Raw genomic sequence first — 54,684 nt, forward strand, 5'->3', positions numbered from 1 at the left:
TCTATCGCGCAGTGCTTGCCGAGGTTTTCCCCACCCGCCGCATCGAGGCGGCGCTGGTGTGGACGGACGGCCCGAAGCTGATGGCGGTTCCAGAATTCCTAATGGTTGAATCCATTGCCGACCTCGGCCGTAACTGTTGATACCTTGAGGCGCGCGGCCTACATCCGCGCATCGAAAGTCGTCGGTCCGCGTTTCGAGAGCCGGCGCGAAAGGGAGCTTTTCATGAGCACCGTGAAGATCACCGACGAAAGCTTTGAGAAGGACGTCCTGCAGGCCGACAAGCCGGTGCTCGTCGACTTCTGGGCGGAATGGTGCGGGCCGTGCAAGCAGATCGCCCCGGCCCTGGAGCAGATCGCCGACGAACTAGGCAGCCAGGTCGTCGTGGCCAAGCTGAACATCGAGGAAAGCCCGACCACCCCGTCCCGCTACGGCGTGCGCGGCATTCCGACCATGATGCTCTTCAAGGGCGGGCAGATGGCCTCCATGAAGGTCGGCGCCATGCCAAAGCAGAAGATCCTGGAATGGCTGAACGAGGCTGGCGTCCAGGCCGCCTGAGCCCTTCGGCATTGCTGAACACCGCGGAGGCGGGCGCGGCCGGACCGGCGGCGCCCGCCTCTTTTCTTGACCAGAGCCTGTGGATGGGCGCATAAGCGCGCCCTTCCGGCGCAACTTCGGTCAGCGCCCTCCACCGTCACGACCCCGATGCCTATATCGGACGAGGACGGCGAGGCCCCCCGTCGACGTGATCGTCCACGGGGGCTGATCGCGTTTGGGCCATAGGAGTTTCGATGTTCGACGCACTGACAGAGCGGCTATCCGGCGTGTTCGACCGCCTCGGCGGGCGCGGGGTGCTGTCCGAGAAGGACATCGACGAGGCGCTGCGCGAGGTGCGGATCGCCCTCCTCGAAGCCGACGTGGCCCTGCCGGTGGTGCGCGAGTTCGTCGCCAAGGCCAAGGAGCGGGCCACCGGCGAGGCGGTGCTGCGCTCGGTGCGCCCCGCCGACCAGGTGGTGAAGATCACCTATGACGGCCTGGTGGAGATGCTGGGCGGGGAGACGGCCGAGGGCCTGAACCTGTCGCTGAACCCGCCGACGGTGATCCTGATGGCCGGGCTGCAGGGCTCGGGCAAGACCACCACCGCCGGCAAGCTCGCCCTGAAACTGTCCAAGGACCGCAAGAAGGTCCTGCTGGCCTCGCTGGACACCCGCCGGCCGGCCGCCATGGAGCAGTTGGCGACCCTGGCCAAGGCCGCCGGCGTGGACAGCCTGCCCATAGTGGCCGGGCAGTCGGCCCCGGACATCGCCCGCCGGGCGATGAGCGCCGCCAAGCTGCAGGGCTACGACGTCCTGATCCTCGACACCGCCGGCCGCACCACCATCGACGAGGCGATGATGGCCGAGGCGGCGGAGATCGCGAAGATCTCCAGCCCTTCCGAAACCCTGCTGGTGGCCGACAGCCTGACCGGCCAGGACGCGGTGCGCACGGCCAAGGCGTTCCACGAGCGGTTGCCGCTGACGGGGCTGGTGCTGACCCGGGCCGACGGCGACGGGCGCGGGGGCGCGGCCCTGTCGATGCGGGCGGTGACCGGCCTGCCGATCAAATTCCTGGGCGTCTCGGAAAAGATCGACGGCCTCGACGCCTTCGACGCCGCCCGGGTGGCCGGGCGCATCCTGGGCCGGGGCGACGTGGTGGCCCTGGTCGAGAAGGCGGCCGAGGAACTCGACCAGGCCAAGGCCGAGGCCATGGCCAAGAAGCTGGCCAAGGGCCAGTTCGACCTGGACATGATGGCCGAGCAGTTCGCCCAGATGAAGCGCATGGGCGGCATGGAGGGCCTGATGGGCCTTCTGCCGGGCGTTCAGAAGATCAAGAAGCAGATGGCCGAGGCCAACGTCTCGGACAAGACGCTGGACCGCCAGGCCGCGATCATCTCCTCGATGACCAAAGCCGAGCGCAAGAAGCCCGACATCCTCCAGGCCTCGCGCAAGCGCCGCATCGCCGCCGGCGCCGGCGTGGACGTGGCCGACGTGAACCGGCTTCTGAAGCAGCACCGGCAGATGGCCGACGCCTTCAAGATGATGAGCCGCGACGGCGGCAAGGGCTTCGCGCGGATGGCCGGCATGATGGGCGGCGGCGGCATGGACCGGCTGAAGGCGCTGGGCGGCGGCAAGCTGCCCACCCCCGACCAGGGCCAGCTGGAGGAGCTTGGAAAGCTCGCCGGCGGCGCGGGCGGGCCCAAGCTGCCCGGTCTCGGCGGCGGCGCACCCAAGCTTCCCGGCCTCGGGGGCCTGCCCCCCGGCGTCAATCCCTTCAAGAAATCCTAGAGCTTACAAGGACCGAACATGCTCAAGATCCGTCTCGCCCGTGGCGGCGCCAAGAAGCGCCCCTACTACTCGATCGTGGTGGCCGACAGCCATTCGCCCCGCGACGGCCGCTTCATCGAAAAGGTCGGGACCTATAACCCGCTCCTGAAGAAGGACGATCCGACCCGCGTCACCCTGAAGCTGGAGCGGATCCAGGAATGGATGGCCAAGGGCGCCCAGCCGACCGACCGCGTGGCCCGCTTCCTGGGCGCCGCCGGCGTCGTCCAGTGGAAGGCCGGCAACAACCCGAAGAAGGCCGAGCCCGGCCAGAAGGCCAAGGAACGCGCTGAGGAGCGCGCCCAGCGCGAGGCTGACCGCGCCGCCGCGGCCGCCGAGGCCGCCGCCGCCCCGGCTCCGGAGCCGGAAGCCGCCGTCGAGGAGGCCCCCGCCGCCGAAGCGCCGGCCGAAGAGGCCCCGGCCGCAGACGCCTCCGAAGAGGCGCAGGGCTGACCCCGCCTGCGGGACGGTCGCAGACCATGGCCGACCGCCTGCTGCTGATCGGCCGCGTCGCGGGCGCCTTCGGCGTGCGCGGCGAGGTGCGGATCACGACCTATACGGAAGACCCGATGGCGCTGGCGCGCTATCGGGCGCTTTCGCGCAAGGACGGAGCCCCCGCGCTGACCGTCCTGTCCGCGCGGCCGGCCAAGGGCGGGATCATCGCCCGCACCAAGGAAATCGAGACCAAGGAACAGGCCGACGCCCTGCGCGGCCTGGAGCTCTACATTCCCCGCGGTCTGCTGCCGCCGCCGGAGGAGGACGAGTTCTACCACGCCGACCTCGTCGGCCTCGCCGTGGAGAGCCCGGACGGCGAGCCGATCGGGCGGGTCAAGGCCGTGCAGGACTTCGGCGCGGGCGACCTCCTGGAAGTCATCCCCGCCGCCGGCGGCGCGACCTGGTGGCTGCCGTTCACGCGCGAGGCCGTGCCCGAGGTGCGCATCGCCGAGGGCAAGCTGATCGCCGTTCCCCCGGCCATGACCGAGGGCGAGCCGCCGGGCGGCGACGGCTGAGGCCGCCGCCCAGGCGCGTCAGTCCTTGCGCATCCGCATCAGGCCTTCCTGGGCCACGGAGGCGACGAGCACGCCCTTGCGGTCGTAGATGGCGCCGCGGACGAAGCCGCGGCCGCCGGAGGCCGAGGGGCTGTCCTGGCTGTAGAGGTGCCACTCGTTGAAGTTCGTCGGCTTGTGGAACCACATGGCGTGGTCGAGGCTGGCCGACTGCAGGCCGGGCGTGTCCCAGTGCACATTGTGCGGACGCATGGCCGTGGACAGCATGTTCATGTCCGAGGCGTAGGCCAGGATCACCTGGTGCATGTGGGCGTCCTCGCCGATCGGGGCGCGGGCGCGGAACCATACGGAATTCTTCGCCGGGCGCGGACCCGTGGCCGAGAAGGCGTCGCCCTCGACGCTGCGCATCTCGATCGGCCGGGGCCGCAGCATCATCTTGCGCAGCTCCTCGGAGACGTTCTGCATCCCCTTGATGCGCTGCTCGAACTCGTCGGGCAGGCCGTCGGGATCGGGGACCTGGTCCATGTCGGCCTGGTGCTCGAAGCCCTCCTCCACCACCTGGAAGGACGCGGCGAGATTGAAGATCTGCTTGCCGTTCTGCACGGCGACCACCCGTCGGGTGGTGAAGGTGCCGCCGTCGCGGGAGCGGTCCACCTCGAAGACGATCGGCACGCGCGGATCGCCCGGGCGGATGAAGTAGCAGTGCAGCGAGTGGCAGACCCTGTCCTCGACCGTTTCATAGGCGGCCAGCAACGATTGGCCGATCACCTGGCCGCCGAAGATCCGCGGGCCGCCGCCCCGGGGACTGGTCCCGCGGAAGAGGTTCACCTCCAGCCGTTCCAGCGACAGGGTTTGGGGCAGGCTTTCAGGCGTATCCATGAACGGGTCTCGAAAAATGCTGCATATGCGAAAGCGCTGGGCTTTACGCGGCGCGGCGGCGCCCGGCAAGACCGCACGGGACCGCATGGCGCAGCGCAGCGGCGCCCTTCCGCTCGGCCCCGTTGCAGGGCAAAAGGCGCCATGAGCTTCGACGCCGCCGTCCTGACCATGTTTCCCGAGGCCTTCCCGGGGCCGCTCGGGGTGTCGCTGATCGGCACGGCCTGGAAGGAACTGGGTCTTTGGACGCTGGAAACAGTGGACATTCGCGCCTTTTCCAAGGATAAGCGCGGCTTCCTTGACGACACCCCTGCGGGTGGCGGTCCAGGACAGGTGATGCGGGCGGACGTCATCGCGGCTGCGCTGGACAGCGTGGAGCAGCGAGGGCGGCCGCTTTTGTACATGAGCGCCCGGGGTCGGCCCCTGACCCAGGCGCGGGTGCGCGAATGGTCGCAAGGGCCGGGACTGATCGTCCTGTGCGGCCGTTTCGAAGGGGTGGACCAGCGGGTTCTCGACGCCCGTGGGTTCGAGGAGGTCTCCGTGGGCGACGCCGTGCTCGCCGGCGGCGAGGCCGCCGCACTGGTGACGATCGAGGCGTGCGTGAGGCTGGTGCCGGGGGTCCTCGGCCAGGCCGAGAGTCTGAGTGAAGAGAGTTTCGAAGACGGACTTCTGGAACATCCGCAGTTCACACGGCCGCGGACGTTCGAGGGGCTCGACATTCCCGAGGTGCTGTTGAGCGGCCATCACGCGCAGGTGCGCAAGTGGCGGCAGGCGCAGCGGGAAATCACCACGCGGGAGCGGCGTCCGGATCTCTGGGCGGCCTATCTCGCCAATCAACAGGCAAAGGGCGAGTAAAGCCCAGTACAAAGGACGTGAAGACGATGAACATCATTCAGCAGCTCGAGAAGGAAGAGGCCGACCGCCTCCTCGCCAGCCGCACCATCCCCGAATTCCAGCCGGGCGACACCGTGCGCGTGAACGTGCGCATCAAGGAAGGCGACCGCGAGCGCGTCCAGGCCTATGAAGGCGTGTGCATCGGCCGCCAGGGCTCGGGCGTCAACGAGAGCTTCACGGTCCGCAAGATTTCGTTCGGCGAAGGCGTCGAACGGGTCTTCCCGGTGCTCTCGCCGATGATCGAATCCATCGAGGTCAAGCGTCGCGGCGTCGTGCGCCGGGCCAAGCTCTATTACCTGCGCGACCGTCGCGGCAAGTCGGCCCGGATCGCCGAGCGCCAGATGGTCAAGAAGGAAGACCGCGAGGCCGACGCCGAGGCGTAAGGCTTTCCGAGGTCCTTCGGATCACGCGAGCGGCGGCCGCATGGGCCGCCGTTTTCGTATGCGCAAGGGATCGATGGATCAGCCCTGCGCGCGGTCTTCGGCGACGATGGCGGCGAGGCTTTCGGCCAGGTGGTCGAACATCAGCCGCATCCGGGCGCTGGTCCGCTGCAGCTCGTGCATGGCCAGCCACATCTCCAGCTCGAACACCTGCATCTGCGGCAGGATCCGCACCAGGCCGTGGCGTCGGCCGATCGCATGCAGGCAGGCGGCCACCCCAAGGCCGGCCTTGAGCGCCGCAAGCTGGGCCGCGTCGCTGTCGGAGCGGAAGCCGAAGAGGGCGCGGTCGACCTCCAGGTCGGCCGGCAAGGCGTCCCTCAGCCCGACGGGAAAGGTGTCGAACCCGATCACCGTGTGCTCGCGCAGGGTGTCCATGCAGTCGGGCGCCCCGTGGGCGGCCACGTACTCGGGGGTGGCGTAGAAGCCGAGACCGAGCACGCCGATCTTGCGGGCCACCAGCGACTGCTGGGTCGGACGCGACATGCGCACGGCGATGTCGGCGTCGCGGCGCGAGAGGTCCTCGTTGCGATCGGACAGCACGAGCTCCAGGTCGATCTGCGGGTGTTTTCGCCGGAAGTCGCGCAGGATCGGCGGCAGGAGCTCGGCGCCGACGACATTGCTGGCGGTCAGGCGAATGCAGCCGCCCGCCGGATCCGCCGCACCGGAGGCGTCCCGCAGAGCAGCCCCGGCGGCGGCGGCCATCTCCTCCAGGTGGGGACGCAGGCTGAGGGCCAGATCGGTCGGCTGCAGTCCGCGGGGGCTGCGCAGGAACAACGGCGCGCCGAGTTGCTGCTCCAGCGCCTCGATGTGGCGCCCCAGGGTGGGCTGGGTGAGACCGCGCCGACGCGCGGCCGCGGAGAGACTGCCCGCCTGGAGAACGGCGTGCAGGCTTTGAAAGAGGTCCCAGTCCGCGCCGCTCCCAGCCATGACGGTTAGATAGGGTGCGCCGGGCCTCCCGCAAAATTTTGCCGATATCGGAGCGATTTTGCTGCAACGCGGCACTAGACGTGCGCCGCGTCCCGATCCTAGATGCCGGCCATGTCCGGCAAGACCCTTTACGACAAGATCTGGGATGCGCACGTCGTCGGCGAACAGGACGGCGAGGCTATCCTCTACATCGACCTGCACCTGATCCACGAGGTGACGACGCCCCAGGCCTTCGCTGGCCTTCGCGCGGCGCACCGTCCCGTGCGCCGCCCGGACCGCACCCTCGCCGTGGCCGACCACAATGTGCCGACCGAAGGCCAGGCCAGGGGCGTCGCCGCCGTGGCCGACGATGAGGCGCGCCTGCAGCTCCAGACTCTGGAGCGCAACGTCAAGGACAACGGCATCGAGTTCTTCCCGATGGGCGACGTGCGCAACGGCATCGTCCACGTGGTCGGCCCCGAGCAGGGCCGAACCCAGCCGGGCATGACCATCGTCTGCGGGGATTCCCACACCTCGACCCACGGCGCCTTCGGCGCCCTGGCGCACGGCATCGGCACCTCGGAGGTCGAGCACGTGCTGGCCACCCAGACGCTGCGGACCAAGAAGTCGAAGAACTTCCGGGTGAACATCGAGGGCGAACCGGCCCCCGGCGTGGGCGCCAAGGACTTCGCCCTGGCGGTGATCGGCGAGATCGGCACGGCCGGCGGGACCGGCTACGTCATCGAATTCGCCGGGTCGGCGGTGCGTGCGCTGTCGATGGAAGGGCGCATGACGTTGTGCAACCTGACCATCGAGGGCGGAGCGCGGGCGGGCCTGGTCGCGCCGGACGAGACCACCTTCGCCTATATGGCCGGCCGTCCGTCGGCGCCGAAGGGCGGCGCCTGGGAGATGGCGCTGAACTATTGGAAGACGCTCTACTCCGACGCCGACGCGACGTGGGATCGGGAGATCACCATCGACGCGGCCGCCATCGCCCCGCTGGTCACCTGGGGCACCAGCCCCGAGGACGTGGTGGCGGTGACGGGCACGGTGCCGGCGCCGGAAAGCTTCGCGAGCCCGGACAAGCGCGCCTCGGCCGTGCGCGCGCTGGAGTACATGGGCCTTGCCGCCGGCCAGCCGATCACCGAGGCCAAGATCGACGTGGTGTTCATCGGCAGTTGCACCAACAGCCGCATCGAGGACCTGCGCGCGGCCGCGAAGATCGCCGAGGGCCGCAGGGTGGCCGACGGCGTGCGGGCCATGGTGGTGCCGGGCTCGGGGCTGGTGAAGGCCCAGGCCGAGGAGGAGGGCCTGGACGAGATCTTCAGGGCCGCCGGCTTCGACTGGCGCGAACCGGGCTGCTCCATGTGCCTTGGCATGAACCCGGATCGACTGGCGCCCGGCGAGCGCTGCGCGTCGACCTCGAACCGCAACTTCGAGGGCCGCCAGGGCCGCGGCGGCCGCACCCATCTGATGAGCCCGGCCATGGCCGCCGCCGCCGCCATCGCCGGGCATATCGCCGACGTGCGGGACTTCATCTGATGATCACGGGCCTGGACCACGTGGCCCTTGCGGTCCGCGACCTCGACGCGGCGGTCGACGGCTACCGGCGGCTGTTCGGGCGCGAGCCCGAGCTGCAGCCCGGCGACGGCGCGAAGCGGGCGTGGTTCGCCTTTCCGAACATGGCGTTGGAAGTGATCGCCGCGGACGGCGCGGGGCCGGCGGGCGATCGCGTCCGCGCCCGGATCGATGCGGCGGGCGAGGGCCTGTGGCTGGCGGCGTTCGCAGTGGACGACGTGGCCGGCGCGGCGCGGCTGCTCGCCCGGCGCGGGCTGGAGGTCGACGCGGGCGACGCCGTGGCCTGGGTGCAGGCGTCGGGCCTGACCTTCGTGCTGACCAAGGCTGGGGCGCGGCCGACCTCGCCACCGGTCGCCGACGAGGCCTCGGCGGTGGCGGCGTTGGACCACATCGTGGTGCACTCGCCCAACCCGGACCGTGCGGTCGGCGTCTATGGGGCCAAGTTCGGCCTGGACCTGCGTCTGGACCGCGCCAACGAGAAATGGGGCGCGCGACAGCTCTTCTTCCGCTGCGGCGAAGCCGTGTTCGAGGTGGGGTCGAGCCTGAAGACGCCGCCCACCGACGGTCCGGACGGCTTCGGGGGCCTGGCCTGGCGCGTGAACGACCCCAACGCGGCCCAGGCCCGGATGGCCGCGGCCGGCTTCGACGTCTCGGAAGTGCGGGAGGGCCGAAAGCCGGGCACCAAGGTCTTCACCGTACGCAACGCGCCGGGCGGCGCGCCGACCCTGATGATCACGCAGAACGCCGAAGCGGTGGCCACATGAGATGCGCCGTCGCCGCATGCGTGCTCGCACTGCTCGCGCCGGCCACGGCGTCGGCGGCGGAGTTGCCGGTGGTGTTGAGCGACGGGGCACGCTGGACCCAGACGATCGTGAAGACGCGAACCGACGAACGCGACGGCGCCGTCAAGAGCGTCACGGTCACGACGGTATTGAAGGCCACGTTTCATCAGCCACGCGGCGGTCCTGCGACCCTTAGCCAGGACCTCGTCTCCATCGGAAGCGATGATGCCGAGCCCGCCGAGCTCGAACAGGTTCAGACCCTCGCGAAAATCGTCTTCCCGGCGGTCGTCGAGGTCGACGAGGCGCTGACGCCGATCCGTGTTGTGGACTGGGACTCGCTTCGGTCGAGGGTCGTGAGCGTTGTGGAGGCGAACGGCGGCGACCAGAAAGCCGTCGATACCTTCCGTTCAGTGTTCGATAAGTTCGATGAGCGGACAGCAGCGGGGCTCTTCAAGGAGCTGGGGCTGATCGGCCTTGGCCAAGGCACGGCGTTGGAGGTGGGCGAGCCGCAATCCTACGAGGATCAGGCGCCGAACATCCTGGGCGGCCCGCCGATCAAGACCCACGGCGTCTTCGAACTGGAGTCCTACGACAAGGACGCCGGCGTAGCCGTCGTGACATGGGAGCAGACGCTTGACCGGGCCTCGGCGACGGCGAGCATCCGAGCGACCGTGGAGGCGATGGCCCAACGGGCGCCCCCCGAACGCCGGGCCGAAGCCGCCGCCGCGCTCAAGGACCTGACGATCGACCGTAAGGACAGCTGCCGCTACTCGATCGACGTCGCGACAGGGCTGTCGTTGCGAACCGAATGCACGATGACCGTGACGAGCGGCGTGCCCGGCAGGACGGCCAAGCGCATTGACCGCTGGTCGATCACCCAATCGAAGCCCGAGACCCTCTGATGCAAGCCTTCACCAAGCTCGACGCCAAGCTGGCGCCCCTGCCTCTGGCCAACATCGACACCGACCAGATCATTCCCAAGCAGTTCCTCAAGACCGTGGAGCGCGAGGGCCTGGCCAAGGGCCTGTTCTACGACCTGCGCTTCGACGAGCAGGGCAAGGAGAAGCCCGACTTCGTTCTGAACCGGCCCGAGTACAAGGGCGCGGGCGTGCTGGTGACGGGCGACAACTTCGGCTGCGGCTCGAGCCGCGAGCACGCCCCCTGGGCGCTGATGGACTTCGGCGTGCGCTGCGTGATCTCCACCAGCTTCGCGGACATCTTCTACAACAACTGCTTCCAGAACGGCCTGTTGCCCGTGGTGCTGCAGGCCGCCGAAGTGCAGGCGCTGATGGACGAGGCCAAGGGCGGCAACCACATGGCCACCGTCGACCTGGAGGCCCAGACCGTCGTCTCGCCGTCGGGCAAGGTGTTCCACTTCGACATCGATCCGAAGCGCAAGGAAAAGATGCTCAAGGGGCTCGACGCCATTGGCGAGACCCTGCAGCAGGCCGCTTCGATCGACGTGTTCGAGGAGCGCCGGGCGCTGAGCCAGCCCTGGCTTGAGGACGCCTGATGCTGGTGATCGCCGGCACGGTGCGCGTCCCCCCGCAGAACCTCGACGGGTTCCGCCCGCACATGCTGGCGATGCTGGCGGCCAGCCGCGCCGAGGAAGGTTGCCTTGAGTATTCCTATGCCGAGGACGTGGGCGAGCCGGGTCTGATCCGCGTGTTTGAGGCCTGGCGCGATCAGGCCGCCCTCGACGCCCATTTCGCCACGCCGCACATGGCCGCGTGGCGCGCCCAGTGGCCGAGCTTCGGGGTTTCCGACCGCCGGCTGTTCGCCTACGAGGTCGCTCACCAGCGAGCTCTCTGACAGGACCTTCCCCATGACCGACCTTCTTCTCCTGCCCGGCGACGGCATCGGGCCGGAGGTGACGGCGCAGGTGCGCCGCGTGGCCGAGCGCCTGACGCCCGACCTCTCCATCGAGGAACGGGCCTTCGGCGGGGCGAGCTATGACGCCCACGGCGCGCCTCTGACCGACGAGACCCTGGCCGCGGCCAAGGCCGCGCGCGCGGTGCTGATGGGCGCCGTGGGCGGCCCGCAATGGGCCGGCGTGGCCCGCGACAAACGTCCGGAGGCGGGGCTCCTGGCGCTGCGGGCCGGCATGGAGGTGTTCGCCAACCTGCGCCCGGCGCTTTGCTTCGGCCCCCTGGCCGACGCCTCCAGCCTGAAGCGTGAGCTGGTCGAGGGCCTGGACCTGATGTTCGTCCGTGAACTGACGGGCGGCATCTACTTCGGCCAGCCGCGATTCATCGAGGACCTGCCCGGGGGCGGCAAGCGCGCCGTGGACACCCAGGTCTACACCACCGCCGAAATCGAGCGGGTGGCGAGGGTGGCCTTCGAGCTCGCACGCAAGCGGCGGGGCAAGGTGCACTCGGCCGAGAAGTCGAACGTGATGGACTCCGGCCTGCTCTGGCGCGAAGTCGTGACCGACCTGCATCGTCGGGAGTACGCCGACGTGACGCTGGAGCACATCCTAGCCGACAACGCGGCCATGCAGATCGTCAAGAATCCCAAGCAGTTCGACGTGATCGTCACCGACAACCTGTTCGGCGACATCCTGTCGGACGAGGCGGCTCAGCTCACCGGCTCCCTCGGCATGCTCCCCTCGGCGGCCCTGGGGGCGGAGGGCAAGCCTGGGCTCTACGAACCGATCCACGGCTCGGCCCCGGACATCGCCGGCCAGGGGCTGGCCAACCCCCTCGCCGCAATCCTGTCGTTCGAGATGGCGCTGCGCTGGTCGCTGGCGCGTCCAGCCGAGGCCGACCGCCTGTTCGCCGCGGTGGACAAGGCCCTGGCCGCGGGCGCGCGCACCCGCGACCTTGGCGGAAGCCTCACCACGGCGCAGATGGGCGACGCCGTCCTCGCCGAGCTCTAGACGACTGGGAGTCCCCGCTGCGGAAGCGTCCTCAGGCGGGGACCGGCTGCGGCGCATGTTTGGCCGCACGCCACCAGATCATCGCCGCGCAGAGCGCGATGGCCGCGGCGGCGACCGGCAGGCCGGGCCCGCCGAACGCGCCCAGGACCGCACCGCCGATCGAGGCGCCCAGGGCCTGGCCGCAGGAGGCGGACGATCCGTTGAGCGCCAGCGCCAGAGGCGCGGCGTTGGGCGCGGCGGTGATCAGCCGCGACTGCACCACCGGCATGACCGAGAACAGCGAGACCGATCCCGTGAAGAGGGTGAGGGCCACGAAGACATAGGTGGGCCAGCCCGCGGGCAGGACATGCAGCAGCGCGGCCCCGTGCATGGCCGCGGCCGTGGCGAGCCCCAGGAAGGAGACGGTGACGCTCATCCGGCCGAGGTCGCGGTCGGCGGCCCGTCCGCCCAGGGTGAGGCCCACCAGGCTTCCCAGGCCGACCATGATCTGGAAGGCGGCCACCCCGGCGCCGACGACGCCGGCCTGCAGGCGCAGGACCACGGCGATGTAGGTGGTGATGGTCATGTTCGCGCCGAACGCCAGGAAGGTGGCCATGTACATCGGCGCCGTGCGCGAGAGCGTGAGCCCGCCGCCTAGGGCCGGCGGCGGCGGCTGCACCCGCGGCAGGAACAGCGCGATGCCCACGAAGGCGAGAGCCGCAAGACCCGCGGCCAGGGCGAAGGCCGAGCGCCAGCCGAAGAGCGAGCCGACGACGCTGCCCATGGGAATGCCCATCAGGAAGGCGACGGTCATGCCGCCCCCGACGACGGCGAGGGCCGCCCCGCGCTTCTCAGGCGGCGCCAGGGCCGCGGCGGCGCTGGAGGCGGCGGGTCCGGCCAGAGCGGCCGTGGCGCCCACGATGGCGCGGAAGATCAGCAGGTGTGCGAAGTCGCGGGTGATCATGCAGATCACGTTCAGCCCGATCGCCAGGGCGAGGGCGGCCAGCAGCACGGTCTTGCGCTCCAGCCGTCCGACCAGAAACGCCAAGGGCGGCCCGGCGAAGGCGGAGGTGAGCACGTAGGCGGTCTGGAGCTGGCCCGCGACCCCGGCCGAGACGCCGAGGTCCGCGGCGAGCATCTCCAGCAGGCCGGAAAAGATCAGCGCGCCCGACCCGAAGGCGAAGGTCGACAGCGCCAGTACAATGATGCGCGGGTTCATCCCGCGACGACGCCCGACATGCGCTGCGTTTCCCCCATGGTTATCGCGGTTCAGCTTGGACTGCGGAAAAGCGCATGACCAGTCGCTTCAGGCGCTTTGCGGTCGCCTAAGCAGCAGCATGGCCGCCACGGCGGTCAGCCCCAGGCCCGCGAAGACCCCCAGCGCCAGCCCCAGGGAGCGCTCCATCAGCAGGGCGAAGACGAAGGGGGCGGCGGCCTGGGCGAGCCTGGCGGGCACGTTGATGGCGCCAAGGCGGGCGCCGTAGTTCCCGGTTCCGAACAGGGCCAGCGGCAGGGCGCCGCGCACGATGGTGTAGAGCCCGTTCCCGGCCCCGTAGAGGACGGTGAAAGCCGCCGCCGCGCCGGGCCCGAAGGCCAGCAGCAGGGCCGCGCCCACAGGGAAGAACAAGACCGCGATGCGGCCGGAGACCAGCGGATGGATGCGCCGCACCAGGGCGAACTCGGCCAGCCGGGCGGCGACCTGGGCAGGGCCCACGAGGGCCGCGGCGGCGACGGCGGCGGCCGGGCTCGCGCCCGCGGCCTTCAGGATCGGCGGCAGGTGCGCCGACATGGCCGAGCCGATCGAGGCCATCACCGCGAAGGCCAGCGCGATCAGCGCTAGGTTCATCCCCGCGCGCGGGTCGGGCGGCGCCGGCGCTTCGGCGGCGGCCTCGGCGGCGCGCTTGTGGAAGGCCGCGCCCCTGGGCAGGCTCAGGTGCAGCGGCAGGGCCAGCGCCAGGTTCAGGCCCGCCCAGACGAAGCAGGCGCCGCGCCAGCCCACGCCCGCCTCCAGCCAGGCCGTCAGCGGCCAGCCGATGGTGCTGGCGAAGCCGGCGATGAGCGTGACCCCGGTGATCGAGCGGCGCGCGTCCTGCCCGAACCAGCCGACGAGACCGGCGAAGGCGGTGTCGTAGAGACCGAGCGCCATGCCCAGGCCGATGACGCCCCAGGCCAGCATCAGGTGCCAGGCAGCCTGCGACAGGCCGAGTCCAGCCAGGCCCGCGGCGAAGACGAGGCTGGCGATCGCCAGGGGCGCGCGGCCGCCGTCGCGGTCCACCCAGCGGCCGATCGCCGGGCCCAGCACCGCCTGCAGCAGCATGGCCCCGGAGAAGGCGGCGAAGACCAGCGAGACGGGCGCGCCCACCGCGCGGGCCATGGGCTCGGCCAGGCCCGCCGGCAGGTAGCTAGAACAGGCGTAGCCGATCGTCTGGGTCGTCCCCAGGGTCAGAACCGCGCGCGGCGCGCCGATGCCTGCCGATCCCGGTGATTCCACGCGCCCGCCCTCCGAGGCGCCAGGATGCGCCGCGGCCCTCGGCCGTCCAAGCGTAAAGGCCTCAGAGATCGAGCGCCCAGGTCTCGCCGATCAGTTCGGGCCCGAACTGCGTATGCGGGACGCTGTCCACCAGGCGGAACCCGTGGGCGGCGTAGATGCGGCGGGCGGAGGTGAGCACGCTCTGAGTCCAGAGGGAGAGCTGGCGATAGCCGGCGGCGCGGGCGAAGGCGACGCACTCGCCCACCAGCCTGTCCCCCAGACCGAGGCCGCGCGCAGCGGGCTCCAGATAGAGCAGGCGCAGCTTGGCCACCCCCTCGCCGCCGTCGGCCACGAAGACCGAACCCAGGATTTCGCCCCCGCGATCAACGACGAAGGCGCGGGCGCGGTCCGCATCGAAGGCCTCGATGAACTCGGCTACGACCCTGGCCATCAACGCCTCGAGCGGCAGGCCCCAGCCGTACTCCCGGGAATAGAGCACCGCCTGGCGATGGACAGTGTAGCTGAGCTCGCCTTCCCGGTGGGGGCGCACGACGATCTCGGGGGCGGCAGGGGCCGAGCCGAGGAGCCCCCGGACCTCCTCCATCGCCCGGGTCAGTCGCACGCGGTCCTTCGGCGCGAGAGGCGCGAGCAGGGCGCCTACCGCCAGGTTCGATCGTCCCTGGAGCTCGCCGAACATGGTCCGCCCCTTGGGCGTAAGGCGCAGGAGATGGCTGCGGCCGTCGGCGGGGTCGGCGTCGCGCGCGATCAGGTCGTCCGCCTCGAAGCGCTTGAGGATGCGGCTGAGGTAGCCCGGGTCCAGCCCGGCGCGCTCCGCGACCACCCGCGGCGCCAGGGGCTCGCCATGGCCGATCTCGTAGAGGGCGCGGCCCTCGGCCAGGGTGAAGGAGCTGCCCAGGTGTCCTTCGTCCAGGGCGCCGATGAGCCGGGTGTAGAAGCGGTTGAAGCCGCGCACGGCGGCGACGGGATCAATGGTGTCGACGGTCATGGCCGCGCCTCCTGCCACGGGGCAGGATGTCGCCAATTAGTTGACGGCGTCAAGCATGTCACATCTCGGTCCGGCGGACGCGCGCCCGAAATCGAGGGATCAGCTCGAGGCGGGCGCCGCTTCGCTCATGGCCGGCCCGATCTCGTCGTGCAGGACAAGGTCGGCGAGCGGGTCCATGTCGGTGGGTTCGCGGTTGACGATGGCCAGGCGCGCGCCGTTGCGCTTGGCGGTGATCGGGATGCCGGCGGCGGGATAGACCACCAGGGACGAGCCCAGCACCAGGCACAGGTCGCAACGACGGGCCTCGAACTCGGCGCGCAGCATCTCGCGCTCGGGCATCGGCTGGCCGAAGGAGATGACCGCCGTCTTCACCAGGCCCCCGCACTCGCGGCAGGTGGGGATCTCGCCGGCGCCAAGGAAGCTTTGCTTCAGCACCTCGAGTTCGTGGCGGGTCTCGCACTCCAGGCACTTGGCGTAGCTGGCGTTGCCGTGGACTTCGATCACCCGCTCGCCCGGCACGCCGGAGTCCTGGTGCAGGTTGTCCACGTTCTGGGTGACGACCGCGCTGACCTTGCCCTGGGCTACGAGGCGGGCGACGGCGTAGTGGCCCGCGTTCGGTCGCCGGCCGGTCCAGCCCGCCGCGCCGGAGAAGGTTCGGGTCCAGGCCTCGCGACGCTTGTCCTCGCTGCGCAGGAACTCGTCGAAATAGATCGGCTTCATCTTGCTCCACACCCCGCCTGGGCTGCGGAAGTCGGGGATGCCGGATTCGGTGGAGATGCCCGCACCGGTGAAGACCAGGACGCGGCGCGCCTCCTCGATCATCCGGCGCAGGGCTGTGCGGTCGGCGCTCATGCGCGAATTGTGGCCCAGGGCGTCGCGGGCGCCAACCGGGCCGCCAGGCCTGGAGTCCGAACGGCCTCCGGCAAGCCGAGGCTAGGCTTCCACCGTCATCTGGGTCTGGATGACGAGGGCCAGGAGCTTGCCGTCGGCGCTGGTGATGCGGGTCTGCCAGACGCTGGAGCGGCGGCCGATGTGCAGCGGGGCGGCCTCGCCGGTGACGGTGGTTCCGACCTTGGCCGCGCCCAGGAAGTTGGTCTTGCTCTCCAGCGTGGTCGTGCGAGCGCCTGGGGGCAGGTTGAGGAAGCCGCCGATCGCCCCGAGGGCGTCGGCGAAGGCCATGAAGGCGCCGCCGTGCAGGATGCCGCCGGCGGTGCAGAGGTCCTCGCGCACGGTAAGGCGACCGACGACCCTGTCCTTGCTCCGCTCGACGATCTCCACCCCCATCAGGTTGGCGAACGGCATGCCCGTGTCCTGCGCCATGTGTGGCCCTCCCGCTGGCCGTTTCCGGTCCCTACATCCGAGCTATAGGCTCGGCCGCCTTGCGTCGCGACTACGCAGGGCGTAACGGGACGCTCCGCTTCTGTATGACTTAGGAGACCGCCATGGGCTACCGAGTGGCCGTGGTCGGCGCCACGGGAAACGTGGGCCGCGAGATGCTGAACATCCTGGAGGAAGTGAACTTCCCCGTGGACAAGATTCACGCGATCGCCTCGCGCAAATCCATCGGCGTGGAAGTCTCCTTCGGCGACAAGATCATCGCCTGCGAGGACGTGGAGCAGTTCGACTTCTCGACCGTCGACCTGGTGCTGATGAGCGTGTCCGGCTCGTTCTCAAAGGAGTGGTCGCCGAAGATCGGCGCTGCGGGCCCGATCGTGATCGACAACTCGTCGGCCTGGCGGATGGACCCCGACGTGCCGCTGATCGTGCCGGAGGTGAACCCGGACGACGTGAGCTACGCGCACAAGAAGAACATCATCGCCAACCCCAACTGCTCGACCGCCCAGCTGGTGGTGGCGCTGAAGCCGCTGCACGAGCGGGCCAGGATCAAGCGTGTGGTGGTCTCGACCTACCAGTCGGTGTCCGGCGCCGGCAAGGAAGGCATGGACGAGCTCTGGGACCAGACCAAGGACATCTTCGTCCTGGGCGCCCGCGAGCCCAAGAAGTTCCCCAAGCAGATCGCCTTCAACGTGATCCCCTTCATCGGCGCCTTCAACGACGACGGCTACACCGATGAAGAAGCCAAGATGTGGAACGAGACGCACAAGATGATCGACCCGGCGATCAAGCTGACGGTCACCTGCGTGCGCGTGCCGGTCATGGTCGGCCACTCGGAGTCGGTGAACATCGAATTCCACGACCCGCTGGACGAGGACGAGGCCCGCGACCTGCTGCGCGAGAGCCCCGGCCTGATCGTCATCGATAAGCGCGACGACAAGGGCTATATCACCCCCAAGGAAGCCCAGGGCGAGTTCCCGGTCTTCGTCAGCCGCATCCGCAAGGACCCGACCGTCGAGCACGGCCTGAACCTGTGGGTCGTCGCCGACAACCTGCGCAAGGGCGCGGCGCTGAACGCGGTCCAGATCGCCGAGCTGCTGCACGAGCGCGGCCTGATCAAGTCGAAGGCCGACGCATGACGCCACCGTCGTCCGCGCCGGGCGGCGAGGCCCGGCTGGCGCTGGCGGCGGGCCTTGGCTGCTATCTGATCTGGGGGTTCGTCCCACTGGCCTTCCAGGCGATCGGCCGGCTGGGCGTCGGCCCCTGGGAGACCCTGGCGCACCGCACGTTCTGGAGCATTCCGGCGGCCGGCGCCTTCGTGCTCGCCGCCGGCCAGGGGCGACAGGTGCTCGCGGCCTTCGCCAACCGGCGGGTGCTCGGCTGGCTGCTGCTGAGCTCCCTGCTGATCGCCACCAACTGGGTGGTCTTCATCTGGGCGGTCAATTCGGGGCGGCTGCTGGAGACGAGCCTCGGCTACTACATCAACCCTCTGGTCAACATGGCGGCCGGCGCGATCCTGTTCCGTGAGCGGATCGATCGGCTGGGCATGGTGGCCATGGGGTTCGCCGGCGTGGGCGTGGTGGTGCAGGCCCTCGCGCTGGGCCACCTGCCGATCGTCTCCCTAGTGCTAGCCCTGTCCTTCGGCGGCTACGGCGTCGTTCGAAAGCAGGTGCAGGCCGACGCCCAGACCGGTCTCTTCATCGAGTGCCTGCTGATGGGCCTTCTTGGCCTGGCGTTCGTGGCCTGGCTGCAGGCGCAGGGCGAAGGTCACTTCGCCCAAAGCCCTGCGACCATGGCCTGGCTGATCGCTTCCGGCCCGATCACCGCCGTTCCGCTGGTGCTGTTCGCCTGGGCCGCCCGGCGCATGCCGCTGTCGGCGATGGGGTTCATGCAGTTCATCGCGCCGACGATCAGCTTCACCATCGGCCTGATCCAGGGCGAGCCCTTCACCCCGCTGCGGGCGGTGTCGTTCCTGTTCATCTGGGGCGGGGCGGCGATCTTCACCTACGGCGCCTGGCTCCGCGGACGGCGGGTGGCGCAGGCCGCGGCGATCGCCGGCGGATGAACCGACCGTAACTGGCGCGCCCGCCTGCGGCTGCTAGCCTGACGCCGGATCTGGGGAGGCCGGGCCATGAAGGCGGCTGCGCTGGTGTTGCTGGGGGCGATGGCTTTGTCCGGGCCGACGTCTGCGGCGGCGGACACGGACCGCATCGCCGCGGAGACGGTCTTCGCCCGGCGGGTCCAGCCCGTGGCCCCCGGGGTCTGGCTGATCGACAAGCCTGCGGCAACCGATCCGCCCTTCGAGGGCAACGTCACCGTCATCGAACAGACGGCGGGGCTGGTGGTGGTGGATGCGGGCGGGTCCCCCGCCTCGGGCCGCAGCATCGTGCGGCGCATCCGCGAGGTCAGCGACAAGCCGGTCCGCTACCTGATCTACACCCACTATCATGGCGACCATAACCTCGGCGCCGGCGTCCTGAAGGAGGCCTGGCCCGGCCTGACGGTCATCTCCACCGCCCGCACCCGGGAGAACATGACCGGCCCGGCGATGGACTACGTGAAGACCTACGCCGCATCCTACGCGGACATGGCCGCCCATGCCGCGCGCCAGGCGCAGGATGCGTCCCTTCCGCGGGCGCTGCGCGAAGGATGGGCGCGCACGGCCGCGGCCGGACCGGGGATGGTGGCGGGCTACACGGACCTCGTCGTCCAGCCGGCCGACGTCGTCTTCGCCGACCGGCTCTCGATTCCGGACGCCCTCGCCCCGGTGGAGGTCGCGTTCCTGGGCCGCGGCAACACCGACGGCGACGCCGTGGTCTGGGCGCCGCGCCAGCGTGTGCTGGCCGCGGGCGATCTGGTCGTCGCGCCCGTCCCCTATGCGGCCCACACCTATCCGGGCGAGTGGATCGCGAGCCTCGAGAAGGTGAAGGCGTACGACTTCGCCGTGCTCGTGCCCGGCCATGGCGCGCCGCAGACCGATCGAGCCTATCTCGACAGGCTGATCGCCGCCCTTGCGGAGGTGCGGGCGCGGGTCGGCCCCCTCGCGAGGTCCGGCGCGAGCCTGGAGGAGGTGCGCAGGCAGGCGGACCTCTCCGGCGTACGGCGGGCCTTCGCCGGCGACGACGCCTGGATTCGGTTCCTGATGGATGCGGTCTGCCTGAACGACCTCGTCGCCAACGCCTACAAGGAGGCGCGCGGCGAAACGGTGGTGCAGGGCAAGGGCTGAGCCGGCTCAGAGGGCGCCGTAGGCGGCCTCGATCAGCCGTCGCGAGCGCAGGTCGCCGATCAGCTCCGCGGACTGCCGGTTCATCACATAGGCCCCGCCCAGGCGCTGCTCGGGATCGACGAAGAGGCAGGAGCCGCCCCAGCCTGCGTGGCCGAAGGTCTGCAGGCCCGGTCCCCAGATCAGCACCGGGTCGTTGCGCAGGAACCCCGCGCCCCAGGCCACCACGTAGGGCAGCACCATGTCCTGGCCGCGGATCCGCTCACGGGCGGCCTCGGCGATGAGCGCAGGCGACAGGACCACCTCTCCGTCCAGCCAGCCGCCGTCGGCCAGGGCGCCGGCGAGACGGGCGAGGGAGAGCGCGGTGGCGTGGCCGTTCGCCGAGGGCAGCTCCGCCCGGCGCCACTCGGCCTGGCCGCGTCCGCCCGCCGCCGCCCAGGGCGTGAGGAAGGCCGCCCGGGTCGCGGCGTTGACCTCACCGAACTTGGGCAGCCCCTTAGGTCGGATCATGTCGGCGCATCGGGCGTGCTCCGAATCCGGCAGGCCGATCCAGATGTCGAGGTCCAGGGGGCGGCAGACGTCCTCGGCCAGGGCGCGGCCGATGGTGCGCCCGTCGATGCGTCGGAAGATTTCGCCGGCGATGTAGCCCATGGTCGACGGACCATATCCGCTGGCCGTCCGCGGCGGCCAGATCGGCGCCGTGGCGGCGATCCGGGCGCAGATGGCGTCCCAGTCGAACCACAGGGAGGGGTCCATCTCGTCGGGAACGCCGGACAGGCCGGCCTGGTGCGACAGCGCGTCCTCGACGGTGACGCCCGCCTTCCCGGCCTGGCCGAACTCGGGCCAGACCTCGGCGACCGCCTGGTCATAGGCGAGCCGCCCCTGGTCGACCAGGCGCGCGACCATCAGCGCCGCGAGCGCCTTGGTTGTGGAGAAGACCGGAGTGAGGGTGTCTTCGGCGAAGGGGCGCGTGCGCGCGCGGTCGGCATGGCCGCCCCACAGGTCGACCACCGTCTCGCCGGCCTCGACCAGGGAAAAGCGCGCGCCGACCTCCTCGGCATCCTCGAAATTGGCGGCGAAGGCGTCCTTGACCGCAGCGAAGCGAGGCGCCGCGAAGCCGTGGATCTCGATCATGCCCACCTCCTCACGCCAGCTTCTCGACGCGGACGCCGGCGATCGGCCGGGCGAGCCGCTCGCCCAGGGCCACCAGCGGCAGGTCCACTGGACAGGGCTCGGCCGCCGCGGCCGAAAGGGTCTCCGCCACCGCCGCAGCGGCGCCCTCCGCCGCCGCAGCCGGCGACAGCCCGTTGACGAGCCCGGCGGCGAAGGCGGCGCAGACGAGGTCGCCGGTGCCGTTGGGCGCGCCCTCGCGCCGCTTGTGCGCGACCAGCACCGTCTCGTCCGGCACGCAGCATAGAAGCCCGATCTCGTCGGCCGAGCCGGGAACCGAGGTGACGAGGGCGGGCCGGCCGAGCCGGCGGGCCGCTTCGGCCGCCGAGGCCGCGTCGGTCGCCTCCATGCCGGAGAGCCAGGACAGCTCCCAAAGGTTGGGCGTGATCCAGTCGGCGACCGGGACCAGCTGGTCGGCCAGGGCGCGGGCGACCTCGGGCTTCACGTAGAGCCCCTTTGGCGCATCACCGAGGATCGGATCGACCACGACGATCGGGCGCGGCCGGGCGGCTCCGGTCCGATCGGCGGCGCGCACCCGCTCGACCGTCTCGCGGGCCATGACCACCTGTTCGGGCAAGGAGAAGTGACCGGTGACGACGAGGTCGATCCGGCCGATCAGGTCCTGGACGTCGAGGCCCTCGAGCAGCTGGGCGAAGAGCTCGGCGTCCACGGCCCGACCCTTGCCGGCCTTGGCCGGGCTGGCGCCGAACATGACGGTGGGGACCAGCACCGGGTCGACGCCGAATTCGGCGAGGGCGTGAAGCTGGGCGCCGCCGCCGATGCGGGAGGCGGCGACATAGCTGGACAGGATCAGGGCGAGCGGCATGGCCGCTTCTTAGCAGGTCGCCGCGGCGCACGCCCCTCCATCGCCGAACGATGGAGGGGCGCAAGTCCTAGTAGCGGTAGTGCTCGGGCTTGAAGGGGCCTTCCGGCTTCACCCCGATGTAGTCGGCCTGCTCCTTGGAGAGCACCGTCAGCTTGGCGCCGAGCTTCTCCAGGTGGAGCATGGCGACCTTCTCGTCCAGGTGCTTGGGCAGGGTGTAGACCTTGGTCTGGTAACGGTCGCGGTTGGTGTGCAGCTCGATCTGGGCCAGGGTCTGGTTGGTGAACGAGGCGCTCATCACGAAGCTGGGATGGCCGGTGGCGTTGCCCAGGTTCACCAGCCGGCCTTCCGACAGGACGATGATCTTCTTGCCGTCCGGGAACTCCACGTGGTGGACCTGGTCCTTGATCTTGTCCCACTTGAAGTTGCGCAGGCCCGCGATCTGGATCTCGGAGTCGAAGTGGCCGATGTTGGCGACGATCGCGTTGTTCTTCATCCGGCGCATGTGCTCGACGGTGAGGACATCCTTGTTGCCGGTGGCGGTGACGAAGATGTCGGCGCTCTCGCAGACGTCCTCGACGGTCTGGACCTCGTAGCCTTCCATCGCCGCCTGCAGGGCGCAGATCGGGTCGACCTCGGTGACGATCACCCGGGCGCCGCCGTTACGCAGGGATGCGGCCGAGCCCTTGCCGACGTCGCCGTAGCCCATGACCACAGCCACCTTGCCGGCCAGCATCACGTCGGTGCCGCGGCGGATGGCGTCCACCAGGCTCTCGCGGCAGCCGTAGAGGTTGTCGAACTTGGACTTGGTGACGCTGTCGTTGACGTTGATCGCCGGGAACGGCAGCTCTCCGCGCTCGGCCATCTGATAGAGGCGATGGACGCCCGTGGTGGTCTCTTCGGAGACGCCCTTGATGGCGTCGCGGATCGCCGAATAGAAGCCCGGCTTCTCCTTCAGGTAGCGCTTCATCACCTTGTAGAGCGCCTCCTCCTCCTCGTTCGTCGGCTTGTCGAGGATCGAAGGGTCCTTTTCGGCCTTGGGGCCCAGCACGCAGAGCAGGGTCGCGTCGCCGCCGTCGTCGAGGATCAGGTTCGGATAGCCGCCGTCGGACCATTCGAAGATGCGGTGGGCGTAGTCCCAGTACTCCTCGAGGGTCTCGCCCTTGATCGCGAACACTGGGGTGCCGGCTGCGGCGATGGCCGCGGCGGCGTGGTCCTGGGTGGAGAAGATGTTGCAGGAGGCCCAGCGCACCTCGGCGCCGAGGGCTTCCAGCGTCTGGATCAGCACCGCGGTCTGGATGGTCATGTGCAGGGAGCCGGCGATCCGCGCCCCCTTCAGCGGCTGATCCTTGCCGAACTCGGCGCGCACGGCCATCAGGCCGGGCATCTCGGTTTCGGCGATCTCGATCTCCTTGCGGCCGAAGTCGGCGAGCGAGATGTCCTTCACGACATAGTCGGGCATGGGGCGGGGTCCTTGCGGAGGGTTCGGCGCGCCAAGGCGCGGTCGGGCCTCTAATAGCGAGACGCCGCAAGGTGGGCAAGAATCATATAAAGAAGTCTTTATACGATCAGCTGCGCCAGAAGGGCGCCGTTTCGTCCAGCCTGCGCATGGCCTTGGCCGCCCGGCGGACGCGGCCCTGCTTGCGGCCGGCGGCCTCGCCCACCAGCCGGCCGGCGGCGAACAGGGCCTGGCCCTCCAGCGGCTGTTCCGCAAGCAGCGCCTCGAGGCCCGCCTCGTCGTTCAGGGCGCCGAGCTCGTCCTGCAGCCCCTTGAGGCGCTTGACGAAACGGGCGGCGGCCTTGTCGTCGAACAGGGCGGCGAAGGCCTCCGCCGCGTAGCGCAGCTTCTTGGCCTGGATCCGCGCGTGGTGGCGGCCGGCGTCGTCGGTCCGAACCAGGTCGCGGCCGGCCTTCAGCAGCTTTCGCCGGCGCCGGTCGAGCGCACGGGCGGCGAAATCCTCCACGGCCGCCTCGCGCGCCTCGGCGGTCCCGGGCTCGGCGAGCCAGGCGCCGGTCTCGACCCAGGCCTCGGCGTCAAGCACCAGGGCGCGGAAGCGGGCGGAGGCCAGGGTGGCGGCGGTCTTGGCGTGGGCCCGGCCGCGGGCCGCCTCGAGCGCCTGGGCCAGATCGGCGAGCCCCACGGCGCCTTCGCGCCAGCCGTTGGCCGCTCGCGCCGGCTCCACCGTCTCGGCGATCAGCACGTCCAGGGCGCGCGCCTCGGCGCAGGCCTCGCCCAGCCAGGCGATCTCCCCGCGCAGCCGCTCGGCGCCGGCCTCGTCCAGCAGCGGCTTGAACACCGAGAGCGCGCTCTTCAGCCGACGGGCGCCGACGCGGATCTGATGCACCGCGCCCGGCGAGGGCGCCTCCCGCAGGATGGCGGCGTTAGCGGCGATCTGCGCCAGCGCGTCCCGGGCGATGATCTGGAAGCCGGCCGCACTGGTCGCGCCACGGGCCAGTCGCGCCTTCTCGCTCCGGCGAGGCTGGGCGATAACGCCCTCCGCCAGCGCCCGGCCCTGGGCCGCCTTGCTCTCAAAGGAGCGGTAGAGGGGCGCCGCGCGGCCAAGGTCGCGGGCGAGCGCGAACAGCGCGACCGGATCACCGGACTTCAGCTCGAGTTCCAGTTCGCACAGGTCCTTGCGCGCCTCGCCCGCGGCGATCTGCCCCTCGTCAAGGGCCAGCTCGATCTCGGCGACGCCGAGCCGCATCTGCCGCTGCCGGCGCCGGACGCGCACCTCGAACACCGGCGACAGGCCCTCGCGGGCGGCGTCGGGCGCGAGCGCCTCCACCACCGACAGGTCCAGCTCCGCCGCGTCCGGCAGCGCCGCCTCGTGCTCCTCGCGGGAGAAGCCGCCGCCGCGCTTGATCGTCTGGACCCGCTTGCCGCCGCCTTCGCGGATGCGCAAGGAGACCCCCGCCTTGCGTAACGTCTGGTGAGGCGTGTCGAAATAGGTGGAGACGAGCTCGCGCACCTCCTCCTGCCCGTCCGGAGCGGCGGCGAGGAGGGTCGGCACGTCGGCCGGTTCGCACAGGAATTTCAGCTCGATCTCCCGGCTGCACGCCATCGGCATCTTCTCCGAACCCCCGCCGCTGCTATAGGCGGCCCGACACTTCAGGAGCCCTCAATGAACGCCCACGTCCGCCCTGTCGATCCTGCTCTCCCGCGCCACGACTGGACGCTCGCCGAGATCGACGCCCTTTTCGAGCTGCCGTTCACCGAACTGGTGTTCCAGGCCGCGGCCATCCATCGGCGCTGGTTCGACCCGGCGGAGGTGCAGCTGTCGCAGCTGCTGTCCGTCAAGACCGGGGGCTGCCCGGAGAACTGCGGCTACTGCAGCCAGAGCCAGCATTTCAAGACCGGCGTGGCCGCAGGCAAGCTGATGGACGCCGACACGGTGGTCGCCGCCGCGGCCGAGGCCAAGGCCGGGGGCGCGCAACGCTTCTGCATGGGCGCGGCCTGGCGCGACCTGAAGGACCGGGACCTGCCGAAGGTGGCGGCGATGATCTCCGGCGTTAAGGCCCTTGGCCTGGAGACCTGCGCCACCCTGGGCATGCTGACGGCCGACCAGGCCCAGGCGCTGAAGGCCGCCGGGCTCGACTTCTACAACCACAACCTCGACACCGGCCCCGACTACTACGACAAGGTCGTCACCACCCGCACCTACCAGGACCGGCTTGAGACCCTGGCGGCCGTGCGCGACGCCGGCATCTCCACCTGCTGCGGGGGCATCGTCGGCATGGGCGAGACCCGGCGCGACCGGGCCGGGCTGCTGCACGCCCTGGCCACCCTGCCCGCCCATCCGGACAGCCTGCCCATCAACGACCTGATGCCGATCCCCGGCACGCCGCTCGGCCAGAGCGAAGCGGTCGACCCGCTGGAGTTCGTGCGGATGATCGCGGTGGCGCGGATCGTCTGCCCGAAGTCGGTGGTGCGCCTGTCGGCGGGGCGCGAGCACATGTCGCGCGAGCTGCAGGCCCTGTGCTTCCTGGCCGGCGCCAACTCCATGTTCGTCGGAGGCAAGCTCTTGACCACCGCCAACCCGGACAAGGACTCCGACACCGCCCTGATGGCTGACCTCGGCCTGAGGCCGATGACGCTCGGCCGCCGGCCGGAGCCGGCCTGAGGCCGCCGCCGCCGCCCCAGCCGCAAAAGGCCGCGGCGAACGCCAACGCCGTTTGCGGCCGGCCCGGCTTTCGGCTAGATACGCCCTCCGCTGAAGACGCACCCGTAGCTCAGCTGGATAGAGCGTTGCCCTCCGAAGGCAAAGGTCACACGTTCGAATCGTGTCGGGTGCGCCACTCCTCCCCTTGCCCGGCCGCCCAGGCGAACGGTGGCGCGTGCTTCAGTCCACGGCCATGCAGACGGCCTTGATGCTGAGGTACTCGTCCAGCCCGAAGTGCGAACCTTCGCGGCCGAGGCCGGATTCCTTCACCCCGCCGAACGGCGCGACCTCGGTGGAGATCAGCCCGGTGTTCAGCCCCACCATGCCGTACTGCAGCCGTTCGGGCACGCGCCACGAGCGCTTGGCGTCGCTGGTGAAGACGTAGGACGCCAGGCCGGCCCGCGTGGCGTTCGCCAGCTCGACGGCCTCGGCCTCGGTCTTGAACGCCACGATCCCGGCGACCGGGCCGAAGGTCTCCTCACGGGTCAGGAGCGCCCCGCGGTCTACCTGCGACAGCACGGTCGGGGCGAAGAAGCCGGCGTCGCCCAGCGGCGCCCCGCCGGCCAGCACCTGGGCCCCGCCCTTCACCGCGTCGTCCACGTGGCGGCGCACCTTGGCCACCGCCCGCTCGTCGATGAGCGGGCCCTGATCGGTTTCCCCGTCCAGCCCGTCGCCGACCCGCATCCGGGCGACCCGTTCGGCCAGCTTTTCGGCGAAGGCCCTGGCCACGCTCTCCTGAACGTAGAACCGGTTGGCGCACACGCAGGTCTGGCCGGTGTTGCGGAACTTCGAGGCGATCGCTCCCTCGACCGCCGCGTCGAGGTCGGCGTCGTCAAAGACGATGAACGGCGCGTTGCCGCCGAGCTCCAGCGACACGCGCTTGACCGTGTCCATGCACCTGGCCGCCAGCATCTTTCCGACCGGCGTCGAGCCGGTGAAGGTGAACTTGGCGATCCGCGGGTCGGTGGTCAGCACCTCGCCGATCGGCGGCGCCTCGCCGGTGACCACGTTGAACACGCCCGCCGGCACGCCGGCCTCCTCGGCCAGCACCGCCAGGGCGAGGGCAGAGAACGGCGTCAGCTCCGACGGCTTGAGCACCACCGTACAGCCTGCCGCCAGTGCCGGGCCGACCTTGCGGGTGATCATCGCCGCCGGGAAGTTCCAGGGCGTCACCGCCGAGACCACGCCCACCGGCTGCTTCAGCGCCAGGATGCGCCGATCGGCCTGGTGGCCGGGGATCACGTCGCCATAGGCGCGCTTGGCCTCCTCGCCGAACCATTCCAGGAACGCGGCCGCATAGGCGATCTCGCCGCGCGCCTCGGCCAGCGGCTTGCCCTGCTCGGCCGTCATCAGCCGCGCCAGGTCCTCCTGGTGCGCCATCACCAGGTCGAACCAGCGCCGCAGCACCTGTGCGCGCGCCTTGGCGGATTGCGCGGCCCAGCGCGCCTGCGACTCCGCGGCCGCGGTCGTGGCGGCCTCGGTCGCCGCTGCGCCCAGGTTGGGGACGTGGCCGATCGCCCGGCGCGAGGCGGGATTGACCACCAGGATCCGCTCCGCCGCCTCGATCCAGCGGCCGCCGATGTAGGCGGCCTCACGCAGCAGATCCGGCCGCTTCAGGGCGAGCCGGTCGCGCTCGGCCCTCATCTCAATCGCTTCCGACATCAGTCCAGCCTCAGGGCGTGTTCGAGAAGATCCAGGCCCTCGTCGAGCTGCGGGTCCGGGATCGTCAGGGGGTACAATAGGCGGATCGTCTCGCCGTGGACGCCGCACGACAGCAGAATCAGCCCGCCGTCCAGGGCCTTGGCCGTCACCCGCCTGGCGCTCGCCGCGTCGGGCTCGCGCCCGCCTCGGGCGGTCACGAGGTCGAAGGCCACCATCGAACCGAGGCCGCGAACGCCCGCGATCGGAGCCAGATCGTTGCGCGACGCCAGCGCCGCGAGCCGCTCCCGCGTTCGCTGACCCAGGGCCTCGGCGCGGGCCAGGAGGTTCTCCTCCTCGATCACGTCCAGCACCGCCAGCGCGGCGGCGCAGGCCACGGGAGAGCCGGCGTAGGTGCCGCCGAGCCCGCCTGGCTCGGCCGCATCCATCACCTCGGCGCGACCCACCACGCCCGACAGAGGGAAGCCGCCCGCGAGGGCCTTGGCCACCGTGATCAGGTCCGGTTTCACGCCGCTGTGCTGGACGCCGAACATGCGTCCGGTGCGGGCGAAACCCGCCTGCACCTCATCGACGATCAGGAGGATGCCGTGCCGGTCGCACAGCTCGCGCAGGGCCCGCATGAACTCCGGCGGCGCAGGGTGGAACCCACCCTCCCCCTGCACCGGCTCCAGCGTGATCGCCGCCACCCGGCTGGCCTCGACATCAGCGCGGAAGATGAACTCCAGGACCCGCAGGCTGTCCTCCACGCTCACGCCGTAGTGGGCGATCGGGAACGGGGCGTGGAACACCTCCCCCGGCATCGGTCCGAACCTGTGCTTGTAGGGCAACGCCTTGCCGGTCATCGCCATGGTCAGCATGGTGCGGCCGTGGAAGCCGCCGGTGAAGGCGATCACCGCCGACCGGCCGGTGGCCGCGCGGGCGATCTTCACCGCGTTTTCCACCGCCTCCGCGCCCGTGGTGAAGAGGATCGTCTTGGCCGGCCCCTCTATCGGGGCGAGGACGTTGAGCCGCTCGGCCAGGGCCACATAGGGCTCGTAGGCCGCCACCTGGAAGGCCGTGTGGGTGTACAGCCCCAGCTGCCCGGCGACCGCCGCCATCACCCTGGGGTGGCGATGCCCGGTGTTGAGCACCGCAATCCCGGCGGCGAAGTCGATGAATCTCCGCCCCTCGACGTCCCACAATTCCGCGTTCTCGGCGCGGGCGGCGAAGATCGGGGCGGCGGTGGAGACGCCACGCGGCACGGCGGCGGCGCGGCGGGCCAGGAGGTCCGCATTTGCAGTCATGTCGAAGTCTCGCTTCTGAAGGATCAGCTGGATCGGTCGAGCCCGCCGGCTGGCGGCCAGGCGAGCGCGGCTGAGGCGCACAGCCCGATGACGGCGACCGCCACCAGGCGGGGGAAGTGGGTCTCGTTCAACAGGACCCCGCCGAGTGCGGGTCCGGACGCCAGCCCCAGCTTCGAGAAGAAGCCCGCCAGGGTGGCGCTGCGCCCGCCGACGTCAAAGGCGGCGCAAAGGCCGAGCAGGTAGGGGATGACGAACGCCCAGACGACGGCGGTGACGATGTTGGCCGCGACGAACACCCAGGCCAGGTCGCTGCGCAGGAAGGCCAGCGTGCCCAGGATCGTCGCCGCGACCCCCAGGGCGATCGGCCGCAGCCGCCCCCAGCGCAGGCCCACGGCCACCACCAGCACCGATCCGAGCGCCCCGATCCAGTTCGCCGCGGCGAGCGTGTCGCTGATGAAGCGCAGGGTCAGGCCGTAGTGTCGCCCAAGGCCGATGACGTACGCGGCCAGGGCCATGTTTGCGGCCTGGAAGGCGAAGACGGCCATTAGAGCCGCGCCGAGGGGCGTCCATCGGGCCAGCCCCGCCGGCCGTTCATCCTCGGCCACGGGCGGCGCCTGGCGGGGCGGATAGTCGCTCAGGAACGGCAGCATGAGGCCGGCGCAGATGCTGAAGGCGGCAAGCGCCAGGAACAGCACCGGGGTGCCGAACCTTGGAACCAGCCCGGGCAGCAGCAACAGCCCCAATCCGCCAAGGCCGAACTGCACGACCAGCAGCATGCCGAACGTCCGGTCCGGGGTGCGTGTGCGGGCGATGACCGCAAAGCCGACGCCGACCAGCATGCCGCCGACGAGACCGTGTCCGAACCGCAGCGCCATCAGCGCGCCCGGCGCGGCGACGCGCGTCGAGACGAGGTCGATGCAGACCAGGGCGCACAGGAGCCCCACCACCGCCGGCTTCCAGCGGATGCGCGCGACGGTGAACACCGCCGCCAGCGCGCCGAGCGCCGCGCCGTAGACGTTCATCGAGGCGACCAGGCCCGCGCTGCGCGCCGAAAATCCAAGTCCGTCCTGCAGGCCGCTGACGAGGGCGGCCATGATGTTCACGTAGAACAGGCCGGCCGTGGCGATGAACGCCAGGAGAACGCTGGCGATCAGCCCGTCCGGGGCGGCCTTCGGCAGGGACGGTCGGCGGGGCGAAGCCGTCGCTTGGTGAGTCATGGGCAGAACGCCTTCACCTGGTTGGCGACTTCGGCGGCCGGGCCCCAGTCGAACCTGTTTTCGTCGCCGAAGGCGTAGAACACCACGCCATTGGGGAAGACGACGACGGAGATTCCACCGAAGCCGGACAGAAACGGCGTCCACACCGGCTGTGCGCAACCGACCAGGGGCGCCACGTCCCGCGCCCAGAAGCCGTGGGCGTAGCGAAGACGCGTCGAGCCGGCGGCCAGACCGCCTTCCCGACCGGGGCGCTGCAGCGCCTCGCCAATCAGCGCGGCGTCGAACAGCCGGTCCTGCTCGGCGGCGTTGGCGGACGACAGGAATACGCCGAGCCGCGCGGCGTCGTCGCGCGTGAGGAACAGTCCCCAGCCAGTGAAGGGCTGGTGGGCCTCGTCGAGGGTCCGCCGGGTCTCGTCGAGCGCGGAGCTCAGCTTCAACTCCCGCCAGATCGGGCGCAGCACGTCGTCGTAGAGGTCCGCCCCACCGCCCGCGCGCACGGCTCCGGACATCGCCGTACCCAGAAGGTAGGTGTCGGAGGTGTGATAGACCCACGTCTTGCCCGGGGCCTCGCGTCGCCGATAGCGCCCGCAGGCGAACGCCAGCTTTTCCGCGTGGGTGCGCGACAGGAAGAACGGCAGCGTTCCCGCGGCGTCCTCGTCGGCTTCGAAGGCGGCCGAACGGTAGCGGCCGGTGGCCATGTCCAGCAGGTCGAGGAGACGCACGTCGGTCCACGGATCGCGCGCATGGCAGTCCGGCGCGAGCTCGGCGACCACCCGTCCGGCCAGGCCCGGCTGCAGCCGCTCCAGCCGCATCAGCCCCAGTCCGCCCACCAAGGACTTGGCCAGCGAATAGGACGGGAGGGTCCGCCCCTCGCAATAGGGGTCCTCGCCGAAGCTCATCCTGCACGGCGCGGCATAGTTCACGCCGTCGACCACGAGCCCGTAGACGGCCTGCTCGTCGCCCGCCGCCTCTGCCAGCTTCGACAGGTCCAGGCCTGGCCGCATCTCCGTCAGGGCGGCGATCGGCGCGACGGGTAGCTGGGCGGCGCGGGTCTCCCGGTCGCGCGCGACCAGGGCCTCGCGGCCGGCCACCGGCCCGGCGGCGAAGCGCGGCTCGCCCGCCGCCCAGGCGTCGAACTTGTAGTAGGCGCAAGTCTCCGCGCCGATCTGCACCTTGGCGCTTCTGGCCGCCCCGCCCGCGGCCAGCTCGAGCCGCAGAAGCCCGTTGTGCACGCAGTTGGCGTTGACCTCGCGGAGCGCCACCGGGAACACGGCGACCGCGCCCTCCGCGGCCGCCCAGATCCGCCCTGGTCCCGCCGACCAGTCCCATGCGCCCGCCCGCGCGTCGGCCTGGACGATCCTGGGGATCAACCGGCCGCGGTCCTCCACGATGTCTGCGACGAGCGTCGGCCAGGCCAGCCGCGGGTCGCGCCCCAGCGGCGGGGCGTCGTCGCGCAGCACGTTCATCCCGTCCGGTCTTGGGCCGAAGTCGACCTCAAGCCGTCCCTCGATCCGCCGGGAAGGCGGCCGGGCGCCCGCAGGCGGCGCGAACGCGGCCGCAGGCTCTGGACGCGAAGGCGGCGCGGCGGCGACGGCGCCCGCCCAGCCCACGCCCGCCCAGCCCACGCCCGCCAGGAGCGCGCCCATCAGACGCCGGCGGCTCACAGCACGCCCTCGGCCCGCAGGCCCTCGGCCAGCGGCGCCAGCTGCGCCTCGTAGCGCCGCCACAGGCCGAGCGAGTCCCGATAGATCGGGCGGCGGACCTGGGCTGCGCTCGCCGTCGCGGCCGGCGCCGGATTGGCGTGAAACGCCAGGCATGCGGGCTCCCAGTCGAGCCCTGCCGCCGCGACCAGCCGGCGGCTCTCGCCCGCCTGGTCCTCGATCAGCGCCTCGTAGTCGATCTCGATCATCCGGTCAGGCAGGGCGGCCCGCCAATGGTCCATCAGCCGCCGATAGGCGCCGATGTACCGGGCGATGTCCGACAGGCTGTAGGAGTACGGGCAGCCTGTGCGGAACAGCGTTTTCAGCAGCGCATAGCCGTTGTCCATCGGATCGCGCCGCACATGCACGATCCGGGCGGTCGGCAGGCTCAGCGCGATCAGGCCGATGTAGAGGTAGTTGGCCGGGGTCTTGTCGATCAGGAACGGCGCCCCGGCTCCGTAGGTCCGCTGCCGCCGAAGATAGGCCCGCCCGAGCGCGGCGAAATCGAGTTGCGCGCACCGCGCGACGAGGGCGGCCTTGTCGGGCGCCGGTCCCGCCGCCTCGGTCAGCGCCAGGGCGAAGTCGCTGATTTCCCCCAGGCTCTCCACCTGGGTGTGGGCGCTCAGGATGCGGTCGACCAGCGTCGTACCCGACCGCGGCAGGCCCAGCACGAAGATCGGTCCCGGCCCGGCCTGCACTCGCGGTGCGAGGCCCATCAGCTGCGCGCTGAAGGCCTCTTGGATCTGGCGCATGGTCTCCAGGTCGGCCTCGACCCGGTAGCTCAGAAGGCTGCGCCGCCGGGCCGCGCCGCGGGCCAGCCAGTCCCACGCGGCTCGATGGTCGCCTAGGTCCTCCAGTTCCTTCGCCAGCGCATAGCTGAGCACGGCCTCGGCGCCTGGATGGCGAACGCGCCCGACAGCCTGGATCAGCGCCGCGACGTGGTTCGTCTCCGGCGTCCAGCGCTTGAGGATCGCGCGATTGTAGAAGGCGTCGGCGTCGGACGGATCGAGTGCGATCACCCGGTCGAACAGCGCCTCCGCCTCGGCATGATCACCGGTGGCCACCAGCGCGGCGGCCAGGTTGTAGAGCGCCCCCGCCGAGTTCGGGGCGAGCCCGGCGGCCAGCCTGTAGCACCGCACGGCGTCGGCGTAGCGGCCGTTCGCCAGGTGGATCTCGCCTGCGCCCTGCAGGGCTGCGGCGTCCCCCGCCAGGGACGGCTCCAGGCGGCGGAGGGCCGCATCAGCCTCGTCGCGCCGGCCGTGCTGCACCAGAGCCCTCACGGCCTCCAGCCCTGCCGCGCCCCAAGAGGCGGCGAGGTCACGGATCGGCGGTGAGAGCCCCGGTTGGGTCATGGCGGCGTCAGAACGCGTAGTCGAGCGTCAGCCCGACCGTGCGCGGAAGGGTGATCAGGTCCTTTGCGCCGCTGCCGTAGTAGCCCGCCGCCGGAACCGAGCCCATGTAGCTCTCGGTGAAGCGTCCCGTCACGCCGTCGGCGTTGAAGATGTTCTTCACGAAGAGCGTGGCCGACCATTTGTCGAAGGTCGCGGTGGCCGAGGCGTTCCAGATCTGGAACGGCGGCAGGCCGACGTTGATCTTGCTCGAGGTGGTCACCGCGTTGCGCGTGGACGACTGATAGTACCCGTTCAACCGGCCTGTCAGGATCACCCCGTTGGACAGCGTCCTGGAGTGGTCGACCGCGAAGGTCACAGCGTGCTCCGGCGAGCCGGGAAGGCGCGCGTCCTTCAGCGCGACTGGGATCGTGCCGCCGGTGGGCGGATAGGTGTTCTCGCTGAGCTTGGCGTCGGTGTAGGTGTAGCCGAGGTTGTAGTGGACGCCCGCCAGGCGGCCGTCGACCTGCGCCTCGAGCCCCATCGAGCGGGCCTTGCCGCCGTTCTGGGCGACGAAGAAGCCCCAGTTCGGCGTGACCGTGTTGATCTGGATGTCCTTCCAATCGACGTAGAACAGCGCCGCGCTGTACATCACGCCGCGAGCGACGCCCTTCACGCCGGCCTCATAGTTGACCACCCGGTCCGGGCCGTACTGCTGCCAGAGCGGATCCTCGGCGTAGCGGCCGACGATCGGCACTGCGTTCGCGCCGCCCCGGCGATAGCCTTCCGAGACCGTCGCATAGGCCAGCCCCCGCTCGCCGAACTTCCAGGAGACGTTGGCCTTGAACAGCGCCTTGCTGTCCGACGACTGGAAATGCGGGTTCGTCGGCGCCGAGAGCGCGGTGTAGACTGGCACGTCCATGAAGGTGGCGCTCTTCGACTCGTTGTCGAACCAGCGCACCCCGCCCGTCGCCTGGAGGCGGTCGGTGAAGTGGTAGGTGAGCTCGCCGAACAGCGCCTTGTCGGTGAAGTCCTCGTGCCGGTTGTAGATGAAGTCCTGGTCCGACTGCACGGCCGCGGCGTAGGCCGGGAACGCCGTGTCCCACGCCCGCTTGAATCCCCGCAGGAAGCTGTCCTGCGTCGCCCCGAGCTTCTGCTTGGCGTAGAAGGCGCCGACGACGTAGTCGAACGGTCCCTCGGTGTTCGACACCAGCCGCAACTCCTGGATGAAGGCCTTGTCGGAATAGGTGCGCACCGCCGAGGCCATCGGCCGCGGGAAGTTGTAATAGAAGGCCAGCCAGCCGCTCTTCGCGTAGTAGCCGGTGTTTTCGCTGACGCTCTCGCCGTGGTGATTGTACGACGAGGTCGACGAAGTGAGCGTGGCGAACCCTAGGTCGACCGTGGCCTCCATAGCCGTCAGGGCGACGTCCCGCGAGGACGGCTCAAGTTGGATCGAGCCGTTGTCGTACTTGCCGTAGGGCCGGCCGTAGCCGTCGAAGCCGCGCGTCACTTGGCGGCGGCCGCCGATCTCGTCCGACTGCTGGGTGTAGGACAGCGTCAGGTCGAGCCAGTCCGTCGGCTGCAGGCGCAGGGCCGCACGCCCGTACCAGATGTTGACGGTGTCGGCGTCGTCATGGCGCTCATAGACCGCGTCCGGCGATAGCACGCCCGACGGTGCGACCGGCGCCCCCGAGGCGTCGAGCTTGTAGACGTTCACATAGTCGGTGAGGCCCGGATAGTCCTGCACGCTGCCGGTCAGCCGCAGGGCCGCCTTCTCACCGAGGGGCAGGTTCACCGTGGCGTCGCCGGCCCATCCCACGCCGCCCGAGCCATCGACCTTGGACGCCGTGGCGCTGGCCTTGCCGCCGAACTCGCCGAGCTGGGGCGATCGCAGGATGTAGCGGATCGTGCCGCCGAGGGAGCCGGAGCCGTAGAGCGTGCCCTGCGGGCCGCGCAGCACCTCGACCCGGTCGACGTCCTTCAGGGCGAAATTCGCATAGACCGGCGTGTCGTTGACGTAGCTCGACACCGGCGCGACCGCCGAGACCGCGTAGTCGCCGAGGATGGCGGTGTCGACGTTCAGCCCGCGGATCTGGATGCTGTTGGAGACGCCCTGGTTGCGGTAGCCGCGATCGACGACCGACACGCCCGGCACCGTGCGCAGCAACTCGGCCGAGTTCTGCACCTTGGCCTGGTCGATCGACTGCCCGGACACCGCGGAAATGTTGTAGGGCACGTCGAGCACGCGCTCTTCGCGCCGGGTGGCCGTCACCACGATCTCCGACACCATCGACGGCTCGCCAGACTTCGCCGCCGTTTGGGCCGTCGCCTGGGAGGCGACGACGGACAACGACATCGCAGTCGTCGTCATCAGAATGGACCTCAACATCTACCCCTCCTTCTTGTCGTACTGGCTTGGCCGGGGCGGCGACGCGACGGCGTCTGTTTCGCCTGCCGGGTCGAGGTTCGCCTCGGGCTTCTCGAGGGGCCCCAGCGCAGCCAGCGGCGCCGAAACAGCGCCGTCGCGGTAGGGCGGATAGGTGGACGGGCCGTCGCGGAAGCTCTTCAGCACCTGGCCCAGGCCGTGCCAGCCGCGCTCGCGCACGCGGCGCACGTAGCCGAGGTCCAGCTCAGCAGCGATGATGTCGCGGCCTGAACCTGCCTCGTAGATCGCCTCCCCGCCCGGCCCGTAGAGGGCGGAGCGGCCGTTGCCCAGCCGCCCCGCCAGGTTCACGTCGACGAAATAGCACTGGTTCTGCGCCGCACTGGCGCGGGCGATCGCAAGCTCGACGTCGCGGTCGATCGTGTTGGTCAGCCCCGGATGGATGATCGCCTCCGCGCCCATCCAGGCGAGGGTGCGCGAGGTCTCGGGGAACCACATGTCGTAGCAGATCGAGACCCCGATCCGCCCGATCTTGGGGATGTCGAAGGTCATGCACTCCGCCCCCCCGGCGACCCCGGCTTCGTAGGGCCGGAAGGGGTAGATCTTGCGGTACTTCAGGACCACCGCGCCCGTCGGGTCGATCACCGGGCAGGTGTTGAAGACCTGATCGCCGACCCGCTCGAAGATCGATCCGCCGACCAGCCAGACGCGGTTGTCCCGGGCCATGGCGCGCAACCGGGTCTCGGCCGGACCGCCGGGCTCCTGAGCGTGAGCCACCGCAGGCCCGTAGGCGGCGAGTTCGCCGAGGACGACAAGATCGACCCATGACAGCCGCCGCTTGGCGGCCGCCACCTCGTCGGAAATCCTGTCCAGATTGTCGCCGGCCTCAAGGTCGAGCTGCAGCCCGGCGACGGCCAGATGCGACATGCGAAAGTCCCTCCACCCGCGTGATGTGAAGGGAAGGTGACGGTCATGCGCCCGTCAGCGTAGGTCCAGATGCCGGAATCTATGGAGCCAGATTCGCCCTTATCGCCTCGTCGTCGATTGCAGCGTTCGGCTTGATCACGCCGCGGTTGAACAGGAGCCGGTCGGACCGGTACCAGCGGATCTGGTCGCCGTCGATCACGGTCAGGAACCGCGCCGTCTCGCCGTAGGACCACTCGTTCCAGCGGCGGCACCAGAAGTCGCCCTCCATCCACCAGGAGCCGACGTCGCAGTCCTCGTGGGCGTACCCCGCCTTGCCGACCAGCCGCCCGTCCGGCAGCACGTCCACCTCGTAGGGGTCGCCATAGGCCGTCCGGCACAGAAGCTTGGCGCCCGAGATCCTCTCCCGTAGCGCCGCCCCCTCCATCCAGGCGTGAGCCGCCGGATCCAGCCGGTCGAGACTGGGCTGCGTCAGGCTGCGGATCACCTCCGCCAGGATGGCCACCCCTTCGCGGATCTTGCCGGCCGGAATGGCCGTCACCCCCATGCGAAACTGGCTCGAGGCCGCTCCCGGCGCGGCGTAGAAGCGGTCGGCAGGCTCGATCAGCACGCCTCGCTTGGCCGCCTCGTTGGCGAGTTGGCGGGTCGACAGCTCCGCGGGCCCCTCCACCCAGATCGCCGTGCCGTTCGAACGCGGGTCGATCGCGACCAACTGGGGCAGGTGGTAGTTCAGAGCGTCACGCAGCGCGTTCAAACGCTCCCGCAGCACCCGCTGCTGCCGGCCGAGGATCACGTCGTAGTGCCCAAGCGAGAGGAAGAAGGCGGCCGTGCGCTGGGCGGCGCGGGGCGCCGACCCGGCGATCAGGGTCCGAAGGCGCCGCAATTCGCGCACCAGGTCGGCGTCGGCGACGATGAATCCGAGGCCGAGGCCCGGGCCCAGCACGTCGCAGAGATCGGCGACGTAGATCACCCGACCGACCTGGTCCATGCCGCGGAGCGCGGGCGCGGCCTTGTCCGTGAAACCTCCGCTGGCGGCCAGGTCGTACTCGACGACCAGGCGGTCGCCCGCCTCCGCCTGCTCCAGCAGGCGGCGTCTGCGCCTCTCGGAAAGGCGCGCACCGGTCGGATACTGGCAGGCCGGCGTGAGGAAGACGAGGCCTGCCCCCGGGTCGATCTCGTCCACGACCATGCCGTTGGCGTCGACCGGAGTCGGCGTCACGTCCGCGCCGTGCAGCCGCAGAAGCTGCCCAAGGTCCGGGAAACCCGGCTCCTCGACGGCCGCCCGCATCCCCCGGTTAACGAAGGCCCTGATCAGCAGGCTGAACGCCGCCCGCCGTCCGCCGACGATCAGAACCTCATCAGCGCCGGCCTGGACGCCGCGCCGCGGCAGGATCTTGGTGCGGATCTCGTGAACCAGCCGCGCGTCGTCGAGTTCGCCGCCGTCCTGGCTCCACTCGGCGAACTCCTGGGCGCTCAGGGTCGAGCGCACCGCATCGCGCCACTCCGGGCCCGGCGACAGCGAGGCGTCATAGGCTCCATCCAGGAACGGGTAGGGATTGAGCTCCCAGTTCGGCGGCGCGCGGCCCTCCCCTTCGGTGCGGACCACGGTCTGTAGCCGCGAGCGCCAGGGCGAGACGGCCGACGGCTGGCGCTCCTCCCGATGGCGTCCGATCCGGACCGCCTCGAACAGCGCGTCGCTTACGAACACGCCGCTGCGCTCGCGGCCGGCCAGATAACCGTCGGCGACGAGCTGCTGATAGACCAGCGAGACCGTGTTGCGCGCGATGCCCAGATCGGCCGACAGGCGGCGCGTAGACGGCATGCGCACGCCCGGCTCGAGGCTGCCGGAAACGATGGCGTCGATCACCCGCTGACGGAGCTGCGTCTGCAGGCTCTGAGGCCCGTTCTTGTCGAGATAGAAGACGGCTTCCGCCATGACGCATCCGCGCTGACCAGACCTCGCGACAATCTGGACCTACACGATCTGGCGCACTGGCGCCACGCCGACGCCGAGCCGGCGCGTCCGGCATCGGCCCAGGCCGGTCAGTCCTCTTCAGAAAGCCACAGCTCGTGCGCGTCCAGTGCGAGGCGAAGCAGGCGCCTGTGGGCTTCAGCGCGGGCGGCCAGTTCTGACCGGCGGGCTTCGAAGTCTTGGCGCTCGGCCAGCAGCCGATCGCTCAGGTCGCGTTCGCCGAGGTCGTAGGCGCGGGCGATGCGGCGCGCGGCGGCTTCGGACGCCGTGCGCGCGGCGTTGGAGGCCCGCCAGGCGTCCAGGGCCGAGGAGGCGGCGATGACGTCGCCGCGCGCCGTCGCCCGCACCTCCCTTGCGATCCTCGTGAAACGGGCCTCGGCGGCGGAGGCCTCGGCGGCCTGACGGTCCGCAGCGGCGGTGCGCCGGGGGCCGCTGAAGGGGATCGAGACGAAGACGCCGACGCCGCTTTCCTCCCCGTTGCGCTCGGAGAAGGTGCGCACGCCCAGGCTCGGATCAGGCAGCCGGTCCTGGCGGACGCGGCTGGCGAGGAAGCGTTCGCGGTCGGCCACGGCGCGAGCGATGCTGATCTCGTGGCTGCGTTCAAGGATGATGTCGGGCCAGGCTTCGAAGGCGCGCGCCGGCGCCGCCGGGGCCGACAGCACAGGGGCGCTGGCTGGCGCCAGTCCGGGGAACATGGTCTCCACCTCCGCTCGGGCGGCGGATTCGTCGCCAGCGGCCTGGGCCGCGGCGGCGCGCGCGCGGGCTTCGGCGACACGGGCCTGCTCCAGGTCGAGAAGCGAGGCGTCCTGCAGCTCGACGCGCCGGGCCAGGGCGGCGGCCTCGCGGGCGTAGACCGCCAGTTCGGCCTCGGCGAGTTGGCGGCGTTCGGCGGCCTCGGCCCAGGCTATCCACCGGTCGACCAGCGTCAGGGACGCCTGGTGGCGCGCGTCGTCGACGCCGTCCTCGGCCGCCTTCAGGCCGGCGCGCCCCGCGGCGCGGTCCATCGCCGCCTTGCCGGGCAGGCGGACGCCGCGGGCGGCCTGGAACGAGTACTCCGAATAGCTCCCTTCCCGGCGCACCCTGCGGTCGTCAAAGGCCAGGGTGACCTGGGTCTCGTGATCGCCGGCGTTCAGGATGCGCTGATCCGCGCGAGCCGCCCCCAGCATGGCGCGGGCTTCGGCGAGTTGCGGCGAGGCCTCCAGCGTCTCGAGGATCATCGTGTCCGGCGGCAGGAACTCAGGACGGACCATCCCGGTCTCCGCCGCCTGGGCGATCGCGGGCGCCAGGATGAGCGCCGAGGCAATAAGGACGAACGCGCGCATCAGTCAGCCGACTCCGAGGCGGCGGCGCCGTGCTCCAGGCCGAAGCGCCGATAGAGGATGGGAAGCAGGATCAGGGTGAGGAAGGTGGAGGTGACCAAGCCCCCCACCACGACGATGGCGAGAGGCTTCTGGATCTCCGAACCGGGACCGCTGGCGAGCAGCAGCGGAACCAGGCCCAGCGCCGTGATCGAAGCGGTCATCAGCACCGGCCGCAGGCGACGGCGGGCCCCTTCCGTGACCGCCTGGCTGACCGGCAGGCCGCGCTGGACGAGGTCGTTGAAGTGCGAAACGAGCACCAGACCGTTCAGCACAGCGATGCCCAGCAGCGCGATGAAGCCGACGGAGGCCGGCACTGACAGGTACTGGCCCGAGGCCCAGAGGCTGAGCATGCCGCCGATCACCGCGAAGGGGATGTTGGCGAGGATCAGAAGAGCCTGGCGCACCGAGCGCAGGGTGACGAACAGAACCAGGAAGATCAGCCCCAGGGCGGCGGGCACCACAACGCCCAGGCGGGCGGCCGCGCGGCGCTGGTTTTCGAACTGGCCGCCCCACACCAGCCGATAGCCCTGCGGCATCGGAACGTCGCGGGCGACCCGCTCCTGGGCCTCCTTGACGAAGCCCACGAGGTCGCGGCCGGTCACGTAGGCCTGCACGACCGCGAAGCGCGAGGCGTTCTCGCGATCGATCTTGACCGGCCCCTGGACGCGCTCGACCACGGCCAGGTCGCCGACCCGGGCGAAGCCGCCGTCGGGGGTGGCGATCTCGACCTGCTCCAGGGCCTCGGGCCGGGCCCGGGCCTCGTCCGGTCCGCGGACGAGCACTGGCGTGCGGCGGCCGGGCTCGAACACCACGCCAGCCGGCGCGCCCTCGATCTGGGCGCGAAGCTCGTCCTGGACCGCTTCGATCGACAGGCCGGCGCGGCTCGCCGCGCCGCGGTCCATCTGAAGCTGCAGGTAGTCCACGCTGTCGCCGGCGACGGTATAGACGTCGGCCGCGCCGGGGGTCGCCATGATGGTCGACTGAATCCGGGTGGCCAGGTCGCCGAGCGTCGCCAGGTCCGGCCCGAACACCTTCACGGCCAGATCCCCGCGGCTTCCGGTCAGCATCTCGGAGACGCGCATCTCGATCGGCTGGGTGAAGGCGGCCTCGACGCCCGGGAAGTCCGCGGCGACCTTGCGGATCTCGTCCGTCAGCCACGCCTTGTCCTGGCGACGCCACTCGCTCTTGGGCGCCAGCACCAGGAAGCTGTCGGTCTCGTTCAGGCCCATGGGGTCGAGCCCCAGTTCGTCGGACCCGACACGGGCGACGATGCGCTTCACCTCGGGGACGCGGTCGAGGACGGCCCGCTGCACGGCCATGTCCTGGGCGGCGCTCTCGTCCAGATTGATGGACGGCAGCTTGGCGAGCTGCATGAGGATGGCGCCCTCGTCCATGGTCGGCATGAAGCTCTTGCCGATGAAGACATAGCCGGCTCCGGCGGCGGCCATGCCGACGGCGGCGGCGGCGATCACCGGCATGGGCCTGGCCAGAGAGCGGGCGAGCAGGCGCTCGTAGACGGGGCCGATCCTGCGCATCAGCCAGGACTCGTGATGGGGCGCCGGCTTCAGCAGGAACGAGGCGAGCACCGGGATCAGGGTGAACGACAGGACCAGCGAGGCCGCCAGGGCGAAGACTATGGTCAGGGCCACCGGCGCGAAGAGCTTGCCCTCCAGTCCCTGCAGGCTGAGCAGCGGCATGAAGACCAGGCAGATGATCAGAACGCCCGAGACCACCGGGACGGCGACTTCGCGCGCGGCCTCATAGATCAGATGCAGCTTGCGCGGGCGCGACGCCGCCGGGTCGGTCAGACGCTCGACCGTGTTCTCGACCACCACCACGGCGGCGTCGACCAGCATGCCGATGGCGATGGCGAGACCGCCCAGGCTCATCAGGTTCGCCGACAGGCCGAAGGCTCGCATGAGCAGAAAGGTCGAGAGGGCGGCGAACGGCAGGGTCACCGCCACCACCACCGCCGCGCGCCATTCCCCCAGGAACAGCATGAGCAGGATCACCACCAGCACCGTGGCTTCCATCAGGGCGTGGGTGACGGTGCCGGTCGCCCGGTCGACGAGTTCGGAACGGTCGTAGAAGGGTCTGATCTCGACGCCCGGCGGCAGGCTGGCCTTGACCTCGTCGAGCCGCGCCTTGACGGCGTCGACCACGGCGCTGGCGTCGGCGCCTCGCAGGGCGATGACGATGGCCTCGGCGGTCTCGCCCTTGCCGTCCTCGGTGACGGCGCCATAGCGGGTCAGGGCGCCGGTGCGGACCTGCGCCACATCCCCCAGCCGAACCGAGCCGCCGCCTGGCAGGGCGATGGCGGTGGCGCGAAGGTCATCCAGCGAGGTCGCCGCGCCGACCACGCGCACGATCAGGGCCTCCTCGCCTTCCGTCAGGCGCCCGGCCCCGTCGTTGCGGTTGGCCGCCTCGACCGCGCTCCTCAGCTCGGCGGCGGTGAGCCCCGCGCTGGCCAGGGCGGCGGGATCGGGGATGATCTCGAAGGCGCGCGCGCGTCCACCCAGCACGTTGACGTCGGCGACGCCGGGCAGGCCGCGCAGCGCTGGACGCACCGTCCAGTCCAGCAGGGTGCGCCGCTCCTCCAGGGTCAGGCCGCCGCCCTCCAGGGTGAACATGTAGACGTCGGACAGCGGGGTGGAGATCGGCGAGAGGCCGCCGGTGACGATTGGCGGCAGGCTCGCCATGGCGTTGGCCAGCCGTTCGGCGGTCTGCTGGCGCGCCCAGTAGACGTCCGTGCCCTCCTTGAAATCGAGGGTGATGTCGGCGATCGCGTACTTGGCGGTGGAGCGCAGGATCGCCTGGTTCGGAATGCCCAGGAGCTCCATTTCCAGGGGCGTGATGACCTGGTTTTCGACCTCCTCCGGGGTCATGCCGGGCGCCTTCAGGATGATCTTCACCTGGGTCGGCGAGATGTCCGGGAAGGCGTCGACCGGAAGCTGCCGATAGGCCGACCATCCGGCGAGGATCAGGCCAAAGGCCGCGACGACGATCATCAGGCGCTGCGACAGCGCGACTGAAACGAGGCGTGACAGCATCGGTCAGCGCCCCGCCGCGGCCTTGAGCTGGCTGACGCCAGCGCTGGCGACCACCGCGCCGGCCGCCAGGCCGGTGACTACGGCGCTGGTGCGGGAGAGCCCCTGGACCGTCACGAACTGCGGCCGGTAGCCGTCGGCGGCGCGTACGAACACCGCATCCCTGCCGTCGATCCGCGTGAGGCTGGACCTGGGCGCCTGCACCGAACCGGCCGGAGCCGGCCCCATCACCGTGATCTGCACTGCACGGCCCGGCGCCAGGCCCGTGCCCGCCGGCAGTTCGGCGCGAAGCACCGCCGATCGCGTGCGCGGATCGATGGAGGTTCCGGCGGCGACAACCCTGCCGCGGACGCCCCCGACGTCGACCCCGGCGCCGACCTTGACCTTGCCGATGAGGGCCGCCGGGAGGCGGGCCTCCACCCACAGCCTGTCGTCCCGATCGACGACGACGGCCGGCGCCATGGCCTCGACGCCGCCGCCCGGCTGCAGGTTCAGTTGCGAGATGCGTCCGGATATCGGTGCGCGAAGCGCGTATTCCCCGGCCTTGCCGGTGGCTCCGCCGGCGCTCGACAGGAGGCGGCTGTTCTCCGACGCCATCGCCCGGGCCTGGGCGGCGCGGGCCTCGGCTTCCTCCGCTCGGGCGCCGGCGATGATCCCCTCGTTGGCCAGGATGCGCGCCCGTTTGGCGGCGGCGTCGGCCCGGCCGGCTTCGGCCCGGGCGGCGACCAGTTCGGAGGAGACGCGCACCGCGTCGTGGCTGAACACGGTGGCGAGCCGCTGGCCGGCCTTCACCGCCTGGCCTTCCAGCACGTCCACCTGCACGACGGTCCCGGCGAAGGGCGCCGAGACGACGACGCGTCCGTTCAAGGGCGGCGCCGCCACCCCAGGCAAGGTGACCAGCGGCGCTTCGGTCGCCCTGGTCGCCGTCGCCGTGCGCAGGCCCATGTTGCGCGCCTGGGCGGCGGTGACCGGCACGGCGGTGGACGCGCCGGCCGCCGCTTGCGGCAGGGCCAGTGCGAGCGCGCACGCGGCGACGGTCAGGGAGCGTCGTCTGGACATGACTGGGTTCCTGAGGCGCGCCGGGGCGATGGCGCTGGCCGCCTGTCTGACGCGGCCCGCTGAAACCACCCTGAACCGAAGCTGAAACGAACCTGAACTGCCGCAGGCGCCGGCTTGGCTCTTTCAGGCAGGTTTCAGGTGGACTGTGCTAAGCCCGCGGCCCAAACGAGGCTCAGATGCGGATCCTGCTGGCTGAAGACGACGCCGAACTCGCCCGCCGGCTGGGCGACGCGCTGGGCGAGGCCGGCTTCGCCGTCGACTACGCCGACGACGGCGAAGACGCCCTGTTCCTGGGCGAGACGCAGGCCTTCGACGCGGTGGTGCTCGACCTTGGGCTGCCCAAGATGACCGGGCTTGAGGTGCTGAAGCGCTGGCGTCGCGCCGGCCGGGACACGCCGGTCCTGGTGCTGACGGCCCGCGACGCCTGGACCGAACGGGTCGAGGGACTCAACGCCGGCGCGGACGACTACATGGGAAAACCGTTCCAGGCTGCGGAGGTGGTGGCGCGCCTGCGGGCGCTCGTGCGCCGGTCGGCCGGCGGCGCCTCTCCGGTCGTGCGGGTCGGTGAGATCACGCTGGATGCGGGCGCCGGACTGGTCGAAGCGGAGGGCCGTCCCGTCGAGCTGACCGCGCGCGAACTGCGCATCCTCAGCTATCTGATGCACAGGGCCGGGCGCATCGTCTCCCAGGCGGAGCTTGTCGACCACGTCTACGCCATGGACGACGTGCGCGAGTCCAACACGATCGAGGTCTATGTCGCGCGCCTGCGCAAGAAGCTCGGGCGGGACGTAATCCGCACCATCCGCGGCCTGGGCTACCGGATGGGATGAGCATGGGCAGGTTCTGGAAGAGCTTTCGCGCCCGGCTGATCATTGGGTCGGTGGTGTGGATCTGCGGAGGCGTGGCGCTGAGCGGCGTCGCGCTGTCGGAGCTGTTCCGCGCCCATGTGACCGAGCAGTTCGACGGCGAGCTGCACGGTCACGCGGCGGAGTTGGCGGCGCTCGTGGATGTCGACCCCAGGGGCAAGCCCTTCCTGCACCGCCGCCTCAGCGACCCGCGATTCCTCCCGCCGGGCTCGGGATTCTATTGGCAGATCGACGCCCCGGACGGCCAGGCGGCCGCCTCGCCGTCCCTGGCCGGCGCCGCCCTGCCGCTGGACGGGCCGCCGCCGCAGCCGGGCGAAGAGCGCCACTCCTTCGTCGAAGGGCCCACCGGCCAGGTGCGGCTGGTCCAGCGGACCGTGAGGCTGGCTGGAGCCGAGGAGACGCTGCGCATCGGCATCGGCGCCGACGAGCGATTGCTGCAGGCGGTGCTGGCCGACTTCAACCGCACGCTCGTCCTTTCGCTCGGCGTGATGGCGCTGGGCCTCATCGCCGCCGCGTTCCTGCAGGTCTGGTTCGGGCTGCAGCCGCTGACCAAGGTCCGCGCCAACCTGGCCGACGTCCGCCAGGGGCGGGCCGCGCGCCTGCCCGCCGACGCGCCCGACGAGGTGATGCCGCTCGTCCGCGACCTGAACGCCCTGATCGACGCCAATCACGAGATGATCCGCCGCGCGCGGACCCAGGCGGGCAACCTCGCCCATGGGCTCAAGACCCCCTTGGCCATCCTGGTGGACGAAGGCGAGCGCCTGCGCGCCGCCGGCGACGCGTCGGCCGCCAATGTCATCCTGGCCCAGTGCGAGCGGATGCGCCGGCAGATCGACTACCAGATCGCGCGCGCCCGAGCGGCCGCCTCGCGCACGGCGCCGGGCGCCGTGGCGGACGTCGCCGCGGCCCTGGAACCGGTGATATCGGCCATGAGGCGCCTGCACGGCCGGCGCGGCGTGGAATTCGCCCTGACGGCTGAGCGCCCGCTGATCGCGGCGGTCGACGCCCAGGACCTCAACGAGATGGTCGCGAACCTCGTGGACAACGCCGGCAAATGGGCCAAGTCCCGCGTCGAGGTGGCCGTCGTGGCGTCCGACGCCGGCAAGGTGCGCATCGTCATTGATGACGACGGCCCGGGTCTGCTGCCCGAGGCCTGGGAGCTTGTCTTCAACGTCGGCCAGCGCCTGGACGAGCAGGCGCCGGGGTCGGGCCTGGGCCTGTCGATCGTTCGCGACCTCGTGATCCTCTACGGCGGACGGGTCTGGCTGGAGCAGGCGCCCGTCGGCGGCGTCCGCGCCGTGCTGGAGCTGCCGCAGCCCTAGCGGCGAGCCGGGGGAGAAGCGGCGGCGCTCGAAACGCCGCCCCCGTGGTCCAGCACCTGGCGCGCGGGACGGCGCAGGGAGCGGGGCATGTCCGGGCCGTAGCCGAAGCGGATCACCAGGTCGGGCCGCGCGTCCGGCGCCCCCAGCCAGCGGGCGAACTCGGCGCGGGTCGGCGCATGCTCAACCGCCTGATTGAGGAATGCGAGCTTGAGGCCCTCGGCGGTGGCCGCCAGGGCGAAGCGGGTGTAGGCCCGGCCCGCCTCCACCCAGCCGGCGACGTCGTTCGAGGGGGCGGTGAAGACCACGAGCCCCGCGGAGCTGTTCATCTGGCGGCGAATCTTGTCGGCTTCCCCGCTCTCGGTGAAGGCCAGTTCGAAGAGGGGTTCGCCGATCGCCCGCGGCAGGGCGGGATTGCCCGAGGCCCCGGCGAAGAGGCCGTCGCGGGTGGCGGCCGCCTCGGCCTCGCTGAACCGGATCCAGCGCTTGAGCTCGCGCCGGAAGGCGCGGTCGGCCACCTGGGCGGCGTTCCCCTCGAGGATGAAGCCCGTGGCGTCCTCGAGCCGCCGGGAATCCTGCAGGACGATCGCCTCCACCTGCGGGCCGGCGGCGGCGACGAGCCCCAGGAGCACGCCGGGCGGGACCGGCCGGCCGTCGTACTCTGCCCGGGTGCTGGCGCGCCGGGGGATCGTTTCGAAGGCGGCCGTGCGGCGCGGCTCGCTCGGCATGAACGACAGCGCCACCCCCTCGCGGCCGACCCCGTCGACCTCGCCGCTCCAGCCGTAGCCGGGCGCCGCCTGCAGCATGGTCTCGGCCGCGCAGCCGATACTGACGTAGAGATGGTGATCGTCGGGATCGACCACGGGGGTTCGCCGGGCGAAGTCGGGTCGCACAGCGATGCGCCGGCCCTCGGCCTCAAAGCGCCATGGCTGGGTGTTGTGGCTGTTGGCCGCCAGGCATGCGGCGTGAACCAGCGCCGGGACCGGCAGGTCGCCGGGTCCGGCCGGCGCCAGCCGCCAGGTGTCGAGCACGGCCTGGTCATAGCCGCTGGGCGCGGCGCAGCCGGTCAGCGGAAGGGCGGCAAGGCCGAGGCCGGCGGCCCGGCGGGAGAGGAGGGGCGTGAGCATGACGTCTCATGGCGCCATGCCGCCGGCGAGGGCGCCTTGAGGGCGGTCAAGAGACCGCGTGTTCTTCCTCGTCGTCGTCGTCGCCGATGTCGCCGGAGTCCATCAGGTGGAACTCGTGCCACATGCCGTTCAGCACGGCGAAGGCGACCGCGAGGCCGAGGCCGAGGTTCCAGGTGAAGTACCACATGGCCGTGCGCCTTCAGTAGAGATCGGGGTTGTGGGTGAGGGCCTCCACCGAGGAGCGGCCCCACATCACCTTGAAAGCCCAGGCGGTGTAGAGCAGCACGATCGGCAGGAAGACGATGGTCACCACGAGCATGATGAAGAGCGTCATGTGGCTGGACGAGGCGTTCCATACGGTCAGGCTCGAGCGCGGATCGATCGAGCTGGGCAGGATGAAGGGGAACATCGCCAGGCCGACCGTCGAAATGATCCCAAGCGTCGAGAGCGATGAGCCGGCGAAGGCCGGCCATTCGCGCCCGGCCCGCACGCCGACCAGGGCCAGGATCGCGCCGCCGAAGCCGAGGGCCGGGGCGATCCACATCCAGGGATAGGCGGCGAAATTGTCGAGCCAGGCCCCCGGCGCGGCCACCGTGGGCACGCGCAGCGGGTTGGAGGCGCCCGCCGGATCGGCGGCCCCATCCAGGCGGAAGCCGAGGCCGCCGAAGGCGACGAAGGCGTAGCCGGCCGCGAAGAGCGCCACGCCGGCGACGGCGGCCCAGGTGCCCAGGGTGCGCGCACGGTCGCGCACCGCGCCGTGCTCGGCCTTGATGGTCAGCCAGGCGGCCCCGTGCAGGACGAGCATGGCCACCGACAGCAGGCCGCAGAGCAGGGTGAAGGGCGTGAAGAGGCCGAAGAAGCCGCCCTCGTAGAAGGCCCGCAGGTCGCTGTCGAGGCGGAACGGCACGCCCTGCAGGACGTTGCCCACCGCCACGCCGAACACCAGGGCCGGAGCGAAGCCGCCGACGAACAAGGCCCAGTCCCAGGCCGAGCGCCAGCGCGCGTCCGGCCGCTTGGAACGGTATTTGAAGCCGACGGGCCGAAGGATCAGCGCGGCGAGCACAGCGAACATCGCCAGGTAGAAGCCCGAGAAGCTGACGGCGTAGACGAACGGCCAGGCCGCGAAAATGGCGCCGCCGCCGAGGATGAACCAGACTTGGTTGCCCTCCCAGGTCGGGGCGATGGTGTTGATCACCATGCGCCGCTCGCCGTCGTTGCGGGCGACGAAGGGCAGGAGAGCGGCCACCCCGAGGTCGAAGCCGTCGGTGAGGGCGAACCCGATGAGGAGAACGCCCATCAGGCCCCACCAGATGACCCGCAGGGTCGGATAGTCGAGGGGAATGTCCATCGTGCGCCTCCTTACTCGGCGGCCATGGCGGTGGGTTCGGCGCCCTCCGCGCCGTAGCGCGGTCCTTCATGGGGCGCGTAGGGACCGCGCCGCACGGTCCGGATGATCAGGCCCACCTCGATCACCGCCAGGACGCTGTAGAGCGCGGTGAAGCCGATGATGGTGGTCCAGACATCGGCGCGGGTCAGGCTGGATACGCCCAGGAAGGTGGGCAGCACCCCTTCCACCGCCCAGGGCTGGCGGCCCAGCTCGGCCAGCAGCCAGCCGGCCTCGGCCGCGATCCAGGGCAGCGGGATGATCGCTACGGCCAGCCGCAGGAACCACTTGGTGTCGCAGCGCCGCAGGGTGGCCAGGACGAAGGCCGTGGCGAACACCGCGATGAAGAAGAAGCCAAGCCCCGCCATCAGGCGGAAGGTCCAGAACATCACCGGCACGTTCGGCACCGTGTCCCAGGCGGCCTTCTGTATCGTCGCGTGGTCGGCCGTGCGCGGGTCGGCCACGTAGCGCTTCAGGAGCAGTCCATAGCCGAGGTCGTGGCGGACCTTTTCGAAATCGGCGCGGGCGGCGATGTCCTGCGGGTCCGCCTTCAGCCGTTCGAGGGCGTCATAGGCCTTGACCCCATTCTCGATCCGATCCTCGGCGATGGCCACCAACGGCAGGATGCCCTCGACCGGCTGGTCGAGGCTGCGCGTGGCGATCAGGCCAAGGACATAGGGGATCTTGACCTCGAAGTGGGTCGTGCGGTTCTCCCGGTCGGGGAACCCGAAGGCGGCCAGGCCGGCGGGCGCAGGCTCGGTCTCCCACATGGCCTCCAGCGCGGCCAGCTTCATCTTCTGGTTGTCGGTGAGGGCGTAGCCGCTCTCGTCGCCGAGCACCACGACCGAAAGGGCCGAGGCCAGACCGAAGGAGGCGGCCACCGCGAAGGATCGCTTGGCGACCCGCGGCCACTTGCCCTGCAGCAGCATCAGCGCCGAGACGCCCAGCACGAACACCGAGGCGGTGACGTAGCCGGCGCTGACCGTGTGCACGAACTTGGCCTGGGCGACCGGGTTGAAGAGAACCTCGCGGAAGCTCTCCACCTCCATGCGCATGGTCTCTGGATTGAACACCGACCCGACCGGGTTCTGCATCCAGCCGTTGGCCACCAGGATCCAGAGGGCCGAGAGGTTCGAACCGAGGGCCACCATGAAGGTGACGAACAGGTGGCCCTGCCTGGACAGCCGGTCCCAGCCGAAGAACATCAGTCCGACGAAGGTGGCTTCCAGGAAGAAGGCCATCAGCCCTTCGATCGCCAGCGGCGCGCCGAAGATGTCGCCGACGTAGTGGGAGTAGTAGGACCAGTTGGTCCCGAACTCGAACTCCATGGTGAGGCCCGTGGCCACGCCGAGGACGAAGTTGATGCCGAAGATCGTGGCCCAGAACCGGGTGATGGTTCGCCAGATGGGCCGGCCGGTCATCACATAGATCGTCTCCATGATGACGAGCAGGAACGAGAGTCCCAGCGTCAACGGCACGAACAGGAAGTGGTACATCGCCGTGAGGGCGAACTGCAGGCGAGAGAGCTCGACGACGCCAAGGTCCATGACTCGATCCCCTTTTGCCGCCTATTCAACACCCTCAGCGCGTCCCGATCAATATTAGAATGTGTGAATATTTTGATGTATGAGCCGCCGGGCTGATGAGTCGCACCGACGAAGCCGCTGATCGACGACGCCTGGCCCAATGGGCCCGCGAGGCGCCGGGCGCACCGGCCCCCCTCCTGGCGCTGCTGACCCTGGTCGATGCGGCCGGGGCGGCAGGTTTCGCCGCCGCCCTCGTCGCCGTGCTGGCGACACCTCACAAGGCGCTCGGCCTCGCCGGCGTGGCCGCGGCCATGGCCGTCCGCGCCGCGGCGTCCTGGATCTCGGCGCGGCTGTGCGCCCGCCACGCGCGGGCGGTGACCACCATGGTGCGCCGCAAGGTCGTCGGCGCCGCCCTGTCGCGGCGGCGGGGCGCCCGGACGGCCCTGGGCGAGGCCATGGCCGCGGCGGTCGAGGAGGTCGAAGCCCTGGAGGGCTACTACGCTCGCTATCGCCCCGCCCAGCTCGCCGCCGGGTTGGGCCCCATGGCCATATGCGCGGCCGCCGCCTTCGCCAGCCCGGTGGCCGCCGCGATCCTTCTGGCGACCCTGCTCCCGTTCGCCGCCATCATGGCGCTGGCGGGGAGCGCCGCGGCGGGCGAGGCGCGACGCCAGTTCGAAGCCCTGGCGCGGCTGTCCGGCCTGTTCGTGGATCGGGTGCGCGCCCTGCCGGTCGTGCTGGCCTTCCAAGCCGAGGGGCGGGAGACCGCCCGCGTGGGGCAGGCCGCGCGGGAGGTGGGCGAGCGGACACTGGGCGTTCTCCGCATCGCGTTCGTCTCCACCGCCGCCCTGGAGTTCTTCGCCGCGTTGTCGGTGGCGCTGGTGGCGGTCTACGCCGGCTTCTCGCTGCTGGGCGTGCTCCCGTTCCGCGCCCCCGAGACCCTGGACTTTCCCCGCGCCTTCTTTGTTCTCGCCCTGGCGCCGGAAGTCTATGCGCCGATGCGCCGGCTGGCGGCCGCCTATCACGAGCGGCAGATCGGCGAGGCCGCCGCCGGACGGCTGGGTTCCTGGGCAGCGCAGGCGGCGGCGCCCCCGCCGGCCAGGCCCGTCCTGGCCGCGCCGCCGAGCGTCGTCCTCAGGGGCGCGAGCCTGGCCTTCGGCGAACGCCGTATCGGTCCGGTGGATGCGGTCTGCCCGGCCGGGTGTCTCACCGCCGTGGTCGGCCCCACCGGTTCCGGCAAGACCAGCCTGATGGAGGCGATCGTCGGGCTGACGCCGCTGGCGGCAGGCGACATCGAGGTCGGCGGCGCGTCCCTCCGCGCCGGCGGCGGCTTCGCCGCGGACGCCGCCTGGGCCGGACAGGCGCCCGCCTTGCTTCCCGGCTCGATCCTCGACAACCTCGTCGCCGCCGGGCCGGGAGTGACCCGCGACGACGCTCTCGCCATGGCTGTGAAGGTGGGCCTGGGACCGGCCCTTGAGCGTCGGCCGCAAGGCGCCGAGACGCCGGTGGACGAGCGCGGCTCAGGCCTGTCCGGCGGCGAGCGTCGACGGCTGGCTCTGGCCCGCGCCCTGCTCAAGCCCGCCCCCCTGCTGCTCCTGGACGAGCCCACCGCCGACCTCGACCCGGCCGCCGAGGCCGAACTCGTGCGCCTGATCCGCGCCGCCGTGGGCTCGCACACCGTCATCGTGGCGACCCACTCGCCGGCGCTGGCCGAGGCCGCAGACCATGTCGTGAGGCTGTCATGAGGCCCGCCGCCCCCCTCGCCCGCTTCCTGGCCGGCCAGGTGCGCCGCCGACGTACAGAGTTGCTGGCCGCAGGCCTTTGCGCCGCCCTCACCGCCGCGGCGTCCACCGCCCTGCTCGGCGTGTCCGGCTGGTTCCTCGCCGGCGCGGCCCTGGCCGGAGCGGCGGGACCGATCGCCGCGCAGGCGTTCAACTACCTCCTGCCTAGCGCCGGCATCCGCCTGTTCGCCATCGTCCGCACGGCGGGCCGCTATGGCGAACGGCTGCTCAGCCACCAGGCCGCCCTGCGCGCTCTGGCCGAGCTGCGCCCGGCGCTCTTCGCCGCCCTCGCCGCCGCATCGCCGCAGCGCGCCCTGGCCCTGTCGTCGGGCGAGGCCGCAGCCCGCCTGGTTCAGGATGTGGAGGCGGTGGAGACCCGATTCGTGCGCCGCTCGGCGCCGTGGGCCGCCGCAGCCGGCGCCGGCGCCGCAGCGACCCTGATCGCCCTGGCCTCGCCGTGGGCGTCCGCCGCCTTCCTGGCCGGGTTCGCCCTGCTGGCGACGGGGGGCGGCGCGCTCGCGCGGCGGCTTGGCGCCGATCCCGGGCGCGAGGGCCAGCGGGCGGCGGGAGCTCTGAAGGACAGCCTGGCCGGCTACGCCGCAGCGGCGCCGGAGCTCCACTGCTTCGGCCTGGTGGATCGGGCCGTGGACGCGGTGATGGCCCACGAGGCCGCCCTGTCGGACGCCCGCCTGCGGCGCGCCGACGCCGAGGCGCTGCTCGGGGCCGTCCAAGCCGGCCTCAGCGCCGCCACCCTCGCAGCCGTGATCGCGCTCAGCGCCGGCGCGCCCCTGCCGATGGCCGCGCTGGCGGCGCTGGCGGCGCTGGCGGGACTGGAGGGCGCCGCAGGGCTGTTGCGCGCCGCCGAGCAGTCCGGCCCCCTGGCCGAGGCCGAGCAGCGGCTCAGCGAACTGATGGACCAGCCACCGGCGCCGCGTCCCGAGTCGACGCCCCGCTCTGCGCTGCGGCTGGACGGTCACGAGCTCGCGCCAGGCGCGCGGATTGCGCTCGTCGGCCCCTCCGGCGCCGGCAAGACCCGTACATTGGAGGCCCTGGTCGGCCTGCGTCCCGCGCCCGACGGCAGGATCGTCGTCGATGCAGAGCCGCTGGAGAGCCTCCCGATCGGCGCGGCGCGGCGCCTGTTTGCCTTCGCGCCGCAGGATGCGCGGCTGGTCACCGGGACGGTGCGGGAAAACCTCGCCATGGCGGCGCCCAAGGCGAGCGAGGCCGAACTCTGGACGGCGCTGGCCGACGCGGTGCTGGACGCCCGCGTGCGCGACCTGCCCGGCGGGCTGGACGCCTGGCTGGGCGACGGCGGCCAGCGGCTCTCCGGCGGGGAGCGGCGGCGGCTGAGCCTGGCGCGAGCCTATCTGCGCCAGGCCCCGTTCCTGTTGCTGGACGAGCCCACCGAAGGCCTGGACGCGGCGACCGAGGCCAGGGTGACCGAGGCGCTTGACCGGCGCCTGGGACGCACCGGCCAGGGCCTGGTCCTGGTCAGCCACCGCCCCGCGCCCCTGGCTCTATGCGAGACGCAGATCGCGGTCACGCGCGACTGACGCCCGCGGGCGGCCCCTATCGGAGCAGCTCGGCGAGCGCCCGCTCCAGAACCGCAGGGTCCATCCACTGGTCGTGCGTCTTCGCCGAGACGGACTCCGCCGGCAGGCGGCGATAGCGGGCCCCGACATGCCCCGCGAGGATCTCGAAGCAGGGATTGAAATAGGTCCGGGGCATGAACTCGACGAGCCCGGCGCCGGGGGGACAGAACACCAGATTGGTCATGCCCGCGCCGTGGGGGCCCACGACCACGGCGGCTCTGGCGAAGAGGTCGACCTGCGCGGCCACCGACAGACGCTCCAGGTCAACCGCCTCGAACCCGAGGGGAACGAGGGCCGCCAGCACCTCCTCCTCGTTGACCACGCGGCGGGTGAGCGCGTCGCGCCGGCGCACATAGAGCCGAAGCTCGGGACGACGGTCCGCCGCGCCGAGCAGGAAGGTCTCGCGCAGGAACCGGCAGGTCTCCCAGGTGGGCGCGCCGATCTCGCCGGGCAGCGAGGGCGCCGCCAGCCGGTCGGCGACGATCTGACCCTCCCGCGACAGGTCGATCAGCCGGTCCGGCGGCAGGCCGAGCCAGGCCAGGGTCTCGCGCTGGAACGGCGCCTGCAGGTTCACCGCGTAGTGGTCGACGGCGACATCGGCCCGGCGCAGAAGCTCGATCCTCGGCAGTACGTCGGTCATCCAGTGGAAGTATCGCTGGTGCGCCTGGGACGACAGGACGGCCAACGTTCCGGCCACGCGCTCGGGCCGCGGCAAGCCGCGCTCGTACAGGGCGCGGTGCATCCACACCGGTCCCCCCAGGGGCGGCGAGACCTCGCCCAGCAGCCGGTGGTCGGGCGTGACCACGGCGCCGTAGTCGAAGAGCAGGCGACCCTGCGGCACGACGGTGACGAAGGTCGCTGGCGCGGTGCGCGACCCCTGCGGCCGCGGCGGATCCAGCTCCGTGAACTCCAAGCCGCTGCGGCGCGCGTAGGCGCGAGTGTCGACGACGTGGCCGCGCAAGGGGGCTTGGGCGCCCATGAACGGAAACTGCAGCCAACCGGCCATGCGGCAGGCGAGATAGCGCACGCGCCAAAGCGCCTGCCGAAGCACGCCGCGCGCGCCCGTCAGCGGATCGGGCGCTCGCCGCTCCGCAGGCTCGGCGGCGGACGGCTCGGTCGCTCCACGCGCGCTTCGCACGTCGGGCCTGGGCCGCCTCAGTAGGGAGCCGCGGGAACCTTCCCGGGCCAGGTGAGGAAGCCGTCCGGATCGCGGCCGGCCGCCTCGCCGCCGATACAGCAGCCGCCGGAGACGACCTCTGTGCGCCGCCAGCTCCC

General features: G+C 71.1%; 49 protein-coding genes and 1 tRNA gene (2 of these 50 only partly in view). 22 read left to right on the top strand and 28 right to left on the bottom strand.

Going from position 1 to position 54,684, the window contains the following annotated elements; all coding sequences use genetic code 11:
- The 5 genes from addA to rimM all read left to right on the top strand — a co-directional run.
- A protein-coding gene (gene addA / locus ACK4YQ_RS02980; protein WP_409608123.1) for a double-strand break repair helicase AddA crosses the window boundary here: on the top strand, positions 1-140 show its 3' portion. 3,331 nt of this gene lie to the left of the window's left edge; only the last 140 of its 3,471 coding nucleotides appear in the window; its start codon lies beyond the left edge, outside the window; the stop codon is at positions 138-140.
- Positions 141-222: 82 nt separating this feature from the next.
- Entirely contained in the window at positions 223-555 is a 333-nt protein-coding gene (gene trxA / locus ACK4YQ_RS02985) for a thioredoxin (protein WP_409608125.1), read from the top strand.
- A 233-nt stretch (positions 556-788) separates the two neighbouring features.
- Positions 789-2,321: a signal recognition particle protein gene (gene ffh, locus ACK4YQ_RS02990; protein WP_409608127.1), complete on the top strand. Its 1,533-nt coding sequence runs from the start codon at positions 789-791 to the stop codon at positions 2,319-2,321.
- A gap of 18 nt (positions 2,322-2,339) precedes the next feature.
- Positions 2,340-2,810, top strand: coding sequence for a 30S ribosomal protein S16 (gene rpsP, locus ACK4YQ_RS02995; RefSeq protein ID WP_409608129.1), 471 nt, complete (start codon positions 2,340-2,342; stop codon positions 2,808-2,810).
- Positions 2,811-2,836: 26 nt separating this feature from the next.
- A complete protein-coding gene (gene rimM / locus ACK4YQ_RS03000) occupies positions 2,837-3,367 on the top strand; it encodes a ribosome maturation factor RimM (protein ID WP_409608131.1) in 531 nt (176 codons plus the stop codon).
- Between the two features lie 18 nt (positions 3,368-3,385).
- Here rimM and ACK4YQ_RS03005 read toward each other — a convergent pair whose 3' ends face one another.
- Positions 3,386-4,243 (bottom strand): acyl-CoA thioesterase, encoded by an 858-nt coding sequence (locus ACK4YQ_RS03005; protein WP_409608133.1) that lies wholly within the window; start codon positions 4,241-4,243, stop codon positions 3,386-3,388.
- Positions 4,244-4,384: 141 nt separating this feature from the next.
- On the opposite strand from ACK4YQ_RS03005, the gene trmD reads away from it, so the two are divergent.
- Complete coding sequence (trmD, locus tag ACK4YQ_RS03010; protein WP_409608135.1) at positions 4,385-5,095, top strand: tRNA (guanosine(37)-N1)-methyltransferase TrmD; 711 nt, start codon at positions 4,385-4,387, stop codon at positions 5,093-5,095.
- A 26-nt stretch (positions 5,096-5,121) separates the two neighbouring features.
- Positions 5,122-5,517 carry a 50S ribosomal protein L19 gene (rplS, locus tag ACK4YQ_RS03015; protein ID WP_409608137.1) on the top strand — a complete coding sequence of 132 codons (396 nt, stop codon included), beginning with the start codon at positions 5,122-5,124 and terminating at the stop codon, positions 5,515-5,517.
- 78 nt (positions 5,518-5,595) lie between these two features.
- Here the strand turns inward: rplS and ACK4YQ_RS03020 are convergent, their stop codons facing one another.
- Entirely contained in the window at positions 5,596-6,501 is a 906-nt protein-coding gene (locus ACK4YQ_RS03020) for a LysR family transcriptional regulator (protein WP_409608139.1), read from the bottom strand.
- A gap of 111 nt (positions 6,502-6,612) precedes the next feature.
- Here ACK4YQ_RS03020 and leuC point away from each other — a divergent pair, with 111 nt between their 5' ends.
- The 6 genes from leuC to leuB are packed head-to-tail and all read left to right on the top strand — an operon-like array spanning position 6,613 to position 11,718.
- Positions 6,613-8,022, top strand: a complete 1,410-nt coding sequence (leuC, locus tag ACK4YQ_RS03025) for a 3-isopropylmalate dehydratase large subunit (RefSeq protein WP_409608141.1) — start codon at positions 6,613-6,615, stop codon at positions 8,020-8,022.
- Complete coding sequence (locus ACK4YQ_RS03030; protein WP_409608143.1) at positions 8,022-8,822, top strand: VOC family protein; 801 nt, start codon at positions 8,022-8,024, stop codon at positions 8,820-8,822. The genes leuC and ACK4YQ_RS03030 overlap by 1 nt, the downstream gene beginning before the upstream one ends.
- On the top strand, positions 8,819-9,742 hold the full coding sequence (locus ACK4YQ_RS03035) for a hypothetical protein (protein ID WP_409608145.1): 924 nt from the start codon (positions 8,819-8,821) through the stop codon (positions 9,740-9,742). Before ACK4YQ_RS03030 ends, ACK4YQ_RS03035 begins: the two co-directional genes overlap by 4 nt.
- Positions 9,742-10,353 (top strand): 3-isopropylmalate dehydratase small subunit, encoded by a 612-nt coding sequence (gene leuD / locus ACK4YQ_RS03040; protein ID WP_409608147.1) that lies wholly within the window; start codon positions 9,742-9,744, stop codon positions 10,351-10,353. The genes ACK4YQ_RS03035 and leuD overlap by 1 nt, the downstream gene beginning before the upstream one ends.
- Complete coding sequence (locus tag ACK4YQ_RS03045; RefSeq protein ID WP_409608149.1) at positions 10,353-10,652, top strand: putative quinol monooxygenase; 300 nt, start codon at positions 10,353-10,355, stop codon at positions 10,650-10,652. Before leuD ends, ACK4YQ_RS03045 begins: the two co-directional genes overlap by 1 nt.
- A 13-nt stretch (positions 10,653-10,665) precedes the next feature.
- The gene (gene leuB / locus ACK4YQ_RS03050) at positions 10,666-11,718 is read left to right on the top strand and encodes a 3-isopropylmalate dehydrogenase (protein ID WP_409608151.1); all 1,053 of its coding nucleotides are present in this window, start codon (positions 10,666-10,668) and stop codon (positions 11,716-11,718) included.
- Positions 11,719-11,749: 31 nt separating this feature from the next.
- Here the strand turns inward: leuB and ACK4YQ_RS03055 are convergent, their stop codons facing one another.
- The 5 genes from ACK4YQ_RS03055 to ACK4YQ_RS03075 all read right to left on the bottom strand — a co-directional run bounded on the left by ACK4YQ_RS03055 (position 11,750) and on the right by ACK4YQ_RS03075 (position 16,493).
- On the bottom strand, positions 11,750-12,916 hold the full coding sequence (locus ACK4YQ_RS03055; protein ID WP_409608153.1) for an MFS transporter: 1,167 nt from the start codon (positions 12,914-12,916) through the stop codon (positions 11,750-11,752).
- Positions 12,917-13,003: 87 nt separating this feature from the next.
- Positions 13,004-14,188, bottom strand: coding sequence for an MFS transporter (locus ACK4YQ_RS03060; RefSeq protein WP_409608155.1), 1,185 nt, complete (start codon positions 14,186-14,188; stop codon positions 13,004-13,006).
- A 61-nt stretch (positions 14,189-14,249) separates the two neighbouring features.
- Positions 14,250-15,173, bottom strand: a complete 924-nt coding sequence (locus ACK4YQ_RS03065; RefSeq protein WP_409608157.1) for a GNAT family N-acetyltransferase — start codon at positions 15,171-15,173, stop codon at positions 14,250-14,252.
- 99 nt (positions 15,174-15,272) lie between these two features.
- Positions 15,273-16,025, bottom strand: a complete 753-nt coding sequence (locus ACK4YQ_RS03070) for an SIR2 family NAD-dependent protein deacylase (RefSeq protein ID WP_409608159.1) — start codon at positions 16,023-16,025, stop codon at positions 15,273-15,275.
- An 81-nt stretch (positions 16,026-16,106) separates the two neighbouring features.
- On the bottom strand, positions 16,107-16,493 hold the full coding sequence (locus ACK4YQ_RS03075) for a PaaI family thioesterase (RefSeq protein ID WP_409608161.1): 387 nt from the start codon (positions 16,491-16,493) through the stop codon (positions 16,107-16,109).
- A gap of 122 nt (positions 16,494-16,615) precedes the next feature.
- On the opposite strand from ACK4YQ_RS03075, the gene ACK4YQ_RS03080 reads away from it, so the two are divergent.
- The 3 genes from ACK4YQ_RS03080 to ACK4YQ_RS03090 all read left to right on the top strand — a co-directional run bounded on the left by ACK4YQ_RS03080 (position 16,616) and on the right by ACK4YQ_RS03090 (position 19,734).
- A complete protein-coding gene (locus ACK4YQ_RS03080; protein WP_409608163.1) occupies positions 16,616-17,647 on the top strand; it encodes an aspartate-semialdehyde dehydrogenase in 1,032 nt (343 codons plus the stop codon).
- Positions 17,644-18,573, top strand: coding sequence for an EamA family transporter RarD (gene rarD, locus ACK4YQ_RS03085; protein ID WP_409608165.1), 930 nt, complete (start codon positions 17,644-17,646; stop codon positions 18,571-18,573). The genes ACK4YQ_RS03080 and rarD overlap by 4 nt, the downstream gene beginning before the upstream one ends.
- Before the next feature lie 66 nt (positions 18,574-18,639).
- Complete coding sequence (locus tag ACK4YQ_RS03090) at positions 18,640-19,734, top strand: MBL fold metallo-hydrolase (RefSeq protein ID WP_409608167.1); 1,095 nt, start codon at positions 18,640-18,642, stop codon at positions 19,732-19,734.
- Between the two features lie 6 nt (positions 19,735-19,740).
- Here the strand turns inward: ACK4YQ_RS03090 and ACK4YQ_RS03095 are convergent, their stop codons facing one another.
- From ACK4YQ_RS03095 to ACK4YQ_RS03110, 4 genes are all read right to left on the bottom strand, one after another.
- Positions 19,741-20,865: a serine hydrolase domain-containing protein gene (locus ACK4YQ_RS03095; protein WP_409608169.1), complete on the bottom strand. Its 1,125-nt coding sequence runs from the start codon at positions 20,863-20,865 to the stop codon at positions 19,741-19,743.
- Between the two features lie 10 nt (positions 20,866-20,875).
- Positions 20,876-21,727, bottom strand: a complete 852-nt coding sequence (locus tag ACK4YQ_RS03100; RefSeq protein WP_409608171.1) for a PfkB family carbohydrate kinase — start codon at positions 21,725-21,727, stop codon at positions 20,876-20,878.
- 67 nt (positions 21,728-21,794) lie between these two features.
- The gene (ahcY, locus tag ACK4YQ_RS03105) at positions 21,795-23,186 is read right to left on the bottom strand and encodes an adenosylhomocysteinase (protein WP_409608173.1); all 1,392 of its coding nucleotides are present in this window, start codon (positions 23,184-23,186) and stop codon (positions 21,795-21,797) included.
- 106 nt (positions 23,187-23,292) lie between these two features.
- Positions 23,293-24,786 (bottom strand): CHAD domain-containing protein, encoded by a 1,494-nt coding sequence (locus ACK4YQ_RS03110; protein WP_409608175.1) that lies wholly within the window; start codon positions 24,784-24,786, stop codon positions 23,293-23,295.
- Positions 24,787-24,846: 60 nt separating this feature from the next.
- Between ACK4YQ_RS03110 and bioB the strand changes: the two genes are divergently transcribed.
- Complete coding sequence (gene bioB, locus ACK4YQ_RS03115) at positions 24,847-25,845, top strand: biotin synthase BioB (protein ID WP_409608177.1); 999 nt, start codon at positions 24,847-24,849, stop codon at positions 25,843-25,845.
- 98 nt (positions 25,846-25,943) lie between these two features.
- A tRNA-Arg gene (locus ACK4YQ_RS03120) sits at positions 25,944-26,020 on the top strand.
- Between the two features lie 44 nt (positions 26,021-26,064).
- On the opposite strand, the gene ACK4YQ_RS03125 is transcribed toward ACK4YQ_RS03120, so the two are convergent.
- The 11 genes from ACK4YQ_RS03125 to ACK4YQ_RS03175 form a co-directional block, all read right to left on the bottom strand.
- Positions 26,065-27,546, bottom strand: a complete 1,482-nt coding sequence (locus ACK4YQ_RS03125; RefSeq protein ID WP_409608179.1) for an NAD-dependent succinate-semialdehyde dehydrogenase — start codon at positions 27,544-27,546, stop codon at positions 26,065-26,067.
- Positions 27,546-28,826 carry a 4-aminobutyrate--2-oxoglutarate transaminase gene (gene gabT, locus ACK4YQ_RS03130; protein WP_409608181.1) on the bottom strand — a complete coding sequence of 427 codons (1,281 nt, stop codon included), beginning with the start codon at positions 28,824-28,826 and terminating at the stop codon, positions 27,546-27,548. Before gabT ends, ACK4YQ_RS03125 begins: the two co-directional genes overlap by 1 nt.
- Positions 28,827-28,849: 23 nt before the next feature.
- A complete protein-coding gene (locus ACK4YQ_RS03135; protein WP_409608183.1) occupies positions 28,850-30,043 on the bottom strand; it encodes an MFS transporter in 1,194 nt (397 codons plus the stop codon).
- Complete coding sequence (locus tag ACK4YQ_RS03140; protein WP_409608185.1) at positions 30,040-31,707, bottom strand: hypothetical protein; 1,668 nt, start codon at positions 31,705-31,707, stop codon at positions 30,040-30,042. Before ACK4YQ_RS03140 ends, ACK4YQ_RS03135 begins: the two co-directional genes overlap by 4 nt.
- Complete coding sequence (locus tag ACK4YQ_RS03145; protein WP_409608187.1) at positions 31,704-33,095, bottom strand: sulfotransferase; 1,392 nt, start codon at positions 33,093-33,095, stop codon at positions 31,704-31,706. Before ACK4YQ_RS03145 ends, ACK4YQ_RS03140 begins: the two co-directional genes overlap by 4 nt.
- A gap of 7 nt (positions 33,096-33,102) precedes the next feature.
- Positions 33,103-35,460: a TonB-dependent receptor gene (locus ACK4YQ_RS03150; RefSeq protein WP_409608189.1), complete on the bottom strand. Its 2,358-nt coding sequence runs from the start codon at positions 35,458-35,460 to the stop codon at positions 33,103-33,105.
- Positions 35,461-36,381 (bottom strand): carbon-nitrogen hydrolase family protein, encoded by a 921-nt coding sequence (locus ACK4YQ_RS03155; protein WP_409608191.1) that lies wholly within the window; start codon positions 36,379-36,381, stop codon positions 35,461-35,463.
- A gap of 79 nt (positions 36,382-36,460) precedes the next feature.
- Positions 36,461-38,314: a PLP-dependent aminotransferase family protein gene (locus ACK4YQ_RS03160; RefSeq protein ID WP_409608193.1), complete on the bottom strand. Its 1,854-nt coding sequence runs from the start codon at positions 38,312-38,314 to the stop codon at positions 36,461-36,463.
- 107 nt (positions 38,315-38,421) lie between these two features.
- Positions 38,422-39,672 carry a TolC family protein gene (locus ACK4YQ_RS03165; RefSeq protein ID WP_409608195.1) on the bottom strand — a complete coding sequence of 417 codons (1,251 nt, stop codon included), beginning with the start codon at positions 39,670-39,672 and terminating at the stop codon, positions 38,422-38,424.
- On the bottom strand, positions 39,672-42,761 hold the full coding sequence (locus tag ACK4YQ_RS03170; RefSeq protein WP_409608197.1) for an efflux RND transporter permease subunit: 3,090 nt from the start codon (positions 42,759-42,761) through the stop codon (positions 39,672-39,674). Before ACK4YQ_RS03170 ends, ACK4YQ_RS03165 begins: the two co-directional genes overlap by 1 nt.
- Positions 42,762-42,764: 3 nt before the next feature.
- Positions 42,765-43,817: an efflux RND transporter periplasmic adaptor subunit gene (locus tag ACK4YQ_RS03175; RefSeq protein WP_409608199.1), complete on the bottom strand. Its 1,053-nt coding sequence runs from the start codon at positions 43,815-43,817 to the stop codon at positions 42,765-42,767.
- A 176-nt stretch (positions 43,818-43,993) separates the two neighbouring features.
- On the opposite strand from ACK4YQ_RS03175, the gene ACK4YQ_RS03180 reads away from it, so the two are divergent.
- Positions 43,994-44,647, top strand: coding sequence for a response regulator transcription factor (locus ACK4YQ_RS03180; protein WP_409608201.1), 654 nt, complete (start codon positions 43,994-43,996; stop codon positions 44,645-44,647).
- Positions 44,644-46,005, top strand: coding sequence for an ATP-binding protein (locus ACK4YQ_RS03185; RefSeq protein ID WP_409608203.1), 1,362 nt, complete (start codon positions 44,644-44,646; stop codon positions 46,003-46,005). The genes ACK4YQ_RS03180 and ACK4YQ_RS03185 overlap by 4 nt, the downstream gene beginning before the upstream one ends.
- Here the strand turns inward: ACK4YQ_RS03185 and ACK4YQ_RS03190 are convergent.
- Genes ACK4YQ_RS03190 through ACK4YQ_RS03205 form a run of 4 tightly spaced genes read right to left on the bottom strand, consistent with a single transcriptional unit; the run spans position 46,002 to position 50,060 of the window.
- Positions 46,002-47,129 carry an Acg family FMN-binding oxidoreductase gene (locus tag ACK4YQ_RS03190; RefSeq protein ID WP_409608205.1) on the bottom strand — a complete coding sequence of 376 codons (1,128 nt, stop codon included), beginning with the start codon at positions 47,127-47,129 and terminating at the stop codon, positions 46,002-46,004. The two genes, ACK4YQ_RS03185 and ACK4YQ_RS03190, sit on opposite strands and share 4 nt — an antisense overlap.
- A 46-nt stretch (positions 47,130-47,175) precedes the next feature.
- Positions 47,176-47,316 (bottom strand): cytochrome bd-I oxidase subunit CydX, encoded by a 141-nt coding sequence (gene cydX, locus ACK4YQ_RS03195; RefSeq protein ID WP_409608207.1) that lies wholly within the window; start codon positions 47,314-47,316, stop codon positions 47,176-47,178.
- A 12-nt stretch (positions 47,317-47,328) separates the two neighbouring features.
- Positions 47,329-48,477, bottom strand: a complete 1,149-nt coding sequence (cydB, locus tag ACK4YQ_RS03200) for a cytochrome d ubiquinol oxidase subunit II (protein WP_409608209.1) — start codon at positions 48,475-48,477, stop codon at positions 47,329-47,331.
- Between the two features lie 11 nt (positions 48,478-48,488).
- A complete protein-coding gene (locus ACK4YQ_RS03205; RefSeq protein WP_409608211.1) occupies positions 48,489-50,060 on the bottom strand; it encodes a cytochrome ubiquinol oxidase subunit I in 1,572 nt (523 codons plus the stop codon).
- Between the two features lie 95 nt (positions 50,061-50,155).
- Here ACK4YQ_RS03205 and ACK4YQ_RS03210 point away from each other — a divergent pair, with 95 nt between their 5' ends.
- Positions 50,156-51,781, top strand: coding sequence for an ATP-binding cassette domain-containing protein (locus ACK4YQ_RS03210; RefSeq protein WP_409608213.1), 1,626 nt, complete (start codon positions 50,156-50,158; stop codon positions 51,779-51,781).
- Positions 51,778-53,370: an amino acid ABC transporter ATP-binding/permease protein gene (locus ACK4YQ_RS03215; RefSeq protein ID WP_409608215.1), complete on the top strand. Its 1,593-nt coding sequence runs from the start codon at positions 51,778-51,780 to the stop codon at positions 53,368-53,370. The genes ACK4YQ_RS03210 and ACK4YQ_RS03215 overlap by 4 nt, the downstream gene beginning before the upstream one ends.
- A gap of 16 nt (positions 53,371-53,386) precedes the next feature.
- Here the strand turns inward: ACK4YQ_RS03215 and ACK4YQ_RS03220 are convergent, their stop codons facing one another.
- Both ACK4YQ_RS03220 and ACK4YQ_RS03225 read right to left on the bottom strand, forming a co-directional pair.
- Positions 53,387-54,436 carry a glycosyltransferase family 61 protein gene (locus ACK4YQ_RS03220; RefSeq protein WP_409608217.1) on the bottom strand — a complete coding sequence of 350 codons (1,050 nt, stop codon included), beginning with the start codon at positions 54,434-54,436 and terminating at the stop codon, positions 53,387-53,389.
- Between the two features lie 128 nt (positions 54,437-54,564).
- Positions 54,565-54,684, bottom strand: the end of a protein-coding gene (locus tag ACK4YQ_RS03225; protein ID WP_409608219.1) for a hypothetical protein. The gene runs 726 nt beyond the window's last position; the window shows 120 of its 846 coding nt (coding positions 727-846); its start codon lies off the right edge, out of view; it ends in the stop codon at positions 54,565-54,567.

Source organism: Phenylobacterium sp., from assembly GCF_046291545.1.
Lineage (GTDB): Bacteria > Pseudomonadota > Alphaproteobacteria > Caulobacterales > Caulobacteraceae > Phenylobacterium.

What these genes read in the sequence shown, in the direction of transcription:
- trxA (WP_409608125.1), top strand. Translation starts at nt 223, where the DNA reads ATGAGCACCGTGAAGATCACCGACGAAAGCTTTGAGAAGGACGTCCTG.
- ffh (WP_409608127.1), top strand. Translation starts at nt 789, where the DNA reads ATGTTCGACGCACTGACAGAGCGGCTATCCGGCGTGTTCGACCGCCTC.
- rpsP (WP_409608129.1), top strand. Translation starts at nt 2,340, where the DNA reads ATGCTCAAGATCCGTCTCGCCCGTGGCGGCGCCAAGAAGCGCCCCTAC.
- rimM (WP_409608131.1), top strand. Translation starts at nt 2,837, where the DNA reads ATGGCCGACCGCCTGCTGCTGATCGGCCGCGTCGCGGGCGCCTTCGGC.
- ACK4YQ_RS03005 (WP_409608133.1), bottom strand. Translation starts at nt 4,243, where the DNA reads ATGGATACGCCTGAAAGCCTGCCCCAAACCCTGTCGCTGGAACGGCTG.
- trmD (WP_409608135.1), top strand. Translation starts at nt 4,385, where the DNA reads ATGAGCTTCGACGCCGCCGTCCTGACCATGTTTCCCGAGGCCTTCCCG.
- rplS (WP_409608137.1), top strand. Translation starts at nt 5,122, where the DNA reads ATGAACATCATTCAGCAGCTCGAGAAGGAAGAGGCCGACCGCCTCCTC.
- ACK4YQ_RS03020 (WP_409608139.1), bottom strand. Translation starts at nt 6,501, where the DNA reads ATGGCTGGGAGCGGCGCGGACTGGGACCTCTTTCAAAGCCTGCACGCC.
- leuC (WP_409608141.1), top strand. Translation starts at nt 6,613, where the DNA reads ATGTCCGGCAAGACCCTTTACGACAAGATCTGGGATGCGCACGTCGTC.
- ACK4YQ_RS03030 (WP_409608143.1), top strand. Translation starts at nt 8,022, where the DNA reads ATGATCACGGGCCTGGACCACGTGGCCCTTGCGGTCCGCGACCTCGAC.
- ACK4YQ_RS03035 (WP_409608145.1), top strand. Translation starts at nt 8,819, where the DNA reads ATGAGATGCGCCGTCGCCGCATGCGTGCTCGCACTGCTCGCGCCGGCC.
- leuD (WP_409608147.1), top strand. Translation starts at nt 9,742, where the DNA reads ATGCAAGCCTTCACCAAGCTCGACGCCAAGCTGGCGCCCCTGCCTCTG.
- ACK4YQ_RS03045 (WP_409608149.1), top strand. Translation starts at nt 10,353, where the DNA reads ATGCTGGTGATCGCCGGCACGGTGCGCGTCCCCCCGCAGAACCTCGAC.
- leuB (WP_409608151.1), top strand. Translation starts at nt 10,666, where the DNA reads ATGACCGACCTTCTTCTCCTGCCCGGCGACGGCATCGGGCCGGAGGTG.
- ACK4YQ_RS03055 (WP_409608153.1), bottom strand. Translation starts at nt 12,916, where the DNA reads ATGAACCCGCGCATCATTGTACTGGCGCTGTCGACCTTCGCCTTCGGG.
- ACK4YQ_RS03065 (WP_409608157.1), bottom strand. Translation starts at nt 15,173, where the DNA reads ATGACCGTCGACACCATTGATCCCGTCGCCGCCGTGCGCGGCTTCAAC.
- ACK4YQ_RS03070 (WP_409608159.1), bottom strand. Translation starts at nt 16,025, where the DNA reads ATGAGCGCCGACCGCACAGCCCTGCGCCGGATGATCGAGGAGGCGCGC.
- ACK4YQ_RS03075 (WP_409608161.1), bottom strand. Translation starts at nt 16,493, where the DNA reads ATGGCGCAGGACACGGGCATGCCGTTCGCCAACCTGATGGGGGTGGAG.
- ACK4YQ_RS03080 (WP_409608163.1), top strand. Translation starts at nt 16,616, where the DNA reads ATGGGCTACCGAGTGGCCGTGGTCGGCGCCACGGGAAACGTGGGCCGC.
- rarD (WP_409608165.1), top strand. Translation starts at nt 17,644, where the DNA reads ATGACGCCACCGTCGTCCGCGCCGGGCGGCGAGGCCCGGCTGGCGCTG.
- ACK4YQ_RS03090 (WP_409608167.1), top strand. Translation starts at nt 18,640, where the DNA reads ATGAAGGCGGCTGCGCTGGTGTTGCTGGGGGCGATGGCTTTGTCCGGG.
- ACK4YQ_RS03095 (WP_409608169.1), bottom strand. Translation starts at nt 20,865, where the DNA reads ATGATCGAGATCCACGGCTTCGCGGCGCCTCGCTTCGCTGCGGTCAAG.
- ACK4YQ_RS03100 (WP_409608171.1), bottom strand. Translation starts at nt 21,727, where the DNA reads ATGCCGCTCGCCCTGATCCTGTCCAGCTATGTCGCCGCCTCCCGCATC.
- ahcY (WP_409608173.1), bottom strand. Translation starts at nt 23,186, where the DNA reads ATGCCCGACTATGTCGTGAAGGACATCTCGCTCGCCGACTTCGGCCGC.
- ACK4YQ_RS03110 (WP_409608175.1), bottom strand. Translation starts at nt 24,786, where the DNA reads ATGGCGTGCAGCCGGGAGATCGAGCTGAAATTCCTGTGCGAACCGGCC.
- bioB (WP_409608177.1), top strand. Translation starts at nt 24,847, where the DNA reads ATGAACGCCCACGTCCGCCCTGTCGATCCTGCTCTCCCGCGCCACGAC.
- ACK4YQ_RS03125 (WP_409608179.1), bottom strand. Translation starts at nt 27,546, where the DNA reads ATGTCGGAAGCGATTGAGATGAGGGCCGAGCGCGACCGGCTCGCCCTG.
- gabT (WP_409608181.1), bottom strand. Translation starts at nt 28,826, where the DNA reads ATGACTGCAAATGCGGACCTCCTGGCCCGCCGCGCCGCCGCCGTGCCG.
- ACK4YQ_RS03135 (WP_409608183.1), bottom strand. Translation starts at nt 30,043, where the DNA reads ATGACTCACCAAGCGACGGCTTCGCCCCGCCGACCGTCCCTGCCGAAG.
- ACK4YQ_RS03145 (WP_409608187.1), bottom strand. Translation starts at nt 33,095, where the DNA reads ATGACCCAACCGGGGCTCTCACCGCCGATCCGTGACCTCGCCGCCTCT.
- ACK4YQ_RS03150 (WP_409608189.1), bottom strand. Translation starts at nt 35,460, where the DNA reads ATGTTGAGGTCCATTCTGATGACGACGACTGCGATGTCGTTGTCCGTC.
- ACK4YQ_RS03155 (WP_409608191.1), bottom strand. Translation starts at nt 36,381, where the DNA reads ATGTCGCATCTGGCCGTCGCCGGGCTGCAGCTCGACCTTGAGGCCGGC.
- ACK4YQ_RS03160 (WP_409608193.1), bottom strand. Translation starts at nt 38,314, where the DNA reads ATGGCGGAAGCCGTCTTCTATCTCGACAAGAACGGGCCTCAGAGCCTG.
- ACK4YQ_RS03165 (WP_409608195.1), bottom strand. Translation starts at nt 39,672, where the DNA reads ATGCGCGCGTTCGTCCTTATTGCCTCGGCGCTCATCCTGGCGCCCGCG.
- ACK4YQ_RS03170 (WP_409608197.1), bottom strand. Translation starts at nt 42,761, where the DNA reads ATGCTGTCACGCCTCGTTTCAGTCGCGCTGTCGCAGCGCCTGATGATC.
- ACK4YQ_RS03175 (WP_409608199.1), bottom strand. Translation starts at nt 43,817, where the DNA reads ATGTCCAGACGACGCTCCCTGACCGTCGCCGCGTGCGCGCTCGCACTG.
- ACK4YQ_RS03180 (WP_409608201.1), top strand. Translation starts at nt 43,994, where the DNA reads ATGCGGATCCTGCTGGCTGAAGACGACGCCGAACTCGCCCGCCGGCTG.
- ACK4YQ_RS03185 (WP_409608203.1), top strand. Translation starts at nt 44,644, where the DNA reads ATGAGCATGGGCAGGTTCTGGAAGAGCTTTCGCGCCCGGCTGATCATT.
- ACK4YQ_RS03190 (WP_409608205.1), bottom strand. Translation starts at nt 47,129, where the DNA reads ATGCTCACGCCCCTCCTCTCCCGCCGGGCCGCCGGCCTCGGCCTTGCC.
- cydX (WP_409608207.1), bottom strand. Translation starts at nt 47,316, where the DNA reads ATGTGGTACTTCACCTGGAACCTCGGCCTCGGCCTCGCGGTCGCCTTC.
- cydB (WP_409608209.1), bottom strand. Translation starts at nt 48,477, where the DNA reads ATGGACATTCCCCTCGACTATCCGACCCTGCGGGTCATCTGGTGGGGC.
- ACK4YQ_RS03205 (WP_409608211.1), bottom strand. Translation starts at nt 50,060, where the DNA reads ATGGACCTTGGCGTCGTCGAGCTCTCTCGCCTGCAGTTCGCCCTCACG.
- ACK4YQ_RS03210 (WP_409608213.1), top strand. Translation starts at nt 50,156, where the DNA reads ATGAGTCGCACCGACGAAGCCGCTGATCGACGACGCCTGGCCCAATGG.
- ACK4YQ_RS03215 (WP_409608215.1), top strand. Translation starts at nt 51,778, where the DNA reads ATGAGGCCCGCCGCCCCCCTCGCCCGCTTCCTGGCCGGCCAGGTGCGC.